At 50.9% G+C, this 41,215-nt stretch carries 37 protein-coding genes and 3 tRNA genes; 14 read left to right on the forward strand and 26 right to left on the reverse strand.

Annotated elements, in window-relative coordinates:
• The 4 genes from xth to Q1M25_RS00275 all read right to left on the reverse strand — a co-directional run.
• A partial coding sequence (xth, locus tag Q1M25_RS00260; RefSeq protein ID WP_300480427.1) for an exodeoxyribonuclease III occupies positions 1 to 643 on the reverse strand: 643 nt, incomplete at its 3' end.
• A 167-nt stretch (positions 644 to 810) separates the two neighbouring features.
• On the reverse strand, positions 811 to 1,089 hold the full coding sequence (locus Q1M25_RS00265) for a metalloregulator ArsR/SmtB family transcription factor (RefSeq protein ID WP_300480429.1): 279 nt from the start codon (positions 1,087 to 1,089) through the stop codon (positions 811 to 813).
• A 415-nt stretch (positions 1,090 to 1,504) separates the two neighbouring features.
• A complete protein-coding gene (locus tag Q1M25_RS00270; RefSeq protein ID WP_300480432.1) occupies positions 1,505 to 3,286 on the reverse strand; it encodes an extracellular solute-binding protein in 1,782 nt (593 codons plus the stop codon).
• A 99-nt stretch (positions 3,287 to 3,385) separates the two neighbouring features.
• On the reverse strand, positions 3,386 to 4,588 hold the full coding sequence (locus Q1M25_RS00275; RefSeq protein WP_070607346.1) for a YihY family inner membrane protein: 1,203 nt from the start codon (positions 4,586 to 4,588) through the stop codon (positions 3,386 to 3,388).
• A gap of 99 nt (positions 4,589 to 4,687) precedes the next feature.
• Between Q1M25_RS00275 and wrbA the strand changes: the two genes are divergently transcribed.
• A complete protein-coding gene (wrbA, locus tag Q1M25_RS00280) occupies positions 4,688 to 5,293 on the forward strand; it encodes an NAD(P)H:quinone oxidoreductase (protein ID WP_300480437.1) in 606 nt (201 codons plus the stop codon).
• 210 nt (positions 5,294 to 5,503) lie between these two features.
• Positions 5,504 to 7,681 carry a TonB-dependent siderophore receptor gene (locus tag Q1M25_RS00285; protein ID WP_300480440.1) on the forward strand — a complete coding sequence of 726 codons (2,178 nt, stop codon included), beginning with the start codon at positions 5,504 to 5,506 and terminating at the stop codon, positions 7,679 to 7,681.
• Positions 7,682 to 7,870: 189 nt separating this feature from the next.
• Here Q1M25_RS00285 and aroG read toward each other — a convergent pair whose 3' ends face one another.
• From aroG to gmhB, 7 genes are all read right to left on the reverse strand, one after another.
• Entirely contained in the window at positions 7,871 to 8,914 is a 1,044-nt protein-coding gene (gene aroG / locus Q1M25_RS00290; RefSeq protein ID WP_300480443.1) for a 3-deoxy-7-phosphoheptulonate synthase AroG, read from the reverse strand.
• Positions 8,915 to 9,192: 278 nt separating this feature from the next.
• The gene (locus Q1M25_RS00295) at positions 9,193 to 9,870 is read right to left on the reverse strand and encodes a TIGR02117 family protein (protein WP_300480444.1); all 678 of its coding nucleotides are present in this window, start codon (positions 9,868 to 9,870) and stop codon (positions 9,193 to 9,195) included.
• 362 nt (positions 9,871 to 10,232) lie between these two features.
• A complete protein-coding gene (locus Q1M25_RS00300) occupies positions 10,233 to 11,708 on the reverse strand; it encodes a surface lipoprotein assembly modifier (protein ID WP_300480495.1) in 1,476 nt (491 codons plus the stop codon).
• Positions 11,709 to 11,864: 156 nt separating this feature from the next.
• Complete coding sequence (locus Q1M25_RS00305; protein WP_300480447.1) at positions 11,865 to 12,236, reverse strand: hypothetical protein; 372 nt, start codon at positions 12,234 to 12,236, stop codon at positions 11,865 to 11,867.
• A gap of 172 nt (positions 12,237 to 12,408) precedes the next feature.
• Positions 12,409 to 13,104: a M48 family metallopeptidase gene (locus Q1M25_RS00310; RefSeq protein WP_300480498.1), complete on the reverse strand. Its 696-nt coding sequence runs from the start codon at positions 13,102 to 13,104 to the stop codon at positions 12,409 to 12,411.
• Positions 13,105 to 13,169: 65 nt separating this feature from the next.
• On the reverse strand, positions 13,170 to 13,901 hold the full coding sequence (locus Q1M25_RS00315) for a lysophospholipid acyltransferase family protein (protein WP_300480451.1): 732 nt from the start codon (positions 13,899 to 13,901) through the stop codon (positions 13,170 to 13,172).
• Between the two features lie 71 nt (positions 13,902 to 13,972).
• Positions 13,973 to 14,551: a D-glycero-beta-D-manno-heptose 1,7-bisphosphate 7-phosphatase gene (gene gmhB / locus Q1M25_RS00320; RefSeq protein ID WP_300480454.1), complete on the reverse strand. Its 579-nt coding sequence runs from the start codon at positions 14,549 to 14,551 to the stop codon at positions 13,973 to 13,975.
• Positions 14,552 to 14,689: 138 nt separating this feature from the next.
• On the opposite strand from gmhB, the gene Q1M25_RS00325 reads away from it, so the two are divergent.
• A complete protein-coding gene (locus Q1M25_RS00325) occupies positions 14,690 to 16,339 on the forward strand; it encodes an LTA synthase family protein (protein WP_070826338.1) in 1,650 nt (549 codons plus the stop codon).
• 539 nt (positions 16,340 to 16,878) lie between these two features.
• Here the strand turns inward: Q1M25_RS00325 and Q1M25_RS00330 are convergent.
• From Q1M25_RS00330 to folD, 5 genes are all read right to left on the reverse strand, one after another.
• Complete coding sequence (locus Q1M25_RS00330) at positions 16,879 to 17,934, reverse strand: glycosyltransferase family 4 protein (RefSeq protein ID WP_070826339.1); 1,056 nt, start codon at positions 17,932 to 17,934, stop codon at positions 16,879 to 16,881.
• The gene (locus tag Q1M25_RS00335; RefSeq protein WP_070826340.1) at positions 17,931 to 18,404 is read right to left on the reverse strand and encodes a cell surface protein; all 474 of its coding nucleotides are present in this window, start codon (positions 18,402 to 18,404) and stop codon (positions 17,931 to 17,933) included. Before Q1M25_RS00335 ends, Q1M25_RS00330 begins: the two co-directional genes overlap by 4 nt.
• Positions 18,405 to 18,497: 93 nt before the next feature.
• Positions 18,498 to 19,739 carry an aromatic amino acid transporter gene (locus Q1M25_RS00340; protein ID WP_300480460.1) on the reverse strand — a complete coding sequence of 414 codons (1,242 nt, stop codon included), beginning with the start codon at positions 19,737 to 19,739 and terminating at the stop codon, positions 18,498 to 18,500.
• A gap of 129 nt (positions 19,740 to 19,868) precedes the next feature.
• Positions 19,869 to 20,942 (reverse strand): AI-2E family transporter, encoded by a 1,074-nt coding sequence (locus Q1M25_RS00345; protein WP_300480463.1) that lies wholly within the window; start codon positions 20,940 to 20,942, stop codon positions 19,869 to 19,871.
• 85 nt (positions 20,943 to 21,027) lie between these two features.
• Complete coding sequence (folD, locus tag Q1M25_RS00350; RefSeq protein ID WP_300480465.1) at positions 21,028 to 21,879, reverse strand: bifunctional methylenetetrahydrofolate dehydrogenase/methenyltetrahydrofolate cyclohydrolase FolD; 852 nt, start codon at positions 21,877 to 21,879, stop codon at positions 21,028 to 21,030.
• 201 nt (positions 21,880 to 22,080) lie between these two features.
• On the opposite strand from folD, the gene Q1M25_RS00355 reads away from it, so the two are divergent.
• The 6 genes from Q1M25_RS00355 to Q1M25_RS00380 all read left to right on the forward strand — a co-directional run bounded on the left by Q1M25_RS00355 (position 22,081) and on the right by Q1M25_RS00380 (position 25,728).
• A tRNA-Pro gene (locus tag Q1M25_RS00355) sits at positions 22,081 to 22,158 on the forward strand.
• Between the two features lie 27 nt (positions 22,159 to 22,185).
• Positions 22,186 to 22,262, forward strand: a tRNA-Arg gene (locus tag Q1M25_RS00360).
• Positions 22,263 to 22,271: 9 nt separating this feature from the next.
• A tRNA-His gene (locus Q1M25_RS00365) sits at positions 22,272 to 22,347 on the forward strand.
• A 259-nt stretch (positions 22,348 to 22,606) separates the two neighbouring features.
• A complete protein-coding gene (locus Q1M25_RS00370; protein ID WP_188212340.1) occupies positions 22,607 to 23,113 on the forward strand; it encodes an adenylyltransferase/cytidyltransferase family protein in 507 nt (168 codons plus the stop codon).
• The gene (locus tag Q1M25_RS00375) at positions 23,110 to 24,870 is read left to right on the forward strand and encodes a bifunctional biotin--[acetyl-CoA-carboxylase] ligase/type III pantothenate kinase (protein ID WP_300480467.1); all 1,761 of its coding nucleotides are present in this window, start codon (positions 23,110 to 23,112) and stop codon (positions 24,868 to 24,870) included. Before Q1M25_RS00370 ends, Q1M25_RS00375 begins: the two co-directional genes overlap by 4 nt.
• Before the next feature lie 15 nt (positions 24,871 to 24,885).
• The gene (locus Q1M25_RS00380; protein ID WP_101756206.1) at positions 24,886 to 25,728 is read left to right on the forward strand and encodes a cell division protein; all 843 of its coding nucleotides are present in this window, start codon (positions 24,886 to 24,888) and stop codon (positions 25,726 to 25,728) included.
• A 396-nt stretch (positions 25,729 to 26,124) separates the two neighbouring features.
• On the opposite strand, the gene Q1M25_RS00385 is transcribed toward Q1M25_RS00380, so the two are convergent.
• Positions 26,125 to 26,643, reverse strand: coding sequence for a DUF4189 domain-containing protein (locus Q1M25_RS00385; protein WP_300480470.1), 519 nt, complete (start codon positions 26,641 to 26,643; stop codon positions 26,125 to 26,127).
• A 257-nt stretch (positions 26,644 to 26,900) separates the two neighbouring features.
• On the opposite strand from Q1M25_RS00385, the gene tldD reads away from it, so the two are divergent.
• The 3 genes from tldD to prmC are packed head-to-tail and all read left to right on the forward strand — an operon-like array spanning position 26,901 to position 29,660.
• Positions 26,901 to 28,343: a metalloprotease TldD gene (gene tldD, locus Q1M25_RS00390; protein WP_300480473.1), complete on the forward strand. Its 1,443-nt coding sequence runs from the start codon at positions 26,901 to 26,903 to the stop codon at positions 28,341 to 28,343.
• A 53-nt stretch (positions 28,344 to 28,396) separates the two neighbouring features.
• A complete protein-coding gene (locus Q1M25_RS00395) occupies positions 28,397 to 28,858 on the forward strand; it encodes a hypothetical protein (protein ID WP_300480476.1) in 462 nt (153 codons plus the stop codon).
• Positions 28,848 to 29,660 (forward strand): peptide chain release factor N(5)-glutamine methyltransferase, encoded by an 813-nt coding sequence (gene prmC, locus Q1M25_RS00400; protein ID WP_300480501.1) that lies wholly within the window; start codon positions 28,848 to 28,850, stop codon positions 29,658 to 29,660. The genes Q1M25_RS00395 and prmC overlap by 11 nt, the downstream gene beginning before the upstream one ends.
• A gap of 84 nt (positions 29,661 to 29,744) precedes the next feature.
• On the opposite strand, the gene Q1M25_RS00405 is transcribed toward prmC, so the two are convergent.
• The 4 genes from Q1M25_RS00405 to Q1M25_RS00420 all read right to left on the reverse strand — a co-directional run bounded on the left by Q1M25_RS00405 (position 29,745) and on the right by Q1M25_RS00420 (position 33,662).
• Entirely contained in the window at positions 29,745 to 30,539 is a 795-nt protein-coding gene (locus Q1M25_RS00405; RefSeq protein ID WP_003749126.1) for a 3'-5' exonuclease, read from the reverse strand.
• A gap of 775 nt (positions 30,540 to 31,314) precedes the next feature.
• Positions 31,315 to 32,199: a lipid A biosynthesis lauroyl acyltransferase gene (locus Q1M25_RS00410; protein ID WP_300480505.1), complete on the reverse strand. Its 885-nt coding sequence runs from the start codon at positions 32,197 to 32,199 to the stop codon at positions 31,315 to 31,317.
• Between the two features lie 77 nt (positions 32,200 to 32,276).
• Positions 32,277 to 32,822 (reverse strand): crossover junction endodeoxyribonuclease RuvC, encoded by a 546-nt coding sequence (gene ruvC, locus Q1M25_RS00415; RefSeq protein ID WP_300480478.1) that lies wholly within the window; start codon positions 32,820 to 32,822, stop codon positions 32,277 to 32,279.
• Between the two features lie 9 nt (positions 32,823 to 32,831).
• The gene (locus Q1M25_RS00420) at positions 32,832 to 33,662 is read right to left on the reverse strand and encodes a carbon-nitrogen hydrolase family protein (protein WP_300480480.1); all 831 of its coding nucleotides are present in this window, start codon (positions 33,660 to 33,662) and stop codon (positions 32,832 to 32,834) included.
• A gap of 94 nt (positions 33,663 to 33,756) precedes the next feature.
• On the opposite strand from Q1M25_RS00420, the gene Q1M25_RS00425 reads away from it, so the two are divergent.
• Both Q1M25_RS00425 and Q1M25_RS00430 read left to right on the forward strand, forming a co-directional pair.
• Positions 33,757 to 34,056, forward strand: coding sequence for a porin (locus tag Q1M25_RS00425; protein WP_300480483.1), 300 nt, complete (start codon positions 33,757 to 33,759; stop codon positions 34,054 to 34,056).
• Between the two features lie 113 nt (positions 34,057 to 34,169).
• Positions 34,170 to 35,462: a valine--pyruvate transaminase gene (locus Q1M25_RS00430; RefSeq protein ID WP_300480486.1), complete on the forward strand. Its 1,293-nt coding sequence runs from the start codon at positions 34,170 to 34,172 to the stop codon at positions 35,460 to 35,462.
• A gap of 68 nt (positions 35,463 to 35,530) precedes the next feature.
• Here Q1M25_RS00430 and Q1M25_RS00435 read toward each other — a convergent pair whose 3' ends face one another.
• The 5 genes from Q1M25_RS00435 to Q1M25_RS00455 all read right to left on the reverse strand — a co-directional run bounded on the left by Q1M25_RS00435 (position 35,531) and on the right by Q1M25_RS00455 (position 41,077).
• Positions 35,531 to 36,289 carry an ABC transporter ATP-binding protein gene (locus Q1M25_RS00435; RefSeq protein WP_003684210.1) on the reverse strand — a complete coding sequence of 253 codons (759 nt, stop codon included), beginning with the start codon at positions 36,287 to 36,289 and terminating at the stop codon, positions 35,531 to 35,533.
• Positions 36,290 to 36,372: 83 nt separating this feature from the next.
• Complete coding sequence (locus Q1M25_RS00440; protein WP_300480489.1) at positions 36,373 to 36,999, reverse strand: hypothetical protein; 627 nt, start codon at positions 36,997 to 36,999, stop codon at positions 36,373 to 36,375.
• 140 nt (positions 37,000 to 37,139) lie between these two features.
• The gene (locus tag Q1M25_RS00445; RefSeq protein ID WP_300480492.1) at positions 37,140 to 39,005 is read right to left on the reverse strand and encodes an acyltransferase family protein; all 1,866 of its coding nucleotides are present in this window, start codon (positions 39,003 to 39,005) and stop codon (positions 37,140 to 37,142) included.
• Between the two features lie 142 nt (positions 39,006 to 39,147).
• Positions 39,148 to 40,119, reverse strand: coding sequence for an iron chelate uptake ABC transporter family permease subunit (locus Q1M25_RS00450; protein WP_004520978.1), 972 nt, complete (start codon positions 40,117 to 40,119; stop codon positions 39,148 to 39,150).
• A complete protein-coding gene (locus Q1M25_RS00455) occupies positions 40,109 to 41,077 on the reverse strand; it encodes an ABC transporter permease (RefSeq protein WP_070584836.1) in 969 nt (322 codons plus the stop codon). The genes Q1M25_RS00450 and Q1M25_RS00455 overlap by 11 nt, the downstream gene beginning before the upstream one ends.
• Between the last annotated feature and the right edge of the window lie 138 nt (positions 41,078 to 41,215).

The raw sequence follows: 41,215 nt of genomic DNA on the forward strand, positions 1-41,215 counted from the left end.
GCAGGCCGAGTTTGCGTTGGAACATGGCGCCGCGGTAGTCGAACCATGTGTAGAACGCGCCTTCGGGGTGGATTTTGCGCAGGCTGTCGGTCAGTCCGAGGTCGAGCAGGTTTTTAAACCATTGTCTTTCGATGGAGGAACAATGGATTTTTTCGTGCCATTTTTCGGGGTCGTAGCAGTCGGCATCGGCCGGAGCGATGTTGAAGTCGCCGAGTAGGATGAGTTTGGGGTGGGCGGCCATTTCGGTGCGGACAAACTCGGTCAATGCGGCAAACCATTGTTCTTTGTATTGGAATTTGGGGCTGTCCAGGGCTTCGCCGTTGACGCAATAGACGTTGATGACGCGCACGCCGTTGATGGTGGCGGCGATGACGCGGCGTTGCGGGTCGTCGGGGAGGGTGGGCAGGCCGCAATGTACATCTTGCGGTTCGTGGCGGCTGATGATGGCGACGCCGTTGTAGGTTTTTTGGCCGCTCCAGACGCAGTGCCAGCCCATCATTTGCAGGGCGGCGGCCGGGAATTTGTCTTGGTCGAGTTTGAGTTCTTGTAAGGCGAGTATGTCGGCTTGGTGGTCGGCCAGCCAGTTTTGTACTTGGGGCAGGCGGACGTTGAGGGAATTGACGTTCCAAGTGGCGATTTTCATGATGTTTCCGTGTGTGCTGTTGGGTGGGAAGGCGGCGGATTGCGCCTGTGGGCATGGGCGGTATTGTATAGCGGATTGGTTTATTTTTCGATATGGGCTGAAAGGGGCAGGCCGTCTGAAAGCTGATGTTTCAGACGGCCTTGATGTTGTGATGTGGAATAATGTGTTTATTCGGCTTGGTCTTTGAGTGTGCGCAGGGTATTGAGGATGGTGGTGGCTTCTTCGGAGATGAGGCGGTATTCGATGATGCGGTGGTAGCGTGTGAAATCGATGATGCCTTCGGTGCGCAGGCGTGCGAGGTGGTTGGCGATGCTGGTCGGGGAGGAGTCGAGCGCTTGTGCCAGTTCGGTAATGCTGCGGTCGCCGTCAAGCAGCAGAAAAAGGATGGCCATGCGTTCGGGGTTGGCAATCAGTTTGAGAATGGTAGAGAGACGCTTGATTTCCATATTATTGTTCCTTTTGTCTGTTATATGAATGCTTGATTTAGGTTAAATTTGGATGATTGTAGTTTTTATTAAGATTAACCTTATAATTCAAACTCTTACCTTGCAGTGTACACGGTTTTGTAAAATTTGAGGGCATTGTTTTGCAATTTTTTTGTTCATTTTCGATATTTTGCTTCGGTTGCGAAACTGGATTGAAAAGAGACGAAAAGGCCGTCTGAAATGTTCCGTTGCAGATGATTTTGCTGACGGATGTTTCAGACGGCCTTTGATTTGGCTTTAAGTTGCTTTTTCTTTTATGTTTGTTTGGAATCAGCCAATTGATTGTTTTTAAACAAACAACAAGGTTTTATGATTCTATGCTGAATGCTACACGCCAAGGGCTTGTCAGACGCTTGGACGTGTTGTCGAAATGCGACTACTTTTTCTTCCAGCCTGCGGTCATGGCGAAGGTAATGGGGTCGTAGTATTTCGGCAGCTTGGACGGAATGCCGACATCGTTACGGTACACGACGCGATAGCGGTCGGCGAACCAGTTTGGAACGATGGTGTATTGGTGGCGGATCAGTCGGTCGAGCGCGCGCGAGGTAGTTTGCAGCTCTTTGCGGTTGGTAAAGCTGTTGAAATGGGTCAACAGTTTTTCAACCGCAGGATGACAGACGCCGGATAGGTTGCGGCTGCCTTCGGTTTTGGCGGCGGCGCAGCTGAAGTAGTCGTATTGTTCGTTGCCGGGGCTTTCGCTGTTGCCGTAGTAGCCGGTGGTCACGTCAAAATCGAAGTCGTTCATGCGTTTTTGGTACACGGCGGAATCGGCGGTACGCACGTTCATGGTAATGCCGATTTTGGCGAGGTCGCGCTGCCATTTGGCGGTAATGCGTTCGTAGTTTTTGCTTGGGGCGAGGAATTCAAAGGTCAGCGGTTTGCCTTGTTTGTCGACTGCTTTGCCGTTTTTGTATTGATAGCCGCCTTTTTCAAGCAGGGCGCGTGCTTTGAGCAGGTTCGGGCGCACGCCCAGTTTGGGGTCGGTAACCGGCGGCATAGGGACGTCTTGATCCAATACGCCGTCGGGCAGCTTGGTACCCAATGATTTGAGCAATGCGGTTTCTGCGCTGTCAGGCTTGCCGGTTGCGGCCATGGTGCTGTTGGTGAAGAAGCTGTCGGTGCGGCGGTATGCGCCGTAGAAGATGCGGCTGTTGACGCTTTCGTAGTCGAAGCTCTCAATCAAGGCGCGGCGGACGTAAATATTATCCAAGGGCTTGTGGCGCATATTGATGACGAAGCCTTGCATGCCTGCGGTGCTGTTTTGCAGCCATTCGTGTTTGGACAGGTTGCGTTTTTTGAGGACTTCGTCGGAGTAGGCGCGCGCCCAGTTGCGGGCGACGTTTTCTTGTACGAAGTCATATTGGCCGCCTTTTAACCCTTCGATGCGGACAACTTCGTCTTTGACGTATTTGATGCGGATGTGGTCGTAGTTGTAGCGGCCTTTGCGCACGGGCAGGTTTTGAGCCCAGTAGTTTTTGTCGCGGACAAACTCGCTGATACGGCCGTTTTCGGCTTTGGCAAAACGGTAGGGGCCGGAGCCGATGGGCAGGCTGTTGGGCGCGGCGGCCAGGCCTTTGGGATAGCTTTTATGCGAGAAGACGGGCAGGCTGCCGAGAATCATGTGCAATTCTGAGTTGCGCTGCTTGAAGCGGAACACGACGGTGCGGTCGTTGGGCGTTTCTACTTTGGCCACGTCGCTCCAGTAGAAGTGGTACATGGGGGCGGCGGCTTTGTCTTTGGTCAGGATGTTAAATGAAGCGGCAACGTCTTTGGCCAAAACGGGGTCGCCGTTGTGGAATTTGGCTTTAGGGTTGATTTTGAAGGTAACGGAAAGGCCGTCCGGCGCCAGGGCGATGTCTTCGGCAATCAGACCGTAAACGGCGTAAGGTTCGTCCATGCTTTGCTCGGTCAGGGTGTCGAGCGTCAGCATGCTGATGCCGTATTCGTGGTTGCCTTTGAGGGTAAAGGGGTTGAGCGTGTCAAAAGCACCGAGGAAAGGCGTGGTAAATGAGCCACCTTTTGGTGCGTTGGGATTGACGTATTCAAAAGCGGTGAAGTTGGCCGGATATTTGGGTGGTTGGCCAAGGCCTACGCCGTGGGCGGCAAAGGCGGCAGATGGAATCAAACCGAGCAGAGAGAGTAGGGCTGGTGTTTTCATCTATTTTTCCTTGTAGGTCGAATGTAGTATTCAGTAGTGTGCCGATTATAGCAAAGGCCGTCTGAAACTTGATATTTTTGGTTTCAGACGGCGTCAGGTTTAAGAGGATTGTTTTTTCGTATGGGCGCCGAACTCGGCAAGCGTCATGTTCAAGGTTTCCAAGCAGGGCTGCATGATGTGGTCAACCGTTTGATTGACCTTGTCTTTATTAAGCGTTTGCGGGCGGTAGACAAAGAGTTTGAACAGCTCCGCCAAGTCGATGGACTCCGCTCCCATTTTCAAGACCCAGCCCTGACGGCCGGAATAGACATAGCCGTGTCGCGCCAATTTTTCTAAAAGCTCGCCCAATTCGTCAAAGCCCATATTGATATGCCGTCTGAACTCCTGCACCGGCAACGCCTTGCCGTTTTGTTGGGCAGAATCGAGCAGCAACAGGATTTTCAATACATCGTCAAAGCGGCCGCGCGCATCCAGACTGCGGCGGAACGCTTCGCCGCGCCAGTAGGACAGGGACGAGGTCAAAACCGCGCCACCTAATACCAGCGTCCATAACAGGTTGAGCCACAACAGGAAAAACGGTACTGCGGCAAATGCGCCGTAAATCGATTTGTAGCCGTCAAAGTTGCCCATGTACCAAGCGAACAAAAAGCGTGCCGTTTCCAAGCAAAACGCCGTTACAGCCGCGCCGACCAAGGCATGGCTTGCCGGCACGAAACGATTGGGCACAAAGCGGTACAAGCCCCACAGCAGCACCGTAATAAATGAAACCGTAGTGATAACCCTCAGCCATTCTGATCCGCCAACTACTTGCACCTGGCCGATTACAACCGACAGGCCTACGCCCAAAGACAAAGGACCAAACGTCAGCAACGCCCAATACACCAAAAACTGCATCATCCAAGGCCGTTGCGAATTGACGCGCCAAATCCGGTTAAACGCATTGTCTATCGTCCGAATCAGCATCAGCGAGGTTACGACCAACATCACACTACCGATGGCCGTCAGCTTGGTGGCCTTATCGCGGAACGCATTGATGTAGTCAAACACCATATCCGCGCCCTGCGGCACAATGGTGCGGTTGATAAAAGAGACAAATTCCCCCGACCATTGGTCGAAAACGGGGAAGGCCGAAGCGATGACGACCATCACCGTCAACACGGGCACCAAAGCCAAAAGCGTCGTAAACGTCATGCTTGCCGCCACCTGCGGCACACGCTCCTCATCAAAACGGCGCACGACAAACCAAGCGAACGCCACGCCTTTACTCTTTAAAAAACCTTGCCACCATTGCGAAAACGGCATAACCTTTTCCCACTTTTAAATTGAAATTTCTTCTTTTCAGACGGCCCGAGTATTCAAAAGGCCGTCTGAAACCTGATAGCATTGTAACGGAAACCCCAAATGAACCCAAATCCTCTGAAAATCCTCGTCCTCTTTTATTCCCAAAATGGCAGCACGCGCAACCTTGCCCGCCAAATCGCACGCGGTATCGAAAGCGTGGACGGATGCGAAGCCGTGTTGCGTACCGTTCCCAAAGTTTCCACCGTTTGCGAAGCCGTTGAAAAAGACATTCCCGACGAAGGCGCGCCATACGCGACTGCCGACGACCTCAAAAACTGCGCCGGCCTCGCGCTTGGCAGCCCGACACGTTTCGGCAATATGGCCGCCGCGATGAAATACTTTATCGACGGCACCATTCCCCTTTGGCTCGGTGCAGAACTCGTCGGCAAGCCTGCCACCGTATTCACCAGCACATCTTCGCTGCACGGCGGCCAAGAAAGCACCCTGCTGACCATAATGCTGCCCCTGTTGCACCACGGCATGGTCATCAGCGGCATCCCATATACCGAGTCCGCGCTCAGCAATACCCAAAGCGGCGGCACGCCTTACGGTGCAAGCCATGTTTCCGGCCACGACAGCAAGCCGGCATTGACTGCTGAAGAAAACGATATTGCCTTCGCACAAGGTAAACGTTTGGCAGAATTGGCACGAAAATTGGCAGACTGATTACCTTGTAATAAAAAGATTAAGGCCGTCTGAAACCTGATAATATGGGTTTCAGACGGCCTTTTTAGTTAATTTGGACTAGATTAAAAATAAATATTTTGAATTAAACGAACTACTTAGAAAATAGTGATTAGAACATAGTTTCATCGGACTACATCTTTTTGATAGAATCTGCGACCAAATTGTAAAGATAAGCTAATTGGAGAGGCTATGTCACTACCTGTATTTCCCTATGGCAAATTAAGCTTTGCCGTCAGTCTGGCGCTGTGTTCGGCGTATTCTTTCGCGACCGAAGTAGAAAATACCCAACCGCAAGAACGTGTCGATTTACCGACAGTTACCGTCCAAGGTGTCGGAAAACAGACTACTTTCAACTACACCATTCCCGCTTCCTCCGCTGCGACAGGCATCCGCCTGACCCAGCGTGAAACGCCGCAGTCCCTGTCTGTCGTTACCGAAAAACAAATGGACGACCAAGGTTTGGATACCTTGCAGGACGTGTTGAAACAAACGCCGGGCGTGTTCCACAGCAAAATGGGCAACAACGTATCCGGCCACAGCCAATTTATTTCGCGCAGTCAGGCGATTGACAGCATTTCCGTGGACGGTGCGCCCAAGTTCCTTTACGACGGTAAAGCCATCCGCCGCGGCACCAACAATCTGGACAGCGCATTGTACGAACAAGTCGTCGTCGTACGCGGCGCAAGCGGTTTGTCCAACGGCGGTATGGGCGAGCCGGGCGGTACGGTTGCTTTGGAACGCAAAAAACCGACTGCCAAACCTGCCATCAGCGTAGAAGCCGGTGTCGGTTCGTGGAACCACTACCGCTTCGTCCTTGATGCCAATCAGCCTTTGAATGCAGACAATACCTTGCGCGGCCGCGCTATTTTGGTCAGCGACCATGGAGGCGATTACCTGCCGAACACATCGCGCCACAATCACACTTTCTACGGTACGTTGTCTTACGATATCACGCCGCAAACCGAATGGCGCCTCGGTACGGAAATACACCGTTTCCGCAATACCGGTAGCTCGCGTTTCAGCTATCTGACCGCAGCAGGTTCGCGCCGTACTGGATTCATACCGTTTGAGTCTTCGCCGCGTAGCAATTCGTCCGCACGCTGGGCATACGGCAAAGACACCAGTGCCGAAGTGTTCACTTCCCTCAGCCATGAGTTTGACAACGGCTGGAAACTGACAGGCGATTACAGCCATGTTTCGGGTAAAAACGACATCGTTTCAGGCATTGCCGGTACATTTGAAATCAATTCCGATTACTCTGCACTTTTCACTTCAGACCGCGACCGCAGCAAATACCGCGACCAGAATTTTTCATTGACCTTGGACGGCAATTATCCAGCGTTGGGCCGTTCGCATGAGTTCAATGCGGGCATCAGCTATCAGGACAACAAAGAAAACCTGTCTTTCTATGAAGAAGGCGAATCGACGATTCCTGATTTGCGCCTCTTTAACGGCAATATCGCCAAACCCGATATGCCGTATCTGCGCGATGGTTTTTCAAGCATGAAAAACCTGTCGGTTTACGGCTCGACCCGTTTCAAACTGACCGATAAGCTCGCCTTTATCGGCGGCAGCCGTTTTGTGGATTGGCGTTACCGTTACAGCACCAGCCGTAACAAATTCGCACATAGCAGCCATAAACAAAACGTTTTCATTCCTTATTTGGGCGTAACCTACGACATCGGCGACAATTTGACCGCCTATGCGTCTTACACCACCATTTTCCGTCCGCAAGTACGTTACCTGACCAAAGACGGCGCAGCGCTCAAACCGCAGCGCGGCAAAACTTACGAGACCGGTTTGAAAGCGTCATGGTTTGAAGGCCGTCTGAATGCTTCCGCTTCCGTCTTTATGAACAAACGCGACCATTTGGGCGTTGTCGCAGGCAAATTCGCGAATGGCGAGGAATACTACCGCGCAGCCGACAACACCACAACAAAAGGCGTGGAACTCTCTGTCGGCGGCCGCCTGAGCGATAAATGGCTGTTGAATGCGTCTTATGCACGTTCCAAAATCAAAGACAGCGAAGGGGTTCAACTGCATCCGTCTTATCCGGTTCATTTGTTCAAACTCTTTACCGCGTATGACGTGACCGACCGTTTGAACCTGGGTGCCAATGTCAACTGGCAAAGCCGCAGCCATACGCTGGATGAATACCCTGCAGACATCAATCCAGCTGCCGCGGCCGCGTTGACCCAACGTCCGTACGCAACGCTGGATTTGACCGGTCATTACAAAATCGGCAAATCCACCCGCATCAGTTTGGACTTTGAAAACGTCTTTAACAAACGTTACCGCACCATGCCGGATATTCACGTTTACGGCACGCCGCGTAGTGTGACTGCAACGGTTAAACATACGTTCTAATTGAAAAGAAAAGTAGGAGAGGCCGTCTGAAAACCTAAATTATCGGGTTTTCAGACGACCTGAATTTTTTTCTCATATTGTTTTGATGTCAAACCTGACTAAAACTTGCTCGGTATCTTGAGCAAAGAAATCAAAATGACAGGCACAAAAAAGACCGGAACATATCCGGTCTTTTTAATGATTTCGCACTTACGCTTGGTAACCTTTCGCTTCGGCAAGCAGGGCCAGCAATTCTTCAGTCGTATCCCAACCGATGCAGGCATCCGTAATACTTTGACCGTAAACTTCAGGCTTGTCTTGGCGGCCTTCAACCAAGTGGCTTTCCACCATCACGCCCATGATGTTTTCTTCACCGGCTTTCAGCTGCGCCGCAACATCGCGCGCTACATCCATTTGTTTGCGGAAGTCTTTACGGCTGTTGGCATGGCTGCAGTCCACCATCAGTTTGCTGCTCACGCCGGCTTTTTGAAGCTGCGCAACCGCGTCTTTAACGTGTTCTGCGCTGTAATTAGGCTCTTTACCGCCGCGCAAAATCGCATGGCAATCAGGGTTGCCGCTGGTGTGGACAATCGCAGAATGACCGGCTTTGGTTACAGACAAAAAGTGGTGCGGATGATTGGCGGCACCGATGGCGTCGATGGCGATTTTCAGATTGCCGTCCGTACCGTTTTTAAAACCGACAGGGCAGGAGAGGCCGCTGGCCAATTCGCGGTGTACCTGGCTTTCAGTCGTACGCGCACCAATCGCGCCCCAAGAAATCAGGTCGGCGTAGTATTGCGGCGTAATCATGTCCAAGAATTCAGTCGAAGCAGGCATGCCCATTTCGTTCAAAGTCAGCAACAACTGACGCGCTTGGCGCAGGCCGTAGTTAATGTCAAACGTACCGTCCAAGTGCGGATCGTTAATCAGACCTTTCCAGCCAACGGTTGTACGCGGTTTTTCAAAATACACGCGCATTACAATCAGTAGCTCTTTCTCATATTTTTTGCGCAAAGGCAGCAATTTTTGCGCATATTCTACCGCCGCCTTAGTATCGTGAATCGAGCATGGGCCGATAATGACCAGTAAACGGTTGTCGCGGCCGTGAACCAAATCCGAAATCTCATGACGCGTTTTATAAACTAAATTGGCAACCTTAGGCGTAACAGGCAGCTCATACAAATGTGCGATTGGAGGGAGTAACTCTTTGACTTCTTTGATCTTAATGTCATCGGTAGGGTGGTGTTGGGACATGATGGACTCTCTTGTTTATTTTTGATACAGGTTACAGGTTTTAGCAGAATTAAACAAGGCTTAGTTTTTTGTTTTAGCAATTTTATTCTAAAATTTCTTTATTTTAATTATTTTATAGAATTTAAAATCAGTTTGTTTATAAAAATTAATATTTAATGCTATTTAAGAATTTTATTTATATAATAAAGGGTTTTGGGGTTTTATCAAAATACAGGCCGTCTGAAAATGTTCAGACGGCCTGAAGTCTTACATAGACCAAAAATTGAGAAGCGTGAGGGCTATCGATATTGTTCCAGCAAGGGCGAAGAGAAAGGAGTCCAATACACGCCTTTAAGGCCGCTTTCAACCAATTTGTCATTCAACCAAGTGTTACAAGTATTGAATAAATGATAGCGCCCTTTGGCTTCGTAAAAAGCATCGTTAGATTGATGATGAATTCCTTTTAGCAAGATGGGGTGCCCATTTTTTTGTTGAAAACCGGCCAAGAGCGATTTTGTTAAATTCCTGTATTGCTCAGGCGTGACCAAAAATTTGACGACGTGGCTATTTTCTCGTAGTTCAAAAGGATAATAAGTAACATGAATCAGCGTACGGTTCAGCCCGCTTAATGCACCTAAAGCATTGGAGAAAGTCAAATCTTTCCACTCAGGCGTGTATAAATAAAAATTGCGCTCCCCCCAGCCTAAACCGATATGCGTTATTTGAGGATTAGTAGAAAGCGTGTCTTTTGGATTGACGACATTCGACCAATCAAAAATATCATTCTTCAGCGGCATGACTACATCAGTATGCACGCCGTTACTGACTAAAAATAAAGTAATTTCCCCTTTGGGCTGCTCTTCATTAAGCGGCAATGAAGCCATCATCCAAGCAGACAAAAAATACAATAGGGCAAAAATAGGGATAATCAGCGCTATTTTGCCGATTTTTTTGAGGATGTGAAGGAAGGAACGCATTCGTTTTTTTTAAAGGCAATTAAGTTTGAAGGTGTGTATTTTCCATTAAATTTGTACTTTTTTCATTAGAAATGAGTGGGTGGCATCTTACGACCAATGATAAAAAGGGCTGTTTAACTTGAATAAAAAAGGCCGTCTGAAATATTCAGACGGCCTGCTTTTTTTGTAACGTTATGTAGTGTTGTACGTTACGTTGCCAAGTAATATTGGCTTAAATTTCATCTATTTGATAAATATGAATTTAATAAAACATGATGCCTTAAAAATCCTATTTATCCGGTATCTGTAAAATTTTGAATCTGTCTTGTAAATCAGTATGCAGGACAGGCATTTTTACTTTATTCACAGATTGGTTCTACTTGTCAGAACGTTTTGCTCAATTCGACAAACATTTTGGTTTTGCCGTATTCGTAGAACTTGTCGTTGCTCCATGTTTTGTTGTGGGCAATGGTCAGGCGCGGGGTGATGCCTTTGAAATGGAGGGCGCGGTGCCATACGCTCAGGGAGGCGGAGGTTTCTTTGTCGCGGCGGTTTTGTTCGTTGCTGAAGAAGCTGGGGGCTTGGTAACGGCGTTGGGCGGCGCTGAGGCGTAGGACGGTGGAGAGGCCTTTAGGCCATTCTTGTCCCCATGTGGTGCGCAGGGCGTAGCGGTTGAAGCTGTCGCTTTTGTCGTCGCGGTTGCGTTCGCGGTAGAGGTCGATACCGGCTACCCAGTATTGGCGCGCGTTGCGGTAGTACACGATGGAGTTGCTGAGCAGTTGGCTGGTGTTGTTGGAATGCTCGCGGCGGCCGTTTTTCAGACGGCCTGCTTCAAATGCGCTGAGGGTTTGTAGCTTGGGTTGCCACCAATGGTTGTAGTGGAGGCGTGCGCCGTTGGTGTAGGTATAGGGGTCGTTGCCGTAGAAGCGGCGTTCGTGGAACGGGGTCATGCCGACGTCGTTGCGCTGGTCGGCATAGCCGATGCCTGCCGAGAAGCGTGTGGTGAGGTCGTTGTAGTTGGTGTGTGTGGGATAGATTTTGCCGTAATGGTCTGCGCCTGTCGTGGCATAGAAGCCGCGTGGCAGCGACCATTTTTTTTCTGCGCCGATTTGGTAGTGGACGGCGGTGGCATCGATGGGCTCGGGGAATGTCCAGCCTCGGAAGCAGTCGTCGTCGGGATAGGCTAGGCGCACGGCGCGGCATTGTTCATCGCTCAGGTAATTGCCCAGACGGCGTTGGCCGGGGGCTTGGTTGATGTTTTGCTCGCGCGTGATGTTCAGGCCGGCGTTGAATTGCCATGAGTCGCGTTCGCGCAGGGCTTTGCGGTAGGTTTCGAGGCGTTCTTGCAAGGCAGGCGGGAGGGATTCGGTTTGCAGTTTGTCGAACTGGTCGGCCGCGGCTTCGTTTTGTTTGTCTTCAAACAAGGCGGTCGCAAGCTGCCAGCGGACGGCGGAAGCATCGGGCTGCTCGGCGATAAAGCGGCGGTAATGGCCGATGGCTTCGGCGGCGCTCCCTTCGGATTGGGCAAGCAAACCTTTGGCATAGCGCGCCATGGCGCGGTCGTGTTCGGGCCATTGTTCGTAAATGGGCAAAACGGCTTTGATGCCGGGGATGTTGTGGGCGACAACGGCGGAATACATGGCGCGTGCCAGTAATTCGGTGTTGGCAAGCAGGGTGTCGGCATCGACGTTGATGATTTTTTCAGACGGCCTGTTTGTCTGCTCGGCAGGGATGTTGTGCGCTTCGGGTTGTTGGGGTTCGGCAGTGTTGACTTGAAGCTCGGGTTTTACATCAGGCGGCACATCGGCAGCGTGAAGGGAAAGGGGAAGGATGGCGAGGAGGAGCAGACGTTTTTTCATGGCAATGTTTGGAATGTTATCGGTATAAGTGGGCAGATTGTACAATGTTTTGAGTCGGAAATTTTGCAAACCGATTGCCATTTTATCTGATAAAGACGACAAAAGGCCGTCTGAAACCCGATGGGATTTCAGACGGCCTTTGTTGGCGAGTCGGATTTAGTTTTTGTCCAAGTCCAAATCGGCTTTGTATTCGATACGGCCTTGGCCTTTGTCTTCGATGGAAACGTCCAGCTCTTGTTTGCCACGTTTGAATTTCAGATCGGCATCGTCGTGTTTGATTTCTGACTCAACCACATGGAAACCCTTGCTGCGCGCGTGGGCGATCACTTTTTTGGCCAAGGAAGGAATGGAATTGCGTTGGCCGGAAAGTTCGGCTTCGTATTCAAATTCGCCGTCGCCTTGATGATCGGCTTTGATGGTGTGCGCGCCATCCGGATGGTAGATTTCGGAAGGCAGCGGGGAGGCGAATGCCGTGGCGGAGAAAAGAGCCAAAATGCCGGTGGCCAGTAACGATTTTGCTTTGGTCATCGGTTTTCCTTTCTGAAAAGGGTTTTGAGAACGACATCATCTTATCGATAGGTATGAGGGGGCGGCAAGCGGATAAACCTGATTTTACGCGCGGCTACATGATTTGTTTGGAGGGAGTTGATTCTTTGCTTTGGGCTGGTGTTTGCTTGCAGAAAAATGCTGCTGGAAAGACTTAGCCGAGGAGGAATAATTCGCCGCCGTGCGCCTTTAGCCATTGTTTGGCTTGGTCGACATGCGGCGTGAGCGAGTGGGTCAGAGCCCAAAATGCAGGGCTGTGGTCGGGATGGCGCAGGTGGGCGAGTTCGTGCAGGCAGACATAGTCGGCAACATATTCGGGCGCACCGATAAGCCGCCAGTTGAGGCGGATGCCGGTAGTGTGGCGGCAAACGCCCCAGAAGGTTTTGGCGTTGGAAAGGGAAATGGCGCTCGGGGTCAGGCGGGTGGTTCGGATATGGCCTTCAAGGCGCGGCAGCAGATATTCGCGCGCACGCTCGAGCAGGAAGCGGCGCAAATGGGTAAGTTGGGCGGCGGTTTCTTTTTCGGGTAACAGGATTTCAGACGGCCTGATTTGGATGTGGTTTGCCGTGTGGACGGACAAAGCCGTCTGAACGCCTTGATACCAAATCCATTCGGGAAGCGCGTCGGTAGGTGTTTGTCGGGCCGGTGTTTTGTTTAGGGTACGGTGCAGGAGGGCTTCGTTATCGTTCAGCCATTGGGTAAAGGTGCGCTGGGAAACAAACGGAGGGATATTGATGCTGACGGTATCGGCGGAAACGGGGCGCAAGATGAGGTTTTTCTTGGCACTGCGTTTGAGCTGGATATGAATGGTGAGGCCGTCTGAAAGGGTGTAGGTATGGAGGTGGGGCATGATGTTGAGAAAAATATTGGACGGCATGGAAAGGGCGGGTATAGCGGCCCACCCGATGGAATGATTTATTTGGTTTTGGGCGCGAACGGGCCTTGTCCGGTAATCAGGGGCTGTTGGCTTTCGATCCATTGCTCGCATTGGGCCATGAGTTCGGCTTCATTGCCGTTGTTGTGGGCAATGGGTTTGCCGATGATGACGCTGACCGTTCCGGGGTATTTGAGGAAGGAGTTGCGCGGCCAAAACTCGCCGCTGTTGAGCGCGACGGGGACGATGTCCATCTCGAACATTTTTGCCATGCGCGCGCCGCCGAGTTTGTAGCGGCCTTTTTCACCGGGCGACAGGCGTGTGCCTTCGGGGAAAATGGTAATCCAATAGCCTTCGTTTTTACGCGCAAGGCCTTGTTCTAAAAGTTGTTTGTTGGCTTCGCGGCTGTTGCTGCGGTCGATGCTGATGGTTTTAACCAGTTTCAAGCCCCAGCCGAAGAAAGGGATTTTGAAGAGTTCGCGTTTGGCAACATAGACTTGAGGCGGAAAAATCTCTTGCAGGGCGAGGGTTTCCCAGCCGCTTTGGTGTTTGGCGCAAATGATGGCAGGGTGGTCGGGAATGTTTTCCGCGCCGCTTAAGGTGTAGTTCAAACCGATGATGTGCTTGAGCGACCAGTTGAGGATGCGCACCCAAACTTGCGCCATTTTGTGTGCACCGCCTTGGAAGGGCAGGGCAAGCAGCATAAAGGGGAACAGTAAAATAATGCTAGAGGAAAGGATGAACCAGTAAATCAGGTTGCGGATAATCAGCATATCGGGGAAAAGTCTGTCGTTTGAAGGCCGTCTGAACACCGTTGTCGGCTGGTTTCAGACGGCCTTGTCGTTTATAGGATGGCTTGCGCGGCTTCTTCGATTTGTATGTTTTCACGCATGATGTATTGCGAGAAAGCGAGTAGGTTGTCGAAGACTTGGGTGTGTTCGGGCAGTTCTTGCTCGTGTTTGGCCAGCGTTTTTTTGCCTTTGCCGGTCAGGACGAGCGCGGACTTGCCGCCTGCGGCATCAATGGCCTGCAGGTCGCGCAGGCTGTCGCCGACCAGCCAGGTTTCGGCGGCATTGGCTTTGAAGCGTTCGATGATGTCGATAATCATGCCGGGCTTGGGTTTGCGGCATTCGCAGTTGTCGGCGGCAGTGTGCGGGCAAAACCAAATGCCGTCGATGGTACCGCCTGCTTGAACGGCAAGGCGGTGCATTTTCGCGTGCATTTCGGTCAGGTCTTGCACGGTAAAGTATTTGCGGCCGATTCCGGATTGGTTGGTGGCCACGGCGATGGTGTAGCCTGCCTGCGTTAAAAAGGCGATGGCATCCATGCTGCCTTCGATGGGAATCCATTCGTCAACGGATTTGACGAAATCGTCGCGGTCTTGGTTGATGACGCCGTCGCGGTCGAGGATGATGAGTTTCATGGTGTTTTTTTAGATAGTGAGGGTCAATATTATATTAAAGATTAAAGAGTGTGCCTACGCTGTGTTATTATGCCGTCTTGTTTTAAGAATTCTTCTGATTGTGTGCTGATAGAAGCCTATTAATAAGGGGATAGCGTCATGTTTGCTTATATTTTCCTATTTTTGTTTGTTTCAGTAGCAGTAGTACTGATTATAAAGTCGCACTATCGGTGGACCTATTTTTTTGCTTCAATGCTATTTATGTTTTTGGCAGCTGGTATGTTGATGTTTACAGGGCAGTGGCAACGAGCGTTGAATTTTGCATCAGTATGTTTTGTCGTGTTTGCTTTGTTTCATAGATTAAAAATTCATTATTACAAACAACCATTGTTGATTTCAGACTTCCGACTCATTGTCGATTGGCGTAACTGGGAGACATTGTTTCATTATAAGGAGGCCATCGTTGGCGTACTGGGCTTATTGGTATTGATTGTTTATGCCGTATTTGGTTGGTATGATGCGGAGCCTATGGATATAGTATGGCAGTATACTGGTGCAATCATATTCATAATGTCATTTTTTGCAATGTGGTATTTTTCAAAGCATCCTGGAGCAGTTGGGACATGGCTGGATTCGTTGCCAAATGATGGTAGGGATGTATTTTTAAATTTGCCAATGTCTTGCAGGGCAGTATTTTTCCAAGTGCCGATGTTTGAAGGTAATGGACAGGAATTTGCTGAGAAACTGTTAACTGAAAACATGTATCCTGAAACATTGGAAAAACCCGATATTATCATCACGCTGATGGAATCAACGCTTAATCCACATAAATTTGATTTCACATCAGCCGATATTCCTAAATTAAGGATGTTTGAACAGCAGATGGATACCGTGTTTGCTTCTCCACTGCGCGTACATACATTTGGTGGTGCGACGTGGAAATCTGAATTTGCATTTTTAGCAGGCGTGCCGTCTACTGACTTTGGCGCATTGGCTAGTGGGGTATTTTATTCGGTGGTGCCACATTTACAGACTGGGCTTATCCGAAATTTGCGTGAGCATGGTTATTTTTGTGTGGCTTTGTCGCCCTTTACTAAGGGCAACTATAACGCCAAAGCCGCCTATGACCATTTTGGTTTTGATCTTATGTTACAGCCTCAAGATTTGGGGTATCCCGCTCCGATGGGCAAAAATTTATGGCACATTTCTAGCGAAGAAATGATGCAATATGCGCGGATGATTCTAGAAAAACGTCATCCTAGTTTAGCAGATGTACAGCAACCGATGTTCGTCTATATTTTAACTATGAAAGAACATGGGCCTTACAGGACAGACATGGATAATGTGTTTGGACTGGACTCGCCAGATTTAGACGTGAAAACCATTTCTGCAATCAACGACTATATCGGGCGTATTGTCGATTTGGATAAAGCGACAGAAAGTTTTAACCATTACCTACATGAACGTAACAAACCGTTTGTATTTGCTTATTTCGGCGACCATCAGGCATCGTTTGATGGTGTCTCTCCCAAGAAAAAAGGGGAGGATACTCATCCCGACTATATTACGCAATTTACAGTTAGAAGTAATATTGCCTCAGGATTTAGGCAAGAACAGGATTTTCTTGACCTTGCTTTTGCTGGAGGAGTGTTAATGAATGTGGCAGGTCTTTCTCCTGCAGACAATTTCATGAAAGCAAATATGACCATGCGAAGTTTAAGTAATGGTAGGCTTGAAGATTGTTACAATAGTAAGCTTGTTAATGATTACCGGAATTATTTATATAGTATCCTGAAAATTGTACGTTAGGTGTTTAACTTAACTTAAATGATAAGACGTATGCTTTTAGAAAAAGAGGTACAACGATAATCTACGTAATCATACATTATTTATTTCTATAATATGTAGTGTAGTTTCCATAAAAAGACGGGCAAGAATGCCCGTCTTTTTGTAGTTTGAAAATCAAGTTTTGTAACATAAAGACTGTTTTGAGGTCTTTGTAAAAGCCCCTCAAATTCCTAAATTTCTACCAAGATATTTAGGGGATTGTTCGTGAGCATTTTCAGTAAAACTCTAAAGTCATAATAGCTGCTACTTCGCTTTGTTGTAGTTAGAGTAAGTGCTTAATTAGCAGCTTATTGAGCATTAACTGTATTATCAAAGAACCCGTTACTTCTGGTATTACATGCGGATGTCCTGCATATTCTACTGTTATCTATGTTCGGAGATATTTCACTTGTCTAATGGCACAGCCTTTCTGATTTCTAACTTATCTTATTACCCGCATTGATTTCAACCTGTGTTTCAAAGCTCTCAATATCTTTAGTGAAGTATTATTCTGATATCTGTCAGTATAGTATATTGAGAGTCTGGTTGATATGATGCGCTAAGGTGGGATTATAGGTTAATGCCTGCATAGGAGAGGTAATTTTGTGTTTTCCCTGTTGTTTGAGAGAAACCGCTTGAGTGATGGCTTGTGCCAGTGTTTCTGGGTTTTGACGTGAGAAAAAGAAGCCTGCATTTTCGTTCATGACTTCGGTACATGCCATATTGTCGGAGAAAACAACTCGGGTTCCGCACAAAATAGATTCTATGCCAACCAGTCCGAATGGTTCGTACAGTGATGCCATGATAGTGAAGTCAGCAGCTCGGTAAAGTTCAGGCATATTTTTGCAGAAACCAAGCTCAATAACGTTGTTCATTGGTCGAGGTAAGGGCGATCCTGCAACAGCCAGTTTGATGGGTAAATCGGTATGCTCGAAAAATTCTGCTAATAAATCCAAGCCTTTTCGGGTGTGTCCGGTTGATGGAAATAGGAAAATAGTTTCGTCGTCTTTGAATCCGTATCTCGCACGAGTTGCAGGAATTTCTTCCGGTTTGGTGTAGAAGCGTGCAGTATCGGCAGGTGGATGGATAACACGGATTTTTTCAGAAGGCACTCCATAGAGGTTGATCAACTCGTGTTGCATTAGGTGTGAATGCGCCATGATCAATTTTGCTGTTGAGTAGTTGGTACGGTTACGCCGAATGATGAGTCTATCAAGTAAGTTTGGGGTTTTACCTATGTTGTGCAGGTAACCTAAGTGTGTACCGCCGCAGACAAAGATATCAGCATAATCACTAGGATTGCAGGCAATAAGAGGAATATTTCTGTTTTGCCGGAGTTTGGCCAATTGCATACTGAAGAAAAAAGGACGCAACTTTTTTGGAATCTTTTTTTGATTGACGTGATGCGTATCAACTTGGCGGTATTCAGGAACCGTTGTATCGATTTGTGCAGCAAAGACTGTAGGTTTGAGGCCGTGTGCGCTTAAACCACGGACAAGGTCGAAGGTGTAGCTTTCCATGCCTCCTCCTGGACGGAAGCAGTTAATAGCAATGTCGATAGAATAGTTCGGCTTCATTGTGTGGATTCTTTCGAATATTTTTCTGCTTTCAAACTGCTTTTCCATTTTTCAAAGGCCGTCTGAAAAACGGGTGTCAGTTTGGCGAAGGTTTCTGGGGTGTTTTTGACGTGGTAGAAGCCGCCGAGCGAGGGCGTGTCGAGGGCGAGGACGTAGTCTTCCATAAATGCGCCGTAGCCGTCTTCTTCGTCGGTGTAGTAGAACTCGGTAAACCGTTGGCCGAGTTCGGTAAAGTCGTCCGCCGTCAATGCGCCGTCCATGTGTTTGAGCAGGAAGTGCCGTCCGCTGATTTTGCCTGCAGTCATGGCGGCGAAGTCGGCTGCGGTTTCTGGGGCGGTTTGCCAGACGGGGTTGACGAGGCCTGCCTGCGCCGCCCACTGCCAGTACATGCCGATGTGGGTGGCGGCGTTTTCAGGCGGGAGCTGGTCGGGATAGTCTTCGTCGAGATGGAAACGGATATTGTCGTACATGGACGGTGTTCGTTGGGGGAAAGGGGGTATTGTAGCGGAAAATAATGAATTAGGCCGTCTGAAAGAGGGTGTTTCAGACGGCCTTAAGGGAATTTAACCTTTAAATACGGGAACGAGCTCCAGTTGGCTCAATATTTGGGCGGCAATGTTGATGATGCCGAAGAGGAAGACCCAAACCATCAGCCAGAATCCGCCGTAAACTTTGTAGTTTTTGCTGACGCCGAATTTATGTCGCGAGCGGTAGAGCAGCATGGCGGGGATGATGCCTGTCCAGATGGTTGCGGCCAGGCCGACGTAGCCGATGGCGGTAACGAAGCCGGTAGGGAAGAGCAGGCAGGAAATCAAAGGCGGCAGGAAGGTCAGTGCGGCGGTTTTGGTACGGCCGGAAATGCTGTCGTTCCATTTGAAGATGTCGGCGATGTAGTCGAACAGGCCGAGCGTTACGCCGAGGAAGGACGTTGCGATTGCCATGTAGGAGAACAGGGTCAACACTTTGTCCATATTGCCGGTTTGGGCGAACTTGGACAGCGTTTCGATCAGGACGGAAACTTGGCCTTCGGCGGCGATAACCGGTGCGAACTCGCTGCGCGGCAGGTTGCCTTGGATGGCAATTTGCCAGAGGATGTAAATCACAAGCGCAATCAGCGTACCCGACCACAGGGATTTGGCTACTTTGGGCGCGTCGCCTTTAAAGTATTTGAGCAGGCTGGAAACGTTGCCGTGGAAACCGAATGAGGCAAGGCAAACGGGCAGGGCGGTAGCGACATAAATCCAGTAGCTGGTGCCGGCAGGGGCTTGGGTGTCAAACAAGACAGGCATTTTGGCATCGGCAATCAGGCCGCCGGTTGCCCAAATAAATGTCAATACCATGCCGCCGATGAGGATGCTGGTGAAGCGGTCAACCAAGCGTGCGGATGCCCAAACACAAAAAGCGAGGATACCGAAGAAGACGAGTTGGCCGACGGAGAGCGAAATTTCGCCGCCTACCGCGCTGCCGATGCCTTTGGCGGTCAGGTCGCCGCCGACGAAGATGTAGGCGTAGGTGAGCAGGTATAAAACGAAAGCGACGGCAACGCCGTTGATGACGTTCCAAGCCGGGCCGAGCAGGTCTTTGACCATGGTATCGAAGCTGGCGCCGTGCGGATAATGGGTGTTGACTTCCAAAATCATCAGGCCGCTGGAGAGCATGGAAAACCAGGTGTACAGCAACACGGCCAGCGAGCCGGTAAACCATACGCCGGAGGTGGCGGTCGGGTTGGCAAGCATGCCTGCGCCGATAACCGTACCGGCGATAATCATCGCGCCGCCGAATAGGGAAGGGGTTTTGGTTGACATTGTTTATCTTTCTTCTAGAAATGCGTGGCTGCCATTATGCCGTAAAGTGTAAGAAAAGGTAAAGCAAAGGCCGTCTGAAAACCCGATTGTCGTTTTCAGACGGCCTTTGATGTGTATAAATGCAACTGATTAAATCAATTTTCGCAGTTTCAATTCGTTTTTCAAATAGGCGTAATAAACCGGCGCGACGATGATGCCGCCGATGCCGAAAATGCGTTCAAAGACGACCATCGCCACCAGCAATTCCCATGCGCTGGATTCGATTTCCGAGCCGATGATTTTGGCGTTGAGGAAATATTCGAGCTTATGGATGACAACAAGGAACACCAGCGAGGCGAGTGCGACGTACAGCGATGCGCCGAGGCTCAAAATAATAATGATGGTGTTGGAAATCAGGTTGCCCGCCACCGGAATCAGGCCAACAATAAAGGCGACGATCAGGACGGTCATTTTAAACGGCAGCTCAACACCGAACAGCGGTAAAACCAAGTAAAGGTACAGGCCGGTCAGGAAGGTGTCGATCAGCGAGATTTTGACTTGGGCGAGGAACACGCGTTCAAAGCTGGTTTCAAAATTGATGATGCGGTGCACCAATTCGGCTTTAAACAATGGCATTTTGCGGCGGTTTTTACGCATTTTCAGGCGGTGGAAGCTGAGCATGGCGCCGATGATGATGCCGATGAGGATGTACACGAAGGACGTGATGCTGTTTTTACTGATGCGGGTCAGTGCGGCGCGGTATTCTTCAATCAGCTTGATTGCCGAGGCTTTGATTTCGGCCATATTGTTGGGCAGCATATTGAGAATGGCCGCAGGCAGGTCTTGGCTGTTTTTGGTGTCTTCTAAAATCGCCGCCAGCTTCGCCAACATAAAGCCGACATGGCCGCCGTGTATCAGGTGGTAAATGCCCAAAGACATCATCGTGATGATGCTGAACACGATGGCCAGCGTCAGCGTGGTGGAAATCAGGTTGATATTGTGCGCATTGAGCGATTTATGCAGCCGCGTGTTGCGCGGTAAAACACGGCGGCGGAGCTTGAGGATGACGCCGTTGGTGCGCGTAATAAAGATATAGGTCAGGATAACCGACAGCAGCAGCGGCAGAAAATGGTAGTGCAAGACAATCAGCAAGGCCAAGCCCATCAGGATATAGGAAGCATTGCGGAAAGTCAGGTTGTCGGAGTGGGAAGAGAGTAAGGACATGTGAAGCCAATAAGGTAAAAAGCAAAAAAAACAGGTCAGGCCGTCTGAAAAACCATGTTCAGACGGCCTAACTTAATGACAGCGATTAATCGTGCAATGAGGCCGCGTGTACCGTGTTTTCCAACAAAGTGGCAATCGTCATCGGGCCGACGCCGCCGGGAACGGGCGTAATCATGGAAGCACGTTCTTTGGCAACATCAAACTCCACGTCGCCGCACAGGCTGCCGTCGTCCAAGCGGTTGATGCCCACATCGATAACGACTGCGCCGGGTTTGACCCATTCGCCTTTAACGAAATTCGGAATGCCTACGCCGACCACCAAAATATCTGCGGCAGCAATTTCATCGGCAAGGTTTTGCGTGGCGCTGTGGCAGATGGTTACCGTCGCGCGGGACAGCAGCAATTCCAACGCCTGCGGGCGGCCGACAATATTGGATGCGCCGACGACGACCGCTTTTTTGCCTTTCGGGTCGATACCGTAGGCTTCCAACAAAGTCATCACACCTTTTGGTGTGCACGGGCGCATCAGCGGCATTTTGACGACCAGGCGGCCGACGTTGTAAGGGTGGAAGCCGTCCACATCTTTATGCGGCTCGATACGTTCCAAAACCGCTTGGCTGTCGATGTGTGCCGGCAGCGGCAGTTGCACCAAAATACCGTCGACGGCAGGATCGCCATTCAATTCGTCCACCAGTTTCAGCAAATCGTCTTGCGTGGTTTCAGACGGCAGCTCATAAGAGCGCGATTCGATGCCGCTTTTTTGGCAGGCCAGTTTTTTATTGCGTACATAAACCGCGCTAGCAGGGTCGTCGCCAACCAATACCACCGCCAAGCAAGGCGTGTGCAAACCTTTTTCCTGACGCGCTTTTACCGCCTGCGCGACCGCCTCGATGCGTTGCTGGGAGATTTTTTTTCCGTCTATAAGTTGTGCAGCCATGATTTTTCCTCCTCAATAGGGATAAATATTGCGTTTAAATTATCGCATTTTTCAGACGGCCTGACACAAAAGAGTAGCCCTGATTGTGAAACATAAAAATAAATAACGATTAAAAATAATAAGATAATCAAAAAATGAAAAAATAAAGCAAAGTAGATGTTGACCGGGTTAAAAAGGGTCTGTATAGTTCAGGTCTTCAGTCGGGGCGTAGCGCAGCCCGGTTAGCGCATCTGCTTTGGGAGCAGAGGGTCGTGAGTTCGAATCCCACCGCCCCGACCACAAAATTCTTAGCACGAATCGGCATGAGCGCCCGTAGCTCAACCGGATAGAGCACCGACCTTCTAAGTCGGGGGTTACAGGTTCGATTCCTGTCGGGCGTGCCAATTTTTACGGTGGCTGTAGCTCAGTTGGTAGAGCCCTGGATTGTGATTCCAGTTGTCGTGGGTTCGAGCCCCATCAGCCACCCCAGATGAAAGCCTGCATATTGTATGCAGGCTTTTTTCCATTTATACCCGAATTTTACTTCAGATTTAATTGGGTTTCAAAAAAGTATTTATCAAACCGTTTCATCATGGCATCGGCAAAAATAGCATTTGCTGTGTTATCAAATATCAATGAATACGCAGTCAAGCCCGAATATTGTACCGTTCGGTATCTTTTTATGGCGTTTCGCCGTTATCCTTTATAATACCCCGATTATTTTCTGTTTCATTCCCAAAGGAACCGCATCATGTCCGAATGGCCAGCTCCAGAATTTGAATCCAAAATCTGTCCGCCCGAAAAGCTGGCGGAGCGTTTGGCGGCATTGCCCCGTCCGCTGGTGTTTACCAACGGCTGTTTCGATATTCTCCATAGGGGCCATGTAACGTATCTGGCGCAGGCGCGATCGGCCGGTGCGGCTTTGGTGTTGGCATTGAATACCGATGCTTCGGTGCGCCGTCAGGGCAAAGGGGACGACCGTCCGATTAATCCTTTGGAAAACCGCGCGGCAGTGGCAGCGGCATTGGCGAGCGTGGATTTGGTCACATGGTTTGATGACGATACGCCGGCTGCGTTGATTGAAATGGTCAAACCTGATGTATTGATTAAAGGCGGCGACTGGCCTGTGGATAAGATTGTCGGTGCGGCTGAGACGTTTGCGCGTGGCGGCAAAGTATTTTCGATTCCGTTTTTACACCAGACTTCGACCACCAAAACGTTGGCGAAAATTCGCGAAGCCGGAGGAGGCGAATGACGGATTTGAACAGCCGCCATTGGGCCTTGCTCGCCGCGCTTTCAGACGGCCTGCCGCAACACGTTTCTCAGTTGGCGCGAGTGGTCGGGATGAAGCCGCAACAATTAAACGGATTCTGGCAGCAGATGCCGGGCCATATCCGCGGTTTGCTGCGCCAGCACGACGGGCAATGGCGCTTGGTGCGCCCTTTGGCTGTGTTTGCCGAAGAATCTCTGCAACAAATGGCCGGAAAACAGGGTTTTCGTGCGCAGTTGAAACACGAATGTTCGTCCAGCAACGATGAAATCATGGCATTGGCGCGCCAGTCGGCAGATTTGGCGCATAAGGCCTTGTGTGTGGCGCATTTTCAAACCAAAGGCCGCGGACGGCAAGGGCGAAGCTGGGTCAACCGACAGGGCGAATGTCTGATGTTCAGCTTGGGCTGGGCGTTTGACAAGCCGCAGTATGAGCTGGGTTCGCTGGCGTTGGTGGTGGCATTGGCCTGCCGCCGTGCGCTTGCCGATATCGGTTTGGACGTAAATATCAAGTGGCCGAACGATTTGGTCGTGGCCAACGATAAATTGGCCGGTATTTTGATTGAAACGGCGCGGGTAGAGAATAAGACTGTCGCCGTCATCGGTATCGGCATTAATTTTGTATTGCCGAAAGAAGTTGAAAACGCTACTTCCGTGCAGGCCTTGTTTCAGACGGCCTCTAAGCAGGGTGTAAGTGTCAAAACCTTATTGAATGCGGTATTGGCGCAACTCGATGCGCTGTTGAACGAATACGCGCAAAACGGATTTGCGTCATGTATCGGCGAATACGATGCCGCTAACCGCGACACAGGCAGGCCGGTATTGCTGCTTCAAGAAGGGCGCATTGTTCATGAAGGCGTAGTCAAAGGCGTGGATGCGCAAGGCGCGTTGCGTTTGTTGACCGACAATGGCGAGAAAACCATTGTCAGCGGCGAGATCAGCTTGCGTCCGGATAACCGTCCGGCGCAACCTGCCGTCGCCAAGCCGGAACGCTTTTTGCTGCTGGACGGCGGCAACAGTCAGTTGAAATGGGCGTGGGTAGAGAACGGCACATTTTCCGAAGTTGGCCGCGCGCCGTATCGTGATTTGGCCCAGCTGGGCGAAGAATGGCTGCAATTTGCCGATGATGATGTGAAGATTGTCGGTTGCGCCGTGTGCGGTTCGGTCAAAAAAGCGATGGTGGAAGAACAATTAACCCGTCCGGTCGAATGGTTGTCTTCCATGCCTCAGGCTTTGGGTATCCGCAACCATTACCGCCGTCCTGAAGAACATGGCTCCGACCGATGGTTTAATGCGCTGGGCAGCCGTCGCTTTACGCAAAACGCCTGCGTCGTCGTCAGCTGCGGTACCGCCGTAACCACCGACGCGCTGACGGAAGACAATCATTATCTTGGCGGCACTATCATGCCCGGTTTCCACTTGATGAAAGAGGCGATGGCACTCAAGACCGCCAACCTCAACCGCCCCATTGGCAAGGTATATCCGTTCCCAACCACAACGCCGAACGCCATTGCCAGCGGCATGATGGATGCCGTTTGCGGTGCGTTGATGATGATGCATGGCCGTCTGAAAGACAAAACGGGCGAGGGCAAACCGGTCGATATTATTATCACGGGCGGCGGCGCGGCCAGAGTCGTGCAGGCGCTGCCGGAGTCATTCGTTCATGACAATCAAGTGAAAATCGTCGATAATCTCGTGATTCACGGGCTTTTGCATTGGATTGCCCATCGCAACGGACAATAAAAAGGAAAACGCATCATGAAATGGCTGTTTGCGGTCTTGGTCGCACTCAACATCATTGTTTTTGGCAGTATGGTTGCCTATCGGACACAACATAAAACCGCCAAACCCGAATCTGCTTTGGAAGGAGGTACGCACGAATTATTGCGCCCGTCTTCTTTGGACGCGCCTAAAGCCGAGCCTCAGCAGGCATCGCAACCCGATTGGGTGGTGGTCGAATCAGACGGCCTGATTATGGCCGAACCTGAATCCGAAGAAGCAGAAGCCTTGCGTAAAAAGCAAGAAGCGCAGCAGTTGAAAGAGAAAAAAGAAAAAATGCGCCGCGAGAAAGAAGCGCAAGAGCGCCGCGCCGCCGAAGAAGAGATGGGTGCGGCCGGAGTGGAACGATTGTGTACCAGCAGCGCTACCGTGGTGATGGATGAAGACGATTACCACCGCATCAAAGGCCTGTTGGGCAAATGGCCTCATGCGGCCAGCCGCAGTATCGAAAAACGCAACGGCGCATCCGGTGGCGAAACTTCTTCCAAAACCTTCCGCGTAGTCTTGCCTGCCGACGGCGACACTTCCGCCCAGCTTGATGCCTTGGGCAGCCGCGGTTTTAGCGGCAGCATTCACAACGGCGAAATCAGCGTTGACGTAACACGCAGCCGTTCTTCCGCCCAAGTTTTGATTTCACGCTTGTCCAGCGCAGGTTTCGGCGGCGCGCGTATTGTCGAACAGGAAGACAGAAGCGCACCCGATACCGGTTTGAGCGTGGCGCGCATGACCGTGGTCTTTATGGCGGTCGACGAGCGCGATGCCCAAGACATCAGAAACATTGTCGGCCGTTATGGTAAATTGAACATGAAAACCTGCCGATGATCAGGTTTATTCGGTTTCAGACGGCCTGATCAGCAGTCGGCAAAGCCTGATAAACCGAATGCCGCAAAACACGAAACCCACTGTATCGGCAGTGGGTTTCATGTTTTTCGGTTTTGAGTATCTGATATAAAGGGGAACAGGTATGTTTCGTATATGCGCACTCCGAGTATCAAGAGATAATGGGGAAGAAGGGGATAAAATCTGTCGTTTAATGGCTCGGATTAGGACGTCTTCCGAGTGGTTTTGATTATACGCTAATAATAACTATTATCAATAGCAAAACTAAAAAAATAAGGGATTTTTCTGTAATAGATTGTTTTGTATGGAAATTAAGTTTTGGCGTTGGCTTTGCCGTGATTGAAAAGGCCGTCTGAACAACAGACGGCCTTTTGTCTATTAGAATTTAGGCATTGAGCAGCCTTCTGGAACTGCTATGGTACATTGTGAGTATCCTGAAGTTTGGCAGGCTTTTAAGGCTTTATCCTCTACAAGACCGGGAGCTTCTGAGCGAGGAAAAGACATCCATTTGCCATTTAACTTTCCTTTTGCAACAGCAAGACACCCATTTCTTACCCATGCCTTTACTTTACATGGTGCGTTTTTCCCATTTTGCTCACAGGCCTTAATTGCTCCTTTTTTTGCTACTTCAAGAGAGGGAGCATTTATGGCATCTGCGGAAATGCCTGTTTTAAGATTAATAGCCCATGCACCGTATCTTGAAGGAACATCGATATTGACAACGCTTGGTTGGCTCTGAGCTGAACCACTATTAGAGCCAACGTTATATAAAATTTGTCTGCCCGAGCTGTCGATAATACGGCAAGTTCCAGTTGCAGGTTGGTATTCACCACCGCAGCCGTTGGCATAAACATTAAGACTTGCCAGTCCTAGCAATACAACAAATAACTTTTTCATTTCAATTCCAATCTATTTATTATTTGAATCTTTATCAGCCTGCCGCTGCACAAATCATACGATGATTTGTTATCTTCTTTACGCAGCTGACGTTGAAATAGGGTAAGGCAAGCATTTCGACCCTATGTTTCAGACGGCCTTTTGATTTGTTTCAATCACTCATAAATCCAAGCAATCAACATATCCAAAGCCATATAAAATACCGTATAATCAAGGCCAAATTAACTTTGCCTGCTCGTCGGGCCGTCTGAAAAATTATGCAACAAACCTACGCCGCGGTACAGCGAGATTTGCTCGAAGCCAACCACCTTTCCCCCGATTTGCTCGCCCAAAGCCTGAGCATTATCGGCGCCAACCATGTCGATTATGCCGACATCTATTGCCAGCGTACTGCCTATGAAAGTTGGCATTTGGAAGAAGGCATCGTCAAATCGGGCAGCTTCCAAATCGATCAGGGTGTGGGCGTGCGTGCCGTTTCGGGCGATAAGACTGCTTTTGCCTACGCCGACAGCCTGTGTATCGATTCGATCAACCGCTCTGCCAAAGCCGTGCGCGTGATTGGTGCGGCCGGCGGCGAAGCCAGCGTCAAAGTGCCGACACCTGCCTACGGCAAGCCTGTCCATATGGCGATTGACCCTATTGCCAGTCTTGATTCTGCTGCCAAAGTCGCGCTGTTGAACAAAGTTGAAACGCTGGCCAAAGCCGCCGATCCGCGTATCGTGCAAGTGATGGCCGGTTTGACCTGCGAATACGACATGGTGTACATCGCCCGTTTGGACGGCAAACACGCTGCCGATATCCGTCCGATGGTGCGCATGAACGTAACCGTCATTGCCAAGCAGGGCGAGCGTCGCGAGCAGGGCAGCGCAGGCGGTGGCGGGCGTTATGATTTGGCGTATTTCGATGAAAACTTGGTGCATCGGTTTGTCGATTCCGCCGTCAAACAAGCCCTGACCAATCTTGAATCCCGTCCTGCGCCTGCCGGCGAGATGACCGTTGTTTTGGGCAACGGCTGGCCGGGCGTGTTGTTGCACGAAGCGGTTGGACATGGTTTGGAAGGCGATTTCAACCGTAAAGAAACCAGCGTTTTCTCCGGCCGAATCGGCGAGCGCGTGGCTGCCAAAGGCGTTACCGTTGTGGATCAAGGCGATATTGCCGACAGACGCGGCTCGCTCAATATCGACGACGAAGGCAACGAAACCCGCCGCACGGTATTGATTGAAGACGGGATTTTGGTCGGCTATATGCAGGACGAAACCAACGCCCGCTTGATGGGTACGCAATCGACCGGCAACGGCCGCCGCGAAAGTTACGCTTCCGCGCCTATGCCGCGCATGACCAATACTTTTATGGAAAACGGCGGCTATGAGCCGGAAGAAATCATCGCGTCCATCGACAAGGGCATTTACGCCGTCAACTTCGGCGGCGGACAAGTGGACATTACCAGCGGCAAGTTTGTGTTCAGCGCATCCGAAGCGTGGTGGGTGGAAGGCGGCAAGTTGCAATACCCTGTCAAAGGCGCGACCATTATCGGCAACGGCCCCGAAGTGCTGAAATACGTTTCCATGATAGGCAACGACTCCGCGCTCGACAGCGGAATCGGCGTCTGCGGCAAAGAAGGGCAGAGCGTTCCTGTCGGCGTCGGACAACCGACCCTGAGGATTGATGCCGGACTGACCGTCGGTGGTAGCGAAATTTAAACGGCAGGCCGTCTGAAAGGTTTTCAGACGGCCTTTTACATTAGGATAAAACCATGCAGGAAGAGAATCGGAAATCAAGTTTTCCCATAGTGATGTTGCTGGTGTCGGTTGCCCTTTGGATAGCGTCTTTGTCCAATGTTGCATTTTATTTGGGCAATCATGAAAGCATGAAGGGTGTAACCGTTTTGATTTTGGGGTCGATATTTGCTTCTTTGGATATCAGGTATTGTGCGGCCTATGCGAATTATGTTTGGTTGGCGGCCATTGTTTTGCTGGCATTGCGGAAGAAGGTCGTGCCTGTCCATGCGGCGCTTTGGGGCTTGGCGCTGGTGGCTTTCAGTGTGAAAGCCGTACACGTCGATGAAGCAGGAAATACGGCGGATATCGTGCGTTACGGTGCAGGATTTTATTTGTGGTATGCCGCATTTGCTGTTGCCACCATCGGCACGTTTACCGGAAAGAATAAGGAAAGAAAAGCCGCAACGCTGGCAGATGGGACGAAAAATGACGCTTGATGAATGGTTGCGCCAATCGGCACTGCCCAAAAATGAAGCGCGGATGTTGTTGCAATATGCGCTGGGTTACACGCGCGCGCAACTGGTGACACGCGGTACGGACGATTTGGCAGAATCTGCCCTGCAAACCTTGGAGACTTTGGCGCAACGCCGTCTGAAAGGCGAGCCGATGGCCTATCTGTTGGGCGAGCGCGAGTTTTACGGACGACGTTTTGCCGTCAACCCTCATGTGTTGATTCCACGCCCTGAAACCGAGCATTTGGTGGAAGCCGTACTCAAACGCTTGCCGCCGCAAGGCCGCGTGTGGGATTTGGGGACGGGCAGCGGCGCCATTGCTGTGACCGTCGCGCTTGAACGCGTTGATGCCGATGTTCGCGCATCCGATATCAGCGTCGGTGCTTTGGATACTGCCCGTCAAAATGCGGTCGAATTGGGCGCAAAAGTCGAGTTTGCGCAGGGTTCGTGGTTTGATACCGACAGGCCGTCTGAAGGCCGATACGATGTGATTGTTTCCAATCCGCCGTATATCGAGGATGGCGATGAACATTTGTCGCAAGGTGATTTGAGGTTTGAACCGCAAAACGCATTGACCGATTTTTCAGACGGCCTCAGCCATATCCGTCACATTACCCAAGAAGCCCCAAAATACCTGAAAGCCAACGGCTGGCTGCTGTTTGAACACGGTTATGACCAAGGCGAAGCGGTGCGGAATATTATGCTGGAGAACGGTTTTGCAGAAGTGGCAACTGAACAGGATTTGGCTGGATTGGACAGGGTCACGCTGGGGCGTTTGCCTGCTTAGCGGGTATGGTTTGTCGGAATATAAAAAAGGGCGTGTCAATCACGCCCTTTTGGTTTTCTGGTTTGTCTGTTCAGACGGCCTGGTTTAACGCCAAGCAGCGACAAACTCCGCCCAGTGTTGTTTTTCTTCGGCTTGTGCGGCCAGATAATGTTTGATGCGTTTGATTTCGACTTCGTATTCGTCGGCATCGAGCGCGCCGCTCATCATGCGAAAGCGCATGTACATCAGGTAGGTATTGGCGGCATCGGTTTCGCAATAGTCGCGGATGTCTTTCAGACGGCCTGCATGATAAGCGTCCCAAACCTTGCTGCCGTCCATGCCCAGTTTGCCGGGGAAGCCGCAGAGTTTGGCCATATCGTCCAAAGGCACGCTGGCACGCGGTTGGTAGAGGGCGAGCAAATCCATCAGGTCGCAATGGCGGGTGTGGTAGCGGCTGATGTAGTTGTTCCACTTAAAGTCGCGGCTGTCGCCAAAATCGCCGTCGCCCATGTCCCAATAGCGGGCGGCGCTGATGCCGTGTATCAGGGCGCGATAGTGGAGGACGGGCAGGTCGAAACCGCCGCCGTTCCAGCTGACGAGTTGCGGCGTATAGTTTTCGATGACCTCGAAGAACTTGGCAATCATGACTTCTTCGCTGTCTTCGGGATCGCCGATGGTACTGACGCGGATTTTGTCTTGCCCCCAGCGCATACAGCAGGAGATGGCGACGACTTGGTGCAGATGGTGTTGCATAAAGTCACTGCCGGTTTTGGCACGGCGTTGCTGTTGGGCAAACAGGACGACTTCGTTGTCGGGTAAATCGGCAGGCAAATCGTAAAGCAGGCGGATGCCGTTTACGTCGGGAATGGTTTCGATGTCGAAGGCGAGTATCGGAGTCATGGCGTGATCGGGTTGGATAAGGGATGATGCCATTGTGGCATGACGGCGCAGATAAAAAAAGAGGCAATCCCCCACAGGATTGCCCCAATACCTCAAATCAGAGATTTACGCTTCACAAACAATACAGGCTTTCACCTGCGGCTTTACAGATGCAGCTCAACTCTGCATCGGTAAACTTTCATTTCGGGCATTGCACCGAAATCCTCTAAAAATACCGCAATTTCTTGCAATATCAGAAAACTGCTTACAAAAGTATCTAAAATCAGCGAGGCCGTCTGAACGTTTTGTAATTTGATGTAGTGAAATTTACGCGAATTTTTACAGTTTGCCAAGTATTTTTTTCTGAAGGCTAGTTTCGGTATAAATTTCAGGTATTGTCATATTTTTGCAATTATATTTCATAATTGTTTTAAATTTAGATATTTATTTTGTTTTTTTTTAAATTTTAATTTAATTTTATTTCATATTTTGAATGATTGAAATGTATTTTTTTTAGATGGGCTATTTTTTAATATATTGTTTTTAAAAGAAATTAAATTTAATATGTAAATGAAAAAAGTGTATTGGGCCTGATGTTTTTCATTTGAGAAAAAATATAGGGTTGTTTGAAAGTTTCAATCACGATGAAAAAAGTTGTTTTTAAAGCATTTAAAGCGGAATATTATTTGATTGTTTAAAATCAAACATGAGTTTCGGTTTGATTCAATTAAAATGAAAAAGCGGTGAAAGAAGGATTTCGCCGCTTTTTGCATATTCAAATTGTAATTCGATGTAGTCAATAAAAGCTGTTTTCGCCTTCGGGACGGGTTTTGAAGCGTTTGTGCAGCCAGAAATATTGTTCGGGATGCTCACGTACCCGCTCTTCGATGAAGTCGTTCATGCGCTGGGTGTCGGCTTCGACATTTTCGGTCGGGAAATTGTTCCAAGCCGGATAGAAGCGCAGGGTTACGGTATTGTCGGCTTCACGCGTGGGGATGGCGGGAATGATTTTAGCTTTGGTCATGCCGGCGATACGGCTGAGGCCGGTAATCGTGGCCGTCTGAATGCCGAAGAAATTGACGAAAATGGAATCGTTGCGGCCGAAGTCTTGGTCGGGCAGATAAAGAAAGGGCGCATCGCTTTTGCGCAGGTGTTTGATGATGGCGCGCAGGCCTTCTGTGCGGCCGATCAGGAAAACATTGTTGTAGCGGTGGCGGCCTTTCAGGATTTGCTCGTCCAGGGCTTTGTTTTTTTGGTGCGAATACATGCTGGTCAGCGGCACATCCTGATTGAGCGTGTAAACCGCCATTTCAAATGCGGTAAAGTGCGGATAGAGGATGATGACTTTTTCGCCGGCGGCGAGGGCTTCGTCGAGATAGTGTTTGTCTTGATAGCGTACCAACGAGCGCAGCTTGTCCGCAGGCGCGTACCAGTAGAGGCCGTATTCGAGTATCAGCTTGGCCATGTGTTGGAAATGGCGTTTGAGCAGGGCGGTGCGCTGGCTGTCGTTCAGCTCGGGAAAGCATTTTTTGAGGTTGACCTCGCCGACTTTGCGGCGCGGTTTGACTGCGTAATAAGCGAGAATGCCGACCGCGTCGGCAATCTTGTGCAACACGCAAAAAGGCAGCAGGCGGATGAGGTAGAGAAAAAGGAAGGCGGCTTTCATGAAGGCTCGCTGTATGTGGGCAAAGGGTTATTATAACCGAAAGGCCGTCTGAAAACGGGCTGGAACATATTTCAGACGGCCTGAATGTCGGCTTACCATTGGAAACGGCCGCGCTTGACCTGTAGGCCGTCAGGGTTGAGTTGCGAAGCCAATCCGTGATTGCGCAGGGCGTGGGTGAGGGCGACGGCGAGTCCGTCGGCGGCATCGGCTTGCGGCGTGCCTGAAAGTGCAAGCATTTGAACCACCATATGCTGCACCTGCTCTTTGGCGGCCTTGCCCTTGCCGACTACTGCCTGCTTGACCTGAAGCGCGGTGTATTCAAATACGGGCAAATCGTGCATGACCAAAGCGGCAATCGCTGCACCGCGCGCCTGACCAAGCATTAATGTTGCAGCCGGATTGACGTTGACAAACACTTGTTCGATGGCCGCCTGATGAGGCTGATAGTGGCGGATGATTTCGTCGATATGGCGGACAATCACGGCGATGCGTTCGGAAAGCGACGCGCCGGTCGGCGTTTTGATACAGCCGGAAGCAACATAATGATGCTCGCGGCCGTGGACATCAATAACGCCGAAGCCGGTCATGCGGCTGCCGGGGTCGATGCCGAGAATGCGAGTGGGTTGGGAGTGAGACATAGTGCGTGTTTAAAGTAATCGGTGTTTCAGGGCAGGCAGGCGCGTGCGCACGCTTTGCAGGCGCGCAGTATCCAAATCGGCACAAATTACGCCTTCGCCTTCCGGCAGCGTGGCCAATACGTCGCCCCAAGGGTCGATAATCATACTGTGGCCGAATGTGCGGCGGCCGCTTTCATGTAGTCCGCCTTGTGCCGACGCGATGACGTAGCATTGGTTTTCCACCGCACGGGCGCGCAGCAGCAATTCCCAATGCGCCTTGCCGGTCGTGTAGGTAAACGCGGCCGGCAACAGCAAAACATCAAACGGCTGCTGGGTGCGGAAAAACTCAGGAAAGCGCAAATCGTAGCAGACACCGGCCGCCAGCGGAACATCTTCCACGCTTAGCTTCGGCACATCGCTGCCCGCCAGTATCGTATCGGCTTCGGCGTAGCGTTCGCCCAAACCGGAAAAGCCGAAAAGGTGCATTTTGTGGTAAAGCCCGATTCGGTTGCCGTCGCGGTCATACACCAGCATCGTGTTCATCACCTTGCCCATGTCTGGGCTTTGCAGCGGAACCGTACCGCCAAACAACACCACGCCGCATTCCCTTGCTGTTTCGCTTAAGGCCATCTGAAAACGGGTGTGGCAGGTTTCGCCAACGCGTCCATCGTCCAAAGGCTCGGCAAATGCCAGCTTGTCCGTATCGTTTTTGCCCATCAGCGGCCAATATTCGGGCAGCAACACCCAATCCGCCCCTTGTTCGGCAGCCTCGCAGACAAGGCGCTTCATGGTGGAAATATTGGTTTCGGGGTCGGTGGACGACACCATTTGCACAGCGGCGGCGCGTAAAGAGCGCATCATCAAAACTCCTGTCAGATTTTGCAAGAATTGTAACTTGTTTACGCACAAGGCCGATACAATCGTCACACAATTCCTCTCCAAAAAAGGATAAACCATGAACTTGAAACTTCTCCTCACTGCCGCACTTTCCACCGCCGCACTTGCCGCACATGCCGACGTACAGCTTTACGGCAGTATCAAAAGCGGCATCGAAACCTCGCAAACCCGTTTTGGCGGCCAAACATACAGCCGAACCTCCGTTGCCGACCAAGGCAGCCACATCGGCTTGCGCGGTTCTCATCCGATTGGCGGCGGAACGAATTTTATTTGGGAAGTCGAACAAGATACTCCGGTCGGTAAAAGCGGCTCCATCCGCCAAGACTGGCGCGAACGTCGAGACAATTTTGGCCGTTAAAGGAAAGATTGGATAATTAAGGCCGTCTGAAAAATCAGGATAACTGGTTTTCAGACGGCCTTTGTTCTTATAATAGCGGTTTATTTTTTTACACACTCAGCACCGGAGTTTCCATGCAGTTTTCAGCATTCGGCGAAAAATTCACACAACACAGCGGTATTTTGCAGTTGATGGACGATTTGGGCGACGCGCTCAAAAGCGACAAGCCCGTCAATATGCTTGGCGGCGGCAATCCGGCGAAGATTGCTGAAGTCAATGCGGTGTTCGCCGATGTGTTTTCTAAACTGGCAGCGGAACACGCTGTTGAGAATATCGGCAATTATTCCAATCCGCAGGGCGATGCGGCGCTGATTGCGGCTTTGACGGAGTTTCTCAACCGCGAATACGGCTGGAATCTGACGGCGGACAATATCGCGCTGACCAATGGTTCGCAAAACGCGTTTTTCTATTTGTTCAACCTGTTCGGCGGCAAATTCAATCTTTCAGACGGCCAAACGGCTGAAAAAGCCATTTTGTTGCCGCTTGCGCCTGAATATATCGGTTATGCCGACGTGCATGTCGAAGGGCAGCATTTTATTTCGGTGAAGCCGAAAATCGAAAATGTCGAACACGAAGGCGAAGCGGGCTTTTTCAAATACCGCGTGGACTTTGACGCGCTGGAGAGCCTGCCTGAATTGAAAGAGGGCAAAATCGGTGCGATTTGCTGTTCGCGCCCGACCAACCCGACCGGTAATGTGTTGACCGACGGCGAGATGGCGCGTTTGGACGCTTTGGCACAAGAACACGGGATTCCGCTGATTATCGACAACGCTTACGGAATGCCGTTCCCGAATATTATTTACAGCGATGTGACGCTCAATTGGCACGAAAACATCATCCTCTGCTTCAGCCTTTCTAAAATCGGCCTGCCCGGCGTGCGTACCGGCATTATTGTCGCCGCGCCGGAAGTAGTCAAAGCCGTCAGCAGTTTGAATGCGATTGTGAACCTGTCGCCAACCCGTTTCGGCGCGGCGATTGCGGCTCCGCTGTTGAACGACGGCCGTCTGAAACAGCTGGCCGACGAAGTGATTCAACCGTTTTACCGTCAGCAGGCACAAACGGCGGTTTCCCTGCTCAAACGCGAATTGGGTGCGTATCCGTTGAAAATCCACAAGCCTGAAGGTGCGATTTTCTTGTGGCTTTGGTTTGAAAACCTGCCCGTTTCGTCGCAAACCTTGTACGAAATGCTCAAGGCCGAAGGCACGCTGATTATTCCGGGCGAGCATTTCTTTGTCGGCATTGATACGCAAGACTATCCGCACGCGCACGAGTGTATCCGCATGAGCATTGCGCAGGACGCGGAAACGCTGGAAAAAGGCATTACCGCGATTGGTCGCGTGATGCGCGGTTTGTACGATAAAAAATAAATGCTTTGAATAGGCAAAGGCCGTCTGAAACCTGAGCAATCGGGTTTCAGACGGCCTTTTTGTCGGATTTAGATATGGTGGATAACCAGTTTCTTGCCTTCGTAATCGAGGACGTTGACGTCCATATCGAATAGGGTTTTGATGTTTTCGGCGGTGAAAATATCGTTGGGCTTGCCCTGCATGGCGACTTGGCCGTTTTTCATGGCGACGACGTAATCGGCGTAGGCGGCGGCCTGGTTGATGTCGTGCAGTACGACGACGGTAGTGCGTTTGTGTTCGTCGGTCAGCCGGCGCAGGATCTGCATGAGGGAGCGGGCATGATACATATCGAGGTTGTTCAGCGGTTCGTCCAGCAAAACGTAGTCGGTGCGCTGACAGAACACCATGGCAATCATGGCGCGCTGGCGTTGGCCGCCGGAAAGCTCGGTCAGGTAGCGGTCGGCAAAGTCTTGCAGGTGGAACTCGGCAAGTGCTTCTTCGACGATGGTTTTGTCGTTTTCAGACGGCCTGCCTTGGTGGTAGGGATAGCGGCCGAACATGAGCAGGTCGCGCACGGTAATACGGCTCATGATGCTGTTTTCTTGGGTGAGGATGGAGAGCGTGCGGGCGAGTTCGGCGGTGGGGGTGGTTTTGATGTCTTTGCCTGCGTAGCTGATGTCGCCGTGTACCAAGGGCTGCAGGCGCGCCATAAAGGAGAGGAGGGTGGACTTGCCTGCGCCGTTCGGACCGATTAGCGCGGTAATGCCGCCTTCGGGAATGTCGAGGCTGACGTCGTTGAGGATGGGGTTGCTGCCGATGGTGTGGCTGACGTTGCGGATGGTAATCATAGGCGGGTCCGAAAATGGGAAGTTGGGGTTTCAGACGGCCTTTCAGCATGGGGCCGTCTGAATTTTATTCCTGTATGGTGTGGTTAGATTTCGCTGACGGTAACAAATTCGGGATTGTTGGCTTGGTCAATCAGGAAGGCGCGGACGCGTTCTTGCCAAAGCTCGCCGAATTGTTTGAGTTCGTCGGCATTTGCGCTGCCGCTGACGGCTTTGGGCATGATGTCGCGCATTTGCGGCGCAAAGGGTTGGAGCGCGGCGTTGAGGCTGACGGCAACGGTTTTGCCGGTATCGCGGCGGCGGAGCGCGAGTGTGCCGTTGATTTCGCCTGCACCAAAGGACAATAGATGGCGGCGGGCAAAGCGTCCGGCAGGGCCTACGCCGCCAAAGCCGGTTTCGGGTGCCGCGCCGGTAAGGAGTTGGACGACGGAAGCGGTAACACCGGTTGTGCCTTCGTCACGCTCGCCCTGCATAAAGGCTTCGATGTCGCCGCGTTGCGGCAGCTCTGCGCCGTAAAGGGCTTTCAGGCCTTTGATCACCATCAGGTAGGCACCGGCGACGGTCGGGCAGGAGTGGCCGCACAGGCGCACGGCATCGGCGTAGCGGTAAGTGAGGATGCCGTTTTCGGCCGCGCCGAGGAAGTCGGCCAATGCGTCTTGGACGGTAATGGTCGGGGCATTATCGAAGAATGAAGGGAGGCGTTCTTGTGTCATGAGGGTTGTCCTTTATGGGTTTGCTTAGGCTGTCTGAAGGTTTCAGGCGGCCTGAAACCTTTGCGGCATACTGTTTACTGCGCTTTGAGCGGCATTTGCATTCAGTATTGCGGCAAAGGTTTCGGACTGAAACTGCGGTGTTATTTTAGGAGTATTTTTTTGTCCTGTATAAATTTTTCCGCCAGTTTTGTCACACCGTGGGTATTGAGGTGGTTGGTGTCAAAATATATCGGCAGGCCGTCTATGGTTTTGTCTGCCGGAATCGGACCCATGATGTTGACCCAATGTACGGCAGGCCGCTGTTTGACGATGTTTTCTATGGTTTTGTCGGCTTCGGCGGAGCGGGCAATTTCCGCTTTTTTATGTTCGGAAACGTATTGCATATCGATGCCGAGACGCTGTTTCAGGTAGTAATGGCGCAGGGGCAGTTGCGCGTTCATCGGCGTGTCGGCAAAGACGTAAACCTGTTTACCCTGTTGGATCAGGGTATCGAGCATTTTGCCGAAATGCTCCGTAAAACCGGGTTTGTCGGTATGCAGGAACCAACGTTGCGAGATAAAGACCACCGGGTAGTTTTCGACCTTTTGTGCGATAAAGCGGTTGTAAGGGTTGCAGCGGTTGGCACGGCGGTCGCTTTGCGGCAGGAGGAAGCCGAAGGCAACGCCGCAGCTGTTGGACGAGATAACGTCGGCGGCAAAGCCTTCCTGTTTGCCCACTATATCGATAAAGGGCGTCAGGTGGGCGGCGTGGGAGTCGCCCATCAGCAGGACTTTGCTGCTTTGGTTTTCCGCGCCGACAGCGCAGTCCGTTTTAGTCAAGGTATCCGCGCAGATTTTACTTTCGTCAACCGTATATAGGTTTGCCTCGTATGCGGCCGGTTTGGCAGTCAGCAGGTAGCCGGCGGCAGGAATCAGCAGGGCAAAATAGGCGGCGATTACCCCGATGAATTTCTTGGTGGTGAAATTCTTTATCCGTCGCGCCGGTGTTTCGACAAAGTAATAGGACAAAACGGACAAGCCGGACATCAGCACCACTGCCAATACAATCGCGGACATCGGCAAAGCGTTGTCCATGTAAACATAGCGTATGACGGCCAAAACCACCCAATGCCACAGATACAGCGAATAGGAAATCAAACCGATAAACACAACGGGCTTGAGGCTCAACAGTTTGGCGGTATTGAAGCCGCTTTGCGTTTGTAGTGTTTTGCCTGAGTAAATCAAGCCGCCAACCGCCGTACAGCACAGCAGCCGTTCAATATTGCCTTCGCCGGGCAACACGCCGTAAGGAAGCAGCAGCATGGCGGCAATCACCGTCATCATCGCCCAGCCGACCAGAGGCGTGCTGAAACGGTCGTTGGTTTGGGAGGGCGGAATAAAGGCAAAAAGCGCGCCGATCAGCAACTCATATGCGCGCACATAAGGCAGGAAATAAGGGTCCATGCCGAAGGTGGGCAAGAAGACGGACAACAGGCTCAATACAATCAGCAAAAGGATAAATTGGCGGATGTTGCGCCCTTTGCTGAATCGGAAAAAAGCAGTTAGCAAAACTGGAAAAACAAAGTAAAACTGCTCTTCCAGCGATAAAGACCAAATGTGTTGCAAAGGTTTTTCCGCTGCATCGGCATCGAAATAGCCACCGCGCCGTGCAAAAAACAGGTTGGCCGAAAACAGCAACGCAAATACTGCCGATTTAACGTATTGGCGCAGGTCAAACGACAGGAAAAAGATTGCGGCGGCCAAGCTCGTACACAGCAATACGCAGGAGAAAACGGGCAAAATGCGCTTCGCGCGGCGTTTGTAAAACTCTAAAAACGAGAAACTGCCGTTTTGCATTTCGCGGCTGATGATGGTGGTGATCAGATAGCCGGACAAAACGAAAAACATATCGACACCGAGAAAACCACCGGGCAGCCAAGCGGCATCAATGTGGAAAATAATGACAGCCAAGACTGCCAAAGCCCGGATGCCGTCCAAGTCGGGACGGTATTTTAATGTCGTGCTCATTTTTTGTAATTCTAGTAAATCCAGTAATGTTTACTATGAGTACATGTCAGAAATTTAGTTTCATTTCAAGGATTAAATATTTTGAAAACATGGATTTCAGACGGCCTGAATTTATTTTTGCGAACGTTTGGGCACGTTTAATTTATTTCTTTTTCAACACCAAATATAAAAATACCAATCCGCCTGCAAATTCGACGACCACGCTCAATACGGCCTGCATGCCGAGGAAGTGCTCGAAGATGGTTTGCCCGCCGACCAATAGGATGCCGCCGACACAAAAAGTCATGGGCAGGCGGACGGAATGTTTGACCGACGGAGAAAAATGGTTGGCCAGCGCGGCAACCAGCAGGCCGAAAAAGCTTACCGGGCCGACAACGGCGGTCGCAGTCGCAACCAGTGCGGCGATCCACAACAGCAGCCATAAGGTATTGCGCGTGTAGTTGATGCCCAAATTGATGGCCTGATTGCGGCCGAGTAGGTAAACATCGAGGCGGTGGCGTTCGCGCCAGATTACGGCGGCGCTGATGAGCAACACGACTGCGCCGATGCCCAACAATTCCGAGTGGACGGTATTGAAGGTGGCAAACATATTCGCCTGCGCCGCGGTAAATTCTTCGGGGTCAATCATGCGCGAAAGCAGCGACGACAGACTACGGAACAAAATCCCGAAAATCACGCCGATTAAAATCATGCGCGACAAATCGCGTCCGCCCTGTTTGATGAGCGTGTAGAACAGCAGCAGCGAGCCGCCCATCATGACGACCAGTTCAAAGCCGAATTTACCCGTCAACGGCAGGGAAGCATAGCCCACGCCGCCGAGCGTAAACACCAGCAAGGTCTGCAAAAACACATACAGCGAATCGAAACCCAAAATCGAAGGGGTCAGAATCGGATTGTTGGTCAGCGTTTGGAAGAGTTGCGTGGACACGCCGACCGCATAGGCGACCATCAGCAGCGCGGCAAGCTTGGTCAGGCGTAGGTGCAAGACAAAGTCCCAATCGCCTTTGACGTTGAGCGTCATAAACAGGACGCAGGAAACCAGCAACAGTGCAAAGGCGACCCACAACGGACGGCTGCTTCCTGCCATAAAACCGATATTTTTTTCAGACGGCATGAGCAGGTTTCCTTAATAAAAGCCACAAAAACAAAGCCGTCCCCATCACGCCAAAAACCGTAGAGACCGGAATTTCAAACGGAAACACAATCACGCGTCCGACAATATCGCACAGCAACACCAAAGACGCGCCCAGCAAGGCCACTGCAGGCAGGCTTTGGCGCAGCTTGTCGCCCATCAGGCGGCTGATGATGTTCGGCACGACCAAGCCGATAAACGGAATATTACCGACTGTCACGACCACCAAAGACGTAATCAGCGCCACAATAATCAACCCCGACCACAGAATCGCCGTCCGGTTCAGCCCCAAGTTTACGCTTACTGTTTCGCCCAAACCCAAAATCGTCAGCTGGTCGGCAATCAAATAGGCAAACAAAGCCAAAATTCCCGTTGCCCACAACAGCTCATACCGCCCGAGCAACACGCCGGAAAAATCGCCCTGTTGCCACACGCCGAGCATTTGCAGCATTTCGTTTTCATACGCGATAAAGGTGGCCACCGCCTCAATCACCCCGCCGAAAATAATCCCGACCAAAGGCACCATCAGTTGCGCGGTCGGTGGCAGGCGGCGGATCAGCAGCATAAAGACCAACATCCCGATCAGTGCGGAAACGGCGGCAACCGACATTTTTGCCAGCAGCGGCGCGGCCGGTAGCAGCAGGGTCATCAACAGCAAACCCAAAGCCGCGCTTTGGCTTGCGCCCACCATCGACGGTTCGACAAAACGATTGCGCATCAAAATCTGCATAATCATGCCGGCTACCGCCATCGACGCACCTGTCAGCACAATCGCAAACGTGCGCGGCAGGCGGCTGATGAACATGACTTGCTGGCTGTCGGATAGCGAAAACAGGGCGGACCATTTGAATTCGGCCACGCCGACCGACAGGCTGACGACAAACAATATCAGCAGCGCCACACCGTTGATCGCATTTAAAAATGAAGGTTTGTGAAACATAAAATGGTTCGGAAAAAAATAAGGCCGTCTGAAAGAGGGGTTAAGGTGTTTGGCAAAAAAGGCAGGTTTGCCCATCATAAAAACAGATGCAAACAGGCAAAACTTGTCCATTTGCACCATGTATTTTCAGACGGCCTA

The sequence above is a fragment of the uncultured Neisseria sp. genome (assembly GCF_951230505.1).
In the GTDB taxonomy this organism is placed as follows: domain Bacteria; phylum Pseudomonadota; class Gammaproteobacteria; order Burkholderiales; family Neisseriaceae; genus Neisseria.

Bases quoted from the DNA above. Each gene is read 5' to 3' on its own strand.
- Q1M25_RS00265 (WP_300480429.1), bottom strand. From the start codon at position 1,089: ATGGAAATCAAGCGTCTCTCTACCATTCTCAAACTGATTGCCAACCCC.
- Q1M25_RS00270 (WP_300480432.1), bottom strand. From the start codon at position 3,286: ATGAAAACACCAGCCCTACTCTCTCTGCTCGGTTTGATTCCATCTGCC.
- Q1M25_RS00275 (WP_070607346.1), bottom strand. From the start codon at position 4,588: ATGCCGTTTTCGCAATGGTGGCAAGGTTTTTTAAAGAGTAAAGGCGTG.
- wrbA (WP_300480437.1), top strand. From the start codon at position 4,688: ATGAACCCAAATCCTCTGAAAATCCTCGTCCTCTTTTATTCCCAAAAT.
- Q1M25_RS00285 (WP_300480440.1), top strand. From the start codon at position 5,504: ATGTCACTACCTGTATTTCCCTATGGCAAATTAAGCTTTGCCGTCAGT.
- aroG (WP_300480443.1), bottom strand. From the start codon at position 8,914: ATGTCCCAACACCACCCTACCGATGACATTAAGATCAAAGAAGTCAAA.
- Q1M25_RS00295 (WP_300480444.1), bottom strand. From the start codon at position 9,870: ATGCGTTCCTTCCTTCACATCCTCAAAAAAATCGGCAAAATAGCGCTG.
- Q1M25_RS00300 (WP_300480495.1), bottom strand. From the start codon at position 11,708: ATGAAAAAACGTCTGCTCCTCCTCGCCATCCTTCCCCTTTCCCTTCAC.
- Q1M25_RS00305 (WP_300480447.1), bottom strand. From the start codon at position 12,236: ATGACCAAAGCAAAATCGTTACTGGCCACCGGCATTTTGGCTCTTTTC.
- Q1M25_RS00310 (WP_300480498.1), bottom strand. From the start codon at position 13,104: ATGCCCCACCTCCATACCTACACCCTTTCAGACGGCCTCACCATTCAT.
- Q1M25_RS00315 (WP_300480451.1), bottom strand. From the start codon at position 13,901: ATGCTGATTATCCGCAACCTGATTTACTGGTTCATCCTTTCCTCTAGC.
- gmhB (WP_300480454.1), bottom strand. From the start codon at position 14,551: ATGAAACTCATCATCCTCGACCGCGACGGCGTCATCAACCAAGACCGC.
- Q1M25_RS00325 (WP_070826338.1), top strand. From the start codon at position 14,690: ATGTTTGCTTATATTTTCCTATTTTTGTTTGTTTCAGTAGCAGTAGTA.
- Q1M25_RS00330 (WP_070826339.1), bottom strand. From the start codon at position 17,934: ATGAAGCCGAACTATTCTATCGACATTGCTATTAACTGCTTCCGTCCA.
- Q1M25_RS00335 (WP_070826340.1), bottom strand. From the start codon at position 18,404: ATGTACGACAATATCCGTTTCCATCTCGACGAAGACTATCCCGACCAG.
- Q1M25_RS00340 (WP_300480460.1), bottom strand. From the start codon at position 19,739: ATGTCAACCAAAACCCCTTCCCTATTCGGCGGCGCGATGATTATCGCC.
- Q1M25_RS00345 (WP_300480463.1), bottom strand. From the start codon at position 20,942: ATGTCCTTACTCTCTTCCCACTCCGACAACCTGACTTTCCGCAATGCT.
- folD (WP_300480465.1), bottom strand. From the start codon at position 21,879: ATGGCTGCACAACTTATAGACGGAAAAAAAATCTCCCAGCAACGCATC.
- Q1M25_RS00375 (WP_300480467.1), top strand. From the start codon at position 23,110: ATGACGGATTTGAACAGCCGCCATTGGGCCTTGCTCGCCGCGCTTTCA.
- Q1M25_RS00380 (WP_101756206.1), top strand. From the start codon at position 24,886: ATGAAATGGCTGTTTGCGGTCTTGGTCGCACTCAACATCATTGTTTTT.
- Q1M25_RS00385 (WP_300480470.1), bottom strand. From the start codon at position 26,643: ATGAAAAAGTTATTTGTTGTATTGCTAGGACTGGCAAGTCTTAATGTT.
- tldD (WP_300480473.1), top strand. From the start codon at position 26,901: ATGCAACAAACCTACGCCGCGGTACAGCGAGATTTGCTCGAAGCCAAC.
- Q1M25_RS00395 (WP_300480476.1), top strand. From the start codon at position 28,397: ATGCAGGAAGAGAATCGGAAATCAAGTTTTCCCATAGTGATGTTGCTG.
- prmC (WP_300480501.1), top strand. From the start codon at position 28,848: ATGACGCTTGATGAATGGTTGCGCCAATCGGCACTGCCCAAAAATGAA.
- Q1M25_RS00405 (WP_003749126.1), bottom strand. From the start codon at position 30,539: ATGACTCCGATACTCGCCTTCGACATCGAAACCATTCCCGACGTAAAC.
- ruvC (WP_300480478.1), bottom strand. From the start codon at position 32,822: ATGTCTCACTCCCAACCCACTCGCATTCTCGGCATCGACCCCGGCAGC.
- Q1M25_RS00420 (WP_300480480.1), bottom strand. From the start codon at position 33,662: ATGATGCGCTCTTTACGCGCCGCCGCTGTGCAAATGGTGTCGTCCACC.
- Q1M25_RS00425 (WP_300480483.1), top strand. From the start codon at position 33,757: ATGAACTTGAAACTTCTCCTCACTGCCGCACTTTCCACCGCCGCACTT.
- Q1M25_RS00430 (WP_300480486.1), top strand. From the start codon at position 34,170: ATGCAGTTTTCAGCATTCGGCGAAAAATTCACACAACACAGCGGTATT.
- Q1M25_RS00435 (WP_003684210.1), bottom strand. From the start codon at position 36,289: ATGATTACCATCCGCAACGTCAGCCACACCATCGGCAGCAACCCCATC.
- Q1M25_RS00440 (WP_300480489.1), bottom strand. From the start codon at position 36,999: ATGACACAAGAACGCCTCCCTTCATTCTTCGATAATGCCCCGACCATT.
- Q1M25_RS00445 (WP_300480492.1), bottom strand. From the start codon at position 39,005: ATGAGCACGACATTAAAATACCGTCCCGACTTGGACGGCATCCGGGCT.
- Q1M25_RS00450 (WP_004520978.1), bottom strand. From the start codon at position 40,119: ATGCCGTCTGAAAAAAATATCGGTTTTATGGCAGGAAGCAGCCGTCCG.
- Q1M25_RS00455 (WP_070584836.1), bottom strand. From the start codon at position 41,077: ATGTTTCACAAACCTTCATTTTTAAATGCGATCAACGGTGTGGCGCTG.